The organism is Catellatospora sp. NPDC049609, assembly GCF_040675365.1.
Classification (GTDB): domain Bacteria; phylum Actinomycetota; class Actinomycetes; order Mycobacteriales; family Micromonosporaceae; genus Catellatospora.
This window is the reverse complement of record NZ_JBFAOU010000033.1, coordinates 1-57,481: the sequence shown is the minus strand read 5'-3', so window position 1 is coordinate 57,481 and position 57,481 is coordinate 1. Positions and strand designations below refer to the sequence as shown.

48 protein-coding genes, 1 pseudogene and 1 riboswitch are annotated in these 57,481 nt (G+C 71.8%); of the genes and pseudogenes, 34 read left to right on the top strand and 15 right to left on the bottom strand.

All coding sequences use genetic code 11. The features are described from left to right. Positions 1-111: 111 nt before the first annotated feature. Positions 112-5,889, bottom strand: coding sequence for a ThuA domain-containing protein (locus AB0J67_RS12685; protein ID WP_363480506.1), 5,778 nt, complete (start codon positions 5,887-5,889; stop codon positions 112-114). 313 nt (positions 5,890-6,202) lie between these two features. Between AB0J67_RS12685 and AB0J67_RS12680 the strand changes: the two genes are divergently transcribed. The 6 genes and pseudogenes from AB0J67_RS12680 to AB0J67_RS12655 all read left to right on the top strand — a co-directional run bounded on the left by AB0J67_RS12680 (position 6,203) and on the right by AB0J67_RS12655 (position 9,796). After that, the gene (locus tag AB0J67_RS12680) at positions 6,203-7,354 is read left to right on the top strand and encodes a hypothetical protein (protein WP_363480503.1); all 1,152 of its coding nucleotides are present in this window, start codon (positions 6,203-6,205) and stop codon (positions 7,352-7,354) included. Further along, positions 7,296-7,553: pseudogene (locus tag AB0J67_RS12675) on the top strand (IS5/IS1182 family transposase); the annotation flags it as partial. The gene AB0J67_RS12680 and the pseudogene AB0J67_RS12675, both read left to right, overlap by 59 nt. A gap of 279 nt (positions 7,554-7,832) precedes the next feature. After that, positions 7,833-8,117, top strand: a complete 285-nt coding sequence (locus tag AB0J67_RS12670) for a hypothetical protein (RefSeq protein WP_363480500.1) — start codon at positions 7,833-7,835, stop codon at positions 8,115-8,117. A 152-nt stretch (positions 8,118-8,269) separates the two neighbouring features. After that, a complete protein-coding gene (locus AB0J67_RS12665) occupies positions 8,270-8,494 on the top strand; it encodes a hypothetical protein (protein ID WP_363480497.1) in 225 nt (74 codons plus the stop codon). Positions 8,495-8,606: 112 nt separating this feature from the next. Continuing rightward, positions 8,607-9,578, top strand: a complete 972-nt coding sequence (locus AB0J67_RS12660) for a hypothetical protein (protein ID WP_363480494.1) — start codon at positions 8,607-8,609, stop codon at positions 9,576-9,578. 53 nt (positions 9,579-9,631) lie between these two features. Further along, positions 9,632-9,796 carry a hypothetical protein gene (locus AB0J67_RS12655; RefSeq protein ID WP_363480491.1) on the top strand — a complete coding sequence of 55 codons (165 nt, stop codon included), beginning with the start codon at positions 9,632-9,634 and terminating at the stop codon, positions 9,794-9,796. Positions 9,797-9,950: 154 nt separating this feature from the next. Here AB0J67_RS12655 and AB0J67_RS12650 read toward each other — a convergent pair whose 3' ends face one another. After that, positions 9,951-11,228 (bottom strand): pectate lyase, encoded by a 1,278-nt coding sequence (locus AB0J67_RS12650; protein ID WP_363480488.1) that lies wholly within the window; start codon positions 11,226-11,228, stop codon positions 9,951-9,953. 725 nt (positions 11,229-11,953) lie between these two features. Here AB0J67_RS12650 and AB0J67_RS12645 point away from each other — a divergent pair. Beyond that, positions 11,954-12,625: a M15 family metallopeptidase gene (locus tag AB0J67_RS12645; protein ID WP_363480485.1), complete on the top strand. Its 672-nt coding sequence runs from the start codon at positions 11,954-11,956 to the stop codon at positions 12,623-12,625. Positions 12,626-12,675: 50 nt separating this feature from the next. Here the strand turns inward: AB0J67_RS12645 and AB0J67_RS12640 are convergent, their stop codons facing one another. After that, complete coding sequence (locus AB0J67_RS12640) at positions 12,676-14,859, bottom strand: S8 family serine peptidase (RefSeq protein WP_363480482.1); 2,184 nt, start codon at positions 14,857-14,859, stop codon at positions 12,676-12,678. A gap of 386 nt (positions 14,860-15,245) precedes the next feature. On the opposite strand from AB0J67_RS12640, the gene AB0J67_RS12635 reads away from it, so the two are divergent. From AB0J67_RS12635 to AB0J67_RS12585, 11 genes are all read left to right on the top strand, one after another. Continuing rightward, a complete protein-coding gene (locus tag AB0J67_RS12635; protein ID WP_363480479.1) occupies positions 15,246-15,557 on the top strand; it encodes a helix-turn-helix domain-containing protein in 312 nt (103 codons plus the stop codon). A gap of 198 nt (positions 15,558-15,755) precedes the next feature. Next, positions 15,756-17,195, top strand: coding sequence for an MFS transporter (locus tag AB0J67_RS12630; protein WP_363480476.1), 1,440 nt, complete (start codon positions 15,756-15,758; stop codon positions 17,193-17,195). A gap of 91 nt (positions 17,196-17,286) precedes the next feature. Beyond that, complete coding sequence (locus AB0J67_RS12625; RefSeq protein WP_363480473.1) at positions 17,287-18,384, top strand: Gfo/Idh/MocA family oxidoreductase; 1,098 nt, start codon at positions 17,287-17,289, stop codon at positions 18,382-18,384. Positions 18,385-18,418: 34 nt separating this feature from the next. Beyond that, positions 18,419-19,285 carry an MBL fold metallo-hydrolase gene (locus tag AB0J67_RS12620; RefSeq protein ID WP_363480470.1) on the top strand — a complete coding sequence of 289 codons (867 nt, stop codon included), beginning with the start codon at positions 18,419-18,421 and terminating at the stop codon, positions 19,283-19,285. Positions 19,286-19,656: 371 nt separating this feature from the next. Continuing rightward, positions 19,657-20,355 carry an HAD-IB family hydrolase gene (locus tag AB0J67_RS12615; protein WP_363480467.1) on the top strand — a complete coding sequence of 233 codons (699 nt, stop codon included), beginning with the start codon at positions 19,657-19,659 and terminating at the stop codon, positions 20,353-20,355. 32 nt (positions 20,356-20,387) lie between these two features. Then, positions 20,388-21,731 carry an AMP-binding protein gene (locus AB0J67_RS12610; RefSeq protein WP_363480464.1) on the top strand — a complete coding sequence of 448 codons (1,344 nt, stop codon included), beginning with the start codon at positions 20,388-20,390 and terminating at the stop codon, positions 21,729-21,731. Then, on the top strand, positions 21,728-22,453 hold the full coding sequence (locus AB0J67_RS12605) for an SDR family oxidoreductase (protein ID WP_363480461.1): 726 nt from the start codon (positions 21,728-21,730) through the stop codon (positions 22,451-22,453). The genes AB0J67_RS12610 and AB0J67_RS12605 overlap by 4 nt, the downstream gene beginning before the upstream one ends. Beyond that, positions 22,447-22,722 carry a phosphopantetheine-binding protein gene (locus AB0J67_RS12600; protein WP_363480458.1) on the top strand — a complete coding sequence of 92 codons (276 nt, stop codon included), beginning with the start codon at positions 22,447-22,449 and terminating at the stop codon, positions 22,720-22,722. Before AB0J67_RS12605 ends, AB0J67_RS12600 begins: the two co-directional genes overlap by 7 nt. Then, positions 22,715-23,734 carry an AvrD family protein gene (locus AB0J67_RS12595; protein WP_363480455.1) on the top strand — a complete coding sequence of 340 codons (1,020 nt, stop codon included), beginning with the start codon at positions 22,715-22,717 and terminating at the stop codon, positions 23,732-23,734. The genes AB0J67_RS12600 and AB0J67_RS12595 overlap by 8 nt, the downstream gene beginning before the upstream one ends. Positions 23,735-23,834: 100 nt before the next feature. Next, entirely contained in the window at positions 23,835-24,590 is a 756-nt protein-coding gene (locus AB0J67_RS12590; RefSeq protein WP_363480452.1) for an alpha/beta fold hydrolase, read from the top strand. Positions 24,591-24,707: 117 nt separating this feature from the next. Continuing rightward, on the top strand, positions 24,708-25,136 hold the full coding sequence (locus AB0J67_RS12585) for a MarR family transcriptional regulator (protein WP_363480449.1): 429 nt from the start codon (positions 24,708-24,710) through the stop codon (positions 25,134-25,136). Between the two features lie 3 nt (positions 25,137-25,139). Here the strand turns inward: AB0J67_RS12585 and AB0J67_RS12580 are convergent, their stop codons facing one another. Beyond that, the gene (locus AB0J67_RS12580) at positions 25,140-25,967 is read right to left on the bottom strand and encodes a helix-turn-helix transcriptional regulator (protein WP_363480446.1); all 828 of its coding nucleotides are present in this window, start codon (positions 25,965-25,967) and stop codon (positions 25,140-25,142) included. A 494-nt stretch (positions 25,968-26,461) separates the two neighbouring features. Between AB0J67_RS12580 and AB0J67_RS12575 the strand changes: the two genes are divergently transcribed. Further along, positions 26,462-27,166, top strand: a complete 705-nt coding sequence (locus tag AB0J67_RS12575; RefSeq protein WP_363480443.1) for an AAA family ATPase — start codon at positions 26,462-26,464, stop codon at positions 27,164-27,166. Between the two features lie 55 nt (positions 27,167-27,221). Next, a complete protein-coding gene (locus tag AB0J67_RS12570) occupies positions 27,222-27,824 on the top strand; it encodes an ATP-binding protein (RefSeq protein WP_363480440.1) in 603 nt (200 codons plus the stop codon). A gap of 78 nt (positions 27,825-27,902) precedes the next feature. Here the strand turns inward: AB0J67_RS12570 and AB0J67_RS12565 are convergent, their stop codons facing one another. The 3 genes from AB0J67_RS12565 to AB0J67_RS12555 form a co-directional block, all read right to left on the bottom strand. Continuing rightward, complete coding sequence (locus AB0J67_RS12565) at positions 27,903-28,694, bottom strand: class I SAM-dependent methyltransferase (RefSeq protein WP_363480437.1); 792 nt, start codon at positions 28,692-28,694, stop codon at positions 27,903-27,905. Between the two features lie 32 nt (positions 28,695-28,726). Continuing rightward, positions 28,727-29,947, bottom strand: coding sequence for a serine hydrolase domain-containing protein (locus tag AB0J67_RS12560; protein ID WP_363480434.1), 1,221 nt, complete (start codon positions 29,945-29,947; stop codon positions 28,727-28,729). 172 nt (positions 29,948-30,119) lie between these two features. Further along, a complete protein-coding gene (locus AB0J67_RS12555; RefSeq protein ID WP_363480431.1) occupies positions 30,120-30,713 on the bottom strand; it encodes an MBL fold metallo-hydrolase in 594 nt (197 codons plus the stop codon). Positions 30,714-30,794: 81 nt separating this feature from the next. Here AB0J67_RS12555 and AB0J67_RS12550 point away from each other — a divergent pair, with 81 nt between their 5' ends. After that, a complete protein-coding gene (locus AB0J67_RS12550) occupies positions 30,795-31,733 on the top strand; it encodes a helix-turn-helix domain-containing protein (RefSeq protein ID WP_363480428.1) in 939 nt (312 codons plus the stop codon). A 51-nt stretch (positions 31,734-31,784) separates the two neighbouring features. Here the strand turns inward: AB0J67_RS12550 and AB0J67_RS12545 are convergent, their stop codons facing one another. Together AB0J67_RS12545 and AB0J67_RS12540 are read right to left on the bottom strand one after the other, a co-directional pair. Beyond that, entirely contained in the window at positions 31,785-33,155 is a 1,371-nt protein-coding gene (locus tag AB0J67_RS12545) for an FAD-linked oxidase C-terminal domain-containing protein (RefSeq protein ID WP_363480425.1), read from the bottom strand. Between the two features lie 277 nt (positions 33,156-33,432). Next, positions 33,433-34,719 (bottom strand): glycosyltransferase, encoded by a 1,287-nt coding sequence (locus AB0J67_RS12540; protein WP_363480422.1) that lies wholly within the window; start codon positions 34,717-34,719, stop codon positions 33,433-33,435. 357 nt (positions 34,720-35,076) lie between these two features. On the opposite strand from AB0J67_RS12540, the gene AB0J67_RS12535 reads away from it, so the two are divergent. The 7 genes from AB0J67_RS12535 to AB0J67_RS12505 all read left to right on the top strand — a co-directional run bounded on the left by AB0J67_RS12535 (position 35,077) and on the right by AB0J67_RS12505 (position 43,636). Continuing rightward, entirely contained in the window at positions 35,077-35,667 is a 591-nt protein-coding gene (locus AB0J67_RS12535) for a hypothetical protein (protein ID WP_363480420.1), read from the top strand. Between the two features lie 152 nt (positions 35,668-35,819). Further along, positions 35,820-39,221, top strand: coding sequence for a CHAT domain-containing protein (locus AB0J67_RS12530; RefSeq protein WP_363480417.1), 3,402 nt, complete (start codon positions 35,820-35,822; stop codon positions 39,219-39,221). Positions 39,222-39,313: 92 nt separating this feature from the next. After that, positions 39,314-40,228 (top strand): hypothetical protein, encoded by a 915-nt coding sequence (locus tag AB0J67_RS12525; protein ID WP_363480415.1) that lies wholly within the window; start codon positions 39,314-39,316, stop codon positions 40,226-40,228. A 12-nt stretch (positions 40,229-40,240) separates the two neighbouring features. Beyond that, positions 40,241-41,317: a hypothetical protein gene (locus tag AB0J67_RS12520; protein ID WP_363480412.1), complete on the top strand. Its 1,077-nt coding sequence runs from the start codon at positions 40,241-40,243 to the stop codon at positions 41,315-41,317. Continuing rightward, positions 41,314-42,315, top strand: a complete 1,002-nt coding sequence (locus tag AB0J67_RS12515) for a protein kinase (protein WP_363480409.1) — start codon at positions 41,314-41,316, stop codon at positions 42,313-42,315. The genes AB0J67_RS12520 and AB0J67_RS12515 overlap by 4 nt, the downstream gene beginning before the upstream one ends. 42 nt (positions 42,316-42,357) lie before the next feature. After that, the gene (locus AB0J67_RS12510) at positions 42,358-43,056 is read left to right on the top strand and encodes a vWA domain-containing protein (RefSeq protein ID WP_363480407.1); all 699 of its coding nucleotides are present in this window, start codon (positions 42,358-42,360) and stop codon (positions 43,054-43,056) included. Next, positions 43,049-43,636, top strand: a complete 588-nt coding sequence (locus AB0J67_RS12505; protein ID WP_363480404.1) for a hypothetical protein — start codon at positions 43,049-43,051, stop codon at positions 43,634-43,636. The genes AB0J67_RS12510 and AB0J67_RS12505 overlap by 8 nt, the downstream gene beginning before the upstream one ends. Positions 43,637-43,720: 84 nt before the next feature. On the opposite strand, the gene AB0J67_RS12500 is transcribed toward AB0J67_RS12505, so the two are convergent. The 6 genes from AB0J67_RS12500 to AB0J67_RS12475 all read right to left on the bottom strand — a co-directional run bounded on the left by AB0J67_RS12500 (position 43,721) and on the right by AB0J67_RS12475 (position 49,988). Further along, positions 43,721-44,293, bottom strand: coding sequence for a GNAT family protein (locus tag AB0J67_RS12500; RefSeq protein ID WP_363480401.1), 573 nt, complete (start codon positions 44,291-44,293; stop codon positions 43,721-43,723). Positions 44,294-44,397: 104 nt separating this feature from the next. Continuing rightward, complete coding sequence (locus AB0J67_RS12495; protein ID WP_363480398.1) at positions 44,398-44,928, bottom strand: GNAT family N-acetyltransferase; 531 nt, start codon at positions 44,926-44,928, stop codon at positions 44,398-44,400. Between the two features lie 131 nt (positions 44,929-45,059). Continuing rightward, a complete protein-coding gene (locus AB0J67_RS12490; protein ID WP_363480395.1) occupies positions 45,060-45,791 on the bottom strand; it encodes a hypothetical protein in 732 nt (243 codons plus the stop codon). After that, positions 45,773-46,591 carry a hypothetical protein gene (locus AB0J67_RS12485; RefSeq protein ID WP_363480392.1) on the bottom strand — a complete coding sequence of 273 codons (819 nt, stop codon included), beginning with the start codon at positions 46,589-46,591 and terminating at the stop codon, positions 45,773-45,775. The genes AB0J67_RS12490 and AB0J67_RS12485 overlap by 19 nt, the downstream gene beginning before the upstream one ends. Then, positions 46,591-47,739 carry a hypothetical protein gene (locus tag AB0J67_RS12480; protein ID WP_363480390.1) on the bottom strand — a complete coding sequence of 383 codons (1,149 nt, stop codon included), beginning with the start codon at positions 47,737-47,739 and terminating at the stop codon, positions 46,591-46,593. The genes AB0J67_RS12485 and AB0J67_RS12480 overlap by 1 nt, the downstream gene beginning before the upstream one ends. Continuing rightward, positions 47,736-49,988 (bottom strand): hypothetical protein, encoded by a 2,253-nt coding sequence (locus AB0J67_RS12475; protein ID WP_363480387.1) that lies wholly within the window; start codon positions 49,986-49,988, stop codon positions 47,736-47,738. Before AB0J67_RS12475 ends, AB0J67_RS12480 begins: the two co-directional genes overlap by 4 nt. 350 nt (positions 49,989-50,338) lie before the next feature. On the opposite strand from AB0J67_RS12475, the gene AB0J67_RS12470 reads away from it, so the two are divergent. The 6 genes from AB0J67_RS12470 to AB0J67_RS12445 all read left to right on the top strand — a co-directional run bounded on the left by AB0J67_RS12470 (position 50,339) and on the right by AB0J67_RS12445 (position 56,407). Then, positions 50,339-50,524 (top strand): thiazolylpeptide-type bacteriocin, encoded by a 186-nt coding sequence (locus tag AB0J67_RS12470; RefSeq protein ID WP_363480384.1) that lies wholly within the window; start codon positions 50,339-50,341, stop codon positions 50,522-50,524. A gap of 72 nt (positions 50,525-50,596) precedes the next feature. After that, on the top strand, positions 50,597-50,779 hold the full coding sequence (locus AB0J67_RS12465) for a thiazolylpeptide-type bacteriocin (protein WP_363480381.1): 183 nt from the start codon (positions 50,597-50,599) through the stop codon (positions 50,777-50,779). 133 nt (positions 50,780-50,912) lie between these two features. Then, the gene (locus tag AB0J67_RS12460) at positions 50,913-51,851 is read left to right on the top strand and encodes an ABC transporter ATP-binding protein (RefSeq protein WP_363480378.1); all 939 of its coding nucleotides are present in this window, start codon (positions 50,913-50,915) and stop codon (positions 51,849-51,851) included. Position 51,852: 1 nt separating this feature from the next. Beyond that, complete coding sequence (locus AB0J67_RS12455) at positions 51,853-52,608, top strand: ABC transporter permease (RefSeq protein ID WP_363480375.1); 756 nt, start codon at positions 51,853-51,855, stop codon at positions 52,606-52,608. Then, positions 52,605-55,244 (top strand): lantibiotic dehydratase, encoded by a 2,640-nt coding sequence (locus tag AB0J67_RS12450; protein WP_363480372.1) that lies wholly within the window; start codon positions 52,605-52,607, stop codon positions 55,242-55,244. The genes AB0J67_RS12455 and AB0J67_RS12450 overlap by 4 nt, the downstream gene beginning before the upstream one ends. Further along, complete coding sequence (locus tag AB0J67_RS12445) at positions 55,241-56,407, top strand: lantibiotic dehydratase C-terminal domain-containing protein (protein WP_363480369.1); 1,167 nt, start codon at positions 55,241-55,243, stop codon at positions 56,405-56,407. The genes AB0J67_RS12450 and AB0J67_RS12445 overlap by 4 nt, the downstream gene beginning before the upstream one ends. A gap of 989 nt (positions 56,408-57,396) precedes the next feature. Then, positions 57,397-57,481: riboswitch (cobalamin riboswitch) on the bottom strand. This riboswitch is flagged as partial in the annotation.

Below are 57,481 nucleotides of genomic sequence, written 5' to 3'. Positions count from 1 at the left end.
GTTGTCGGCCGCGGCGAGACACCTGCCGCCGCGGCGAGACACCTGCCGCCGCGGCGGGCTCTCAGAGTCCGGCGGCGGTGACGGCGCGACCTCGTACCAGCTGGTGCCTGTCTACTTCAGGCGGCCGTTCTTGCCGATGCGGACGGCGTCATCGTCGAGCCGGCCGACGCCGGCCAGTGACGTGCCGCCGTTGGCCTTGACCCCGGCGTTGGTCGGCGGTGTGCCGCCCAGCCTGATGATCATGGCATCGGTGTCGCGGACGAGCACCGCCCGGACTTCGGCCTCGGTCACCAGCGAGGTGTTCAACGCGAGCGCGCGGAACTCCTTGAGCTGGTTGACGGCCTTGGTGTCGTTGCCGTTCGCCTCGGACTGGCGGGCCGCGGTCAGCTTGGCCGTCAACTTCTTGTGCGCGTTGGCCGACAGCCGGCTGGTGGCCTTGAACCGGTCCAGCAGGTTCTGCATGTCGCGGAACGAGGTCGTCACGTAGAACCGCACTGTCGAGACCGTCTTGTTGCCGGCCTTGTCGGTGGCGGTGACCGTCAGCTCGTGCAGGCCGAGCCGCAGCTCGTACATGGCCTGCAGGGTGCCGGTCGCGTACGGGGTGCCGTTGAGCGTCCCGACGACCGACGCGATACCGGAGGTCGGGTCGACGGCCTGGAAGGTGACCCGGACGTCCTGGCTGTCGCCGTAGAGCTGGCCGTCGGCCAGCCCTGCCACGATGACGGTCGGCTGGTTGCCGTCGACCTTCAGGATGGCGGACTTCAGCGTCTCCACGTTGCCTGCCCCGTCGGTGGCCCGGTAGAGCAGCTCGTGCTGCCCGTCGCCGCCGATGTTGACCGGCTCGGTGTAGGGCGTCCACGGCCCGCCGTCCAGTGACCACTCCAGCTTGGCCACGCCGGCACCGGCGTCGGTGGCGGCGAGCACGACCGGCACCTGCCCGGCGTGCCAGCCGTCGTCGTTGGCCGGTGCGAACGTCGCGGTGGTGATCGGCGCCGTGGTGTCGACCTTCACCTCGACGGTCTTGGCCTGCTCGACGTTGCCCGCGGTGTCGGTGGAGCGGAAGCGCAGCTGGTGCGTTCCTGTCCCGCTGATCAGCACCGGCTCGGTGTAGGCGGTCCACGTCGTGGCGTCGTCAAGCTGGTACTGGGTGCTCGCGACGCCGCTGCCGGCTGCCTCGTCGGCGGCGGTCAGGGTGACCGTCGGCGACTCGGTGTACCAGCCGGCGGTGGCTGCGCCGGTCACCGCTGCCGTGGTGACCGGCGCGGTGGTGTCACCGGCGCCGGGCGTGGTCATCCGGAAGTAGTCGAAGCTTGCCGGCTTCGACGCCGTCTGGTTGCCGCCGAGCGTGAACAGCCCGACCTTGGGTGTGTCACCCACGGCCGTGTTGGTCAACGGCTCCAGTGCCGTCCAGGTGGTGCCGTCCGCCGAGTAGGAAGCCGTGTACACGCTGCCCACCCGGGCCAGCCGCAGGTGCCATACCGCGTCGGTGAGGCTGGTGATGCCGGGCTGCGGGTTCTGCACCACGCTCGCGATCTCGCTGCGGAACTCGATCCGCCGGCTGACCGGCGAGCCGGCCGTGTTGTCGACGATGTAGTCCAGCTTCAGGTAGTTGTCGTCGTCGAGGTAGACCAGCAGGCCTGCCTGCTGGTACTGCTCGTTGAGCTGGCTGCCGTCCACCTTCGTCTCCAGCGTCCAGTCACCGGACGGCGCGTTCTGCAGGATGAAGTTGGTGGGCCCGGTGTTGCTGGCGGTGTAGATGTCCCCGTTGGGCACATCGATCTCCAGCTTGCCGCCGGCGACCCGGTACTTGGCGGCGTCCTCGCGGACCACCGCGTCCCACCTGCACCGGTCCAGGGCTGACCCGGCGAACTCGTCGGACGGGTCGACCGGCTCGGCCGGAGCGTCCGGGGTGAGCTGGAACCAGTCGAACGCCGCGTCGACGACCGGCGCGGTGGTGCCGCCGTTGAGGGCGAACATGCCCACCTTCGGGTTGACGATGCCGGCCAGCGCGGCCGACTGCCCGACCGGGGCGAACGTCACGCCGTCAGCTGACCAGGCCGCCGTCAGGTTGACGCCGTCGCTGATCAACCGCAGGTAGGCCGTGCTGCCGAGCTCTGCCGGGGCGTTGACCGCGTCGGCGGCGCCGTTGCGCGGCGTTCCGGCGGTCTCCCGGATGAACTCGAACTTCCTGTTACCTCCGTACAGCAGGTCCAGCTTGGCGTAGTTCTCGTCGTCGCCGTACACGATCAAGCCGGCCTGCTGGTAGTCGGCCGCCACGGCGACGGACACCTTGGTGGTCGCCTGCCAGGCGCCGTCCGGCGCGGGCTGCAGGATCAGGTTGGTCGCGTCGTTGCGGCTGCCGTAGAGGTCGCCGACCGCGGTGGGCAGCAGTAACGTGCCACCGGCCACCGAGTAGAGCTGGTTCTCCCGGACCACTGTCGACCAGCGGCCCTTGTCCAGTGCCGTGCCGTCGAAGTTGTCCGACCGGGCGCCGAGGCAGGCGTTGTTCGGCGCTTCGACCCTGACGACGATGTTGGCGTACGACTTCGCGCCGCGGGCGTCGGTCACGGTCAGTGTCGCCGTGAACGTGCCGGGGTTGGCGTAGGTGTGCGTGGCGTTGGCGGTGGCGGCTGTGGCGCCGTCTCCGAACTCCCACCGGTAGGTCAGCGGGTCGTCGCCCTCGGCGTCGGTCGCCGAGCCGGTGAAGGTGACCAGCGCCGGCGCGGTGCCGGTGGTGGGCGTCGCGGACGCGGTGACCACCGGTGGCGCGTTGTCGGTCACGCCGCGTCCCAGGAAGTCGACCCAGTTGACGTTGAACAGCGAACCCGTGCCGGTGTTGCCTGCCGGGTTCTTCGCCACCAGGAACAGCGGCCCGGTCACCGTGCTCGGGCTGCTCAGCGTCGCGGTGACATCGGTGAAGGTCTGCCAGCCGCCGGTGCCCGGGACTGTCGCGGTGGCGAGCACCGGCCCGTCCGCGGCGCCGGCCCGAACCTCGATGCGCCCGCCGGCGGCGTTGGACGCCACCCGGAACCGCAGCGCGTCGATACCGGTCAGGTTCACCGGGGCGTACGACCAGAAGTCGCCGTCCTCGATGAAGCCGATGTTCTGGAAGCCGCCGGCGGTGTCCGTCGTCGTCTCCGGTTGCACGCCCGGGTCGCCGCCGCCGACGCCGTCCGGGGCCCGTCCGGTGGCGGTGAAGTACTCGGCCTGCTTGCGCTTGGGCTGCAGCTGTTCGATCGCCCGGCCGGTCAACGGGTTGGCGCCGCCGGCTCCGCCGGCATCGGTGTAGCTGGCCTCGAACACGGCGAACACGTTGGCGTCGGCGCCGTGACCGGAGGCCAGCGACGTCTGCACGGTGCCGGTGCATCCGGTGTACGACTGCAGGGGGTGCGCGTGCTGGTCGTGACCCAGGTAGTACTGCAGGGTCACCTTCGAGCAGTCGATCGTCGCATCCTCCGGGTCGGTCACCGCGACGGTGTATTTGACCTGGTCACCCCACTCGAAGAAGCCGCCGTCCGGCGGGAACGAGATGGTGACCGTGGGCGCCGTGTTGCCGACCGTGACCGTCACGTTCGCGACAGCCGTACGGTTGGCGGGGTTGGTGACGGTCAGCTGCGCCGTGTAGTTGCCGGCAGCCGGGTAGGTGTGCGACGGGTTGGCCGCGGTGGAGGTGCCACCGTCACCGAACGTCCAGGCGTAGCTCAGCGCCCCGCCGTTCGGGTCACGCGACCCGGCGCTGGAGAACTGCACCGAGAGCGGCGCCGGTCCGGAGTCCGGGGTGCCGGTCGCCACCGCGATCGGGGCCCGCTCGCCGGCTATGTAGTCGATGCGGTAGATCCCGGAGTCGCCGTTGTTGCCGCCGAACCCGGTGCCCCACTCGATCAGGTAGAGCGCGCCGTCCGGACCGAACTCGAAGTCCATCGGCCGCAGGAAGGTCATGCCGCTGAGCATGTTGTTGATGTCGACCAGCGACTTGCCGTCGGCGGAGACCTGGAACGCGTACATCTTGTTCTGGTTCCACTCGCCGAACATCGCCTTGCCGTCGTAGTACTCCGGCCACTTGCGCTCGGAGACGAGGTCGGGGTCGTGGCGGTAGACCGGGCCGCCCATCGGCGCGCCGCCGCCACCGATCTCCGGGAACAGCGCGTTGCCGCTGTAGTCGTAGTCGACGGTGGCGCTGATCGCCGGCGGGAGGTTGGTCAGACCCGTGTTGTTGGGCGAGTTGTTGACCGGCGCCGCGCAGTCGAACTTCGCGCCGGACGGTCCGCTCGGGAAGGTGTAGTCGTTGTAGGCGTAGTTAGCCCCGTGGCAGTACGGCCAGCCGTAGTTGCCGGGCCGGACGATGTTCCATTCGACCGTCCCCTCCGGGCCGCGGTTCGGGTTGGTCGCGCCCGCGTCCGGGCCGTAGTCGGCGACGTACAGCGTGTTCGTCTTCGCGTCGATGCCGATCCGGAACGGGTTGCGGAAGCCCATCGCGAAGATCTCCGGCCGGGTCATGGCCGTGCCCTGCGGGAAGAGGTTCCCACTCGGGATGGTGTACGTGCCGTCGGCCTCCGGGTGGATGCGCAGCACCTTGCCGCGCAGGTCGTTGGTGTTGGCGGAGGTGCGCTGGGCGTCGTAGTTCTGGCGCCCGGCCCGCTCGTCGATCGGGGTGAACGAGTCGGACTCGAACGGGTTGGTGTTGTCGCCGGTGGCCAGGTACAGGTTGCCGGCGCTGTCGAACACCATCGAACCGCCGGCGTGGCAGCAGGTGGTGCGCTGCGTCGTCACTTCCAGCACGACCTTCTCGCTGGCCAGGTCGATGCTGTCGCCGCTGATCGTGAACCGGGAGATCCGGTTGCGCGTCACACCATCGTTCGGCGCCCAGTACAGGTAGACCCAGTTGGTGGTGGCGAAGTTCGGGTCCAGCCGGATTCCGATCAGGCCGTCCTCGTTGCCGGTGAAGACATCGAGGTCGATCGCGGTCACCGTGGTGCCGGTGGCGGGCTTGATGATCTGCACTCGGCCGTCGCGCTCGATGTAGAAGACCCGGCCGTCCGGCGCGATGTCCAGCTCCATCGGATTCTGCGTGTTGCTGTCCAGCGTCACCTTCTCGTACCCGCTGGTCAGCGATGCGCTGCAGTCGGAGTCGAGCGCGCCGGCCGCCGTCTGGATGCCGCCGAGCAGGTGAGCCAGGAAGGAGGGCTCGGTGTACGACGCGATGGTGTGGCCCATACCGGTGTACCAGGACCGGCCGCCGTCATAGTCGTGGCACCACGCGATCGGGTGGTCGGCGCCCATGGCACCGGTGCCCGGCGAGTAGGACCGCTCGTCCAGACCGGCCAGCACATGCACCTTGCTGCGCGGGTTCGCCTGGTAGTTGTACCACTCGTCCAACCGCGACCACTGCGCCGGCAGCGAAGCCGTGGAAGGGTGCGCCGGGTCCTCGACCTTGACGGTTGCCTGCTGGTTGGCCGGGTGCGCCGAGAAGTAGGCGCCGACCAGGTTGCCGTACCACGCCCAGCCGTACTCGGTGTCCGAGGCGGAGTGCACGCCGGCGAAGCCGCCGCCGGCGCGGATGTAGCGCTCGAAGGCCCCCTGCTGAGCGGCGTCGAGCACATCACCGGTGGTGGACAGCCAGATCACCGCCGCGTACTGCGCGAGGTTGGCGTCGGTGAACGCGCCGGCGTCCTCCGTCGCGGCGACCGTGAACCCGTTGTCGGCGCCGAGCTGCTGGATCGCTGCGATACCAGCGGGAATGGAATCATGCCGGAACCCGGCGGTCTTCGAGAAGACCAGCACCGAGAACGGAGCGAGCGCCGCGTTGGCTTGATGGGTGGTTGCCGGCGCCGCCTGCGCGGACGACTGCCCGACGGCAACTGCGATCACGGTCATGGCGAGCGCGAGCACCGAGCCGAGGAGAGATCGCGCTCTGATGTCCGGATGAATGCGGCTACGACGTTGTGAGGACACGAAGAGTCTCCGATGTCGGGATAGGACAGCGGGCCCGCCGCGGCTCGCTGAAGACCAGTTGGGGGGCAATAGTTCACGCCTTGAACAAATTAGCGCCGCTACCGAGGTTGTGGTCAGAATGATGTCGGTCAATTGCGTAACGTTTCGATAACATGCCTGGCACCGACAGGGTCCTGGCTGGTCAGTCTGAGGACCGTAGAAGGCCGGGCAGGAAGTGTTGTCCTGCCGGAACCTGCCGACTCATACCGGCATGAGACTCATAGCCACGCTCGCCGCGGCCCTGCTGCTGGCCGCCGCTCCCGCCACCGCCGTCCACGCCGTGCCACCGCCGCAGGTGGCCGGCTTCGCCTACGCCAACCAGCCCGGCAACCCGCTCTACGTCGTCGCGACCGGCAACGAGTACAACTCCACCGGTGGGGCGATCCAGGTCAGCCGACCGGTCGTCGGCACCTACCGGCTGCGGTTCTACGGAATGGCGGCGCCCGGCGGGGCCGCCCACGTCACCGCGCGCGGCAGCAACAGCCTGTGCGTTGTCGCATCCTGGTTGCCGGCGGCTGCCGACCTGGACGTCAACGTCCGCTGCTACAACAACGCCGGGGCGCTGATCGACAGCCGGTTCGTCGTCGACTTCACCAACCGCAAGCCGGTCGGCGTCCACTTCGGATACCTGTGGGACGACAACGCGGTGCCACCGGCGATCGGGCACACCCCGGCGCCCGCGTACTCCTACGACTCGGCGGGGCTGCCGATCACCGTCTTCCGCAGCGCCGTCGGCCGCTACCAGGTGGAGCTGGGCGCCTTCCAGACCGACAGCCCCGGGCCGTGGGCGGCCGGCTACCTGCACGTCACGCCGTACGGTGCGGCTGCCCGGCACTGCCAGGCGCTCGATCCCGCGCTGGTCGTCGACCCGTCGGCGATCGAGGTGCGCTGCTTCGACGACACCGGCGCGGCCGTCGACACCCGGTTCGTGCTCACCTTCGCCCGGCAGGCCGCGATGCTCGGCGGCTCCGGTGCCCGGACCACCGCCACCGTCGACCTGTCGGGTGTCGTGCCGGTGATGCGCGGCTGGACCAACAGCTACGGCGGCGCCCCGACGGCGAGCATGATCATTCCCGGCATGTACGAGATCGTGTTCCCCGGCGCCGGGCATCTCACGGGACACGCGGTGGCAAGCATCATGGCACTCCACCGATGTACTGCACGATCCAGTCCTGGTGGCAGAGCGCCGGCGACGAGCATCTGCTCGTCAACTGCTTCGACGGCAATACCGGAGCGGCGAACCCGGCCGTGCTGCTCAACGTCGCCTACATCGCCTGACTCTCAAACGGGACATCGCCACGGTCATCCCGGAGCCCGACGACCAGATCGCCAACCGGAAGCGGCGCGGCCGAACCGGTGGTAGACCACCGAACTTCGACCGCGCCGCATACCGCAAACGCAACCAGGTAGAACGCGGGTTCAACCGGCGCAAGCACTGGCGCGGACTGGCCACCCGTTTCGACAAGCCGGCCAGCCACTACCAGGCGACGCTTGATTTCGCCGAGGCCCTGGACTGGCTAGGCGTCGTACCCGACGGACATGATCCGCGAGACAGAACCTAGACTGGCCCCCAGGGGACCGTAGCCCTAGATCAACTGGATCGACGTGGCCGGCGTCGGACCTGGTGACCTTGATGACGGACGCGATGCCGGAACCGGGGACCCTCCTTTTCCGGGCCCATACGACCGTATCCACTCGTGTCGGCCGAAGTATTCCGCACTCGCATACGCAGGAATCTGTCGAGAACCGGCGGAGCCGGTACCAAGACAGGAACCCCTTCCTGCGCATCCCGTCCTCCCGGTCCGCGGAGTCTCGCCCGCGGTCGTATAGGATGAAAGAACATGGCTACCTATCGAAGTCCCGCAGTACTGCTGTCCGTAGACGGCACTAGAACATCCGGCACTGCCGCTCTGTTCACCGAGCCGGCGCGCAAGGGCGGCCTGGCGCCGTGGGCGGGCGACTTCCGCCCCGCTGCCGGATCCGCAACGATCAAGAACGCGGTCGGCAAGACGCTGACGCTGGAGATGCCGGACGGCCGCACCGGCAAGGTCGTCGTCCAGAGCCTCAAGGGCGGGACGAAGAACACCGTCCTGGCGTTGCTGGGCGAGGACCTCGCCCCCTTCTGACCCACTGAGGCCGCAGGCTCACCACCCGCCGGCCGCTACCGCGAAGAGCCCGGACCGCCTGGACCGGGCTCTTTCACCTTCCACTGGCTGGGCACGGGGACCGGCGCGTGACGCGCCGGCCTGGCGATGGGCGATGCCGTGACGGCCTGCGGATGCCGCCGTCGGACGTCAGCAGGGCCGCCGAACATGAGATGTGCGACATCCCGACCGCGGCCAGGTTTCTCGGGTTGCTGGACTACCGTGAGTATGGGCCGGGCGGCGAGCCGTCGGTCGCCTGGTTCGACACCGAGCTCGGGCAGGACCTGCGCCTGGCGCGTGACTTCCGGGCGTTCGTCGAGGGCTTGACCTGCGATCCGGGCGATGAGATGCCTCTGTGAGACAGTTGCGATTTGAGGGCGTTCATCTTGACGAAGGCTCCCCGAGCAGGGCAGGACGACCGGAGCGCGGGTCGATCCGTTCGAGTACGCAACCCGTGGAACGGTGGTCGCGGTGAGTACATATCCGCGGGCTGAGTGGACCGATGTTCATGACGGTGACACGTGGCGGGCGCTGCGGCTGGACCTGCCCGCACCAGGACCGTGCGGCCTTCGGGTCGAGGTGACGGGCGGCCGCCGGATCCTCCTTCGGCAGAACGGCTCCGCGATAGTTGCCGCCCGGGTGGCGCAGGGGATGAGCCACGTCGACTATCTCCGGGGCGACGGCTACCGACCAGTGGTGCCGCCGGTCCGGGCCGAGCACGCGCGTCGGCTGGCGCAGGCGGCCGGTGGAGTCGAGAAGTGGGCCTACCATTTCGCCTCCACGCTGGCTGCTTCCCAGAACGGGCCGTTGCACGCCGGACGTTGGCTCTTGGAGCCGTCAGCTCCACGACTCTGGCTGCAGGAGCATCGGCATATTTCGGTGGAGGAGCAGTGGCGCGACATCGTCGTCTCCGACCCGGCCGGTGAGATCGACTGGTACCTCTTGAACGGTGCCGCCGTGATCCTCTGTCTGCGTGATCTGTCTGCGGCCGACCAGGGGCGGGTCAAGGCGTATCGCAAGCAGGTCCGAGGCGGCACCGTCGCACCGATCCTGCTGTGGTGGATCAGCGGTCTGACAAGCTACCTGCTGCTGGACGGCCACGACCGGCTACAGGCCTGTCTGGCGGAAGGCGCCGCGCCGCCGGTGCTCACCCTGTCGCGGCTGGCCGACGATGCCGGACCCGACGTCGATCTCGAGACGGCGCGGCACACGGCGACTGCCCGACACATCGAGCGGGCGGTCGCCCACGGTGTGCCGGGCGCGGCCGAGGCGCTGATCGCCGAACGTCGCCGGTTCGGCAAAGCGCTGGAGGAGCAGCTGTGGGCGAAGTCCACCCGGGCCTGGACGCTGCCAGGAGCGGTTGAAGCGTGGCGGTCGGCCGCTCGTGCGATGAATTCCACCTGGCTCGCGGCCGTGGATCCCGATTCCGCCGGCCATGCCTAGGGCCCTGGACGGTGGGAACCTGGGCGGGCGGTCACGTGGTGTGCGACCGGCGCGTGCATCTCGGCATCGCCGGCTTCACGCCGACACGGCTCACCGGCCCGGAGGCCGGTTCGCCGTTGTCGACGCGCTGGACGACCTACGTTGACCCGTCTGACGGGCATTCGCCGCCGCCGCCTCGTCCGGTCCGCACCATCCTGCTGCTCGCGGAGTTGGGTTAAGAAGTGCGGATTTCGGAGCCGGCCCGGACGGCGGGCCTGGGGTCGCAGTTGAACACGCAATTGATGTTGTGGTGAAGGGCAATGTATCGGCGTGCGGGCGGCGCCCACTGGTCGGACGCCGCCCTGATGAGAGCTCGGTCAGGCGGGCACCGGCCTACCTGTAGGTGATGTCGCTCTCCCGGACCTTGCAGTTGCTGTCGTTCCAGCCCTCACCGAGGTATGAGGGCTCGCTGCCCTTGGGCACGCCCTGGTACTTGCCGCACACGGTGGCGCTGGAGCTGTTGATGAGGGTTACCCGGGTGATGGTCGCGGTGTCGCCCCAGTTGCTGTTGATCCCGGCGACCATGTCGATGTCGTCCAGGATCACGTTGTCGATCCTGACGTGCCGCGTGTACGAGCTGGAGCAGTTGCCGCAGGCGCGGTAGAGCTTGCCGGCGGACTTCAGGTAGAAGTTGCTGATGCTCACGGTGCCGTTGCCGTTGTGCTGGAACACCTTGTCGCTGCCGGAGCGGGCGCCGCCGCCGATGACGTACGACGTGCCGCCGCCGGTGCCCTTGAAGGTGGCGGCGTCCTCACCGATGTCGTTCCACCACACGTTCCGCAGCGTGCAGGTGCCCTCGCAGTGCACGCCGTCGCCGGCGGGCGAGCCGAGGATGACGTTCTGCAGCGTGGCTCCGTTGGCCAGCTTGAACATCGGGTCCTGGCTCTCCTCCTGGCTGCCGTCGCCGATGCAGCAGTAGGTCTTCATGCCGCCGTCGAAGGTGCCGGAGACGCTGATCGTGCCGGAGACGCTTGCCGAGCCGGCCGACGTCGGCCACGTGGTGCTGGGTCCGCCGCTGCCGCCGGTCGGGGTGGGGGTGGGCGTCGGGTTGGTGCCGCCGCTGCCCGCCTTGACGAGGCGGAACTGCTGGTTGGTGCCGTTGAGGTCCTGGAACTGCGAGATGCGGGCGCCGTCGGCCGACGACCACTCCCACACGTCGAGTGCCTTGCCGCTGTTGCGGTTCTTGAACCGGACCACGTTGTTGCCGTTGTCCAGCAGCGAGAACTGCTGCTGGTAGGCGCTACTGCCGGCGCCGGAGTTCATCTGGACGGTCGCGCCGTCGGCGGTGCTGCTGCCGGCGATCTCGATGACCTTGCCGCTGGCCTTCGACTTGAGGCGGTAGTAGCCGCTGCCCATGTCGAGGAACTGGAACTGCTGGTTGGACGCCGAGCTGTCCGGGGTGCGCTGGACGACCGAGCCGTTGCTGCCTTCGATCGCCTTGCCGCTGAACACGTTGACCAGCTGGTAGTAAGCGCTGGTGTCGATGGTGGCGGCCGACGCCGGCATCATCGAGGCCAGGGCGACGCCGCCGACGACGGTCGCGACCGTGGTGATCGCGACTGCCAGGCGCAGACGCGGTCGCCGCCTCCCGGCGGTGGGTGACGATTGCATGGGTCCTCCGTAGGGCCCGCCGATGATCCAGTTCGGCGGTGAGGATGGGGACGGGGGGACGGTGCGTAATCGGGTAAGCGCTTACCAAGCCGTACCGTAGGGCATCCGTCGGAGCCGGTCAATAGGAGAGTCTCGATGATGGGAGCGTTCCCGATGTTTTCGGTGCCCACTCGCCTCAGGCTGACCATGTAAAAGACAGATCGGTCCCCGACTACGAGGCGGGCGCGGACCGGCCTGCGGGGAGCGGGCGCGCCTCAAGGTCGACTACTGTCAGTGACTAGAGCTGCGTGAGTGGAACAGAGCAACGGATGGGTGCGCTTGGCGCCCGACGGCCTCGCCCGGTATGGGCGCTCCCGCAGGGACAGAACGACCAGCATTGTGGGACCCGGCACGATCGCCAGCCCGGCAACGGGGTGTTGACCAGGGCAAAGGCTATTCTTGCCCCAATGCGCGCCCCCGAAGACTTCTTCTCCTCTGCTCGTTCCGTTCCCCGCGCGGACGCTGGCAGGCGGCGGCGCGTCGGCAGTCGGGCGGCGGGCCTGCTGGCAGTGGCTGTGCTCCTCGGCTACGCCCTGTCCGGCTGCTCGGACACCCCGGCCGATGCGAAAGCCGACAAGCCGACACAAACCTCAACCGCACCGCCTGTGGCGCGCGCGGAGTCGCCGAGCCCTGCGCCCACCCCGGTCGGGCACGCCACCGCCGCACCCACCTGGCTGGGAACGCGAGTGCTCCCGGCAGGGGAGCAGGGGTATGCCGCAGCCCGGGAGACCCCTCCTGAGCTGCGTACCCGGTCGATCGTCACCGTCGACGACCTGCCGCCGCCGGCGGACGGCCGCTTCCACGCCACGGTCCAGCCGGTGCCGGCCGACGTGCTCGCCCGATCCAGCTGGACCGAGAACTGCCCGATCGCTGCGGCCGACCTGCGCTACCTCACGGTCGGCTTCCGCGGCTTCGACGGCCGCGCCCACACCGGCGAGCTGCTGGCCAACGCCCGGGTTGCCGACGACCTGGTCAGGGTGTTCGAGCGGCTCTTCGCCGCGGGCTTCCCGATCGAGCGCATGCGGATCTCCAGCGCAGCGGAGCTGAACGGACCGCACACCGGCGACGGCAACACCACCGAGGTGTTCGCCTGCCGGCCGGTACGCGGCCAGAAAGCCTGGTCCCAGCACGCCTACGGTCTTGCCCTCGATCTCAACCCGTTCCAGAACCCGTACCACAAGGGCGAGGTCGTGCTGCCGGAACTCGCCACCGCCTACCTCGACCGGGCCGACGCGCGGCCCGGGATGGCGCAGCCCCGCGAGCAGGCCGTCCAGGCCTTCGCCGCGATCGGATGGAAGTGGGGCGGCGACTATCGATCGCTGAAGGACTACATGCACCTCTCCTCGACCGGCGGCTGAACCGACCGTACGCGGCACAGCGCGGCACGAACTCCTCAGCGGCAGGTCGATCACCAGGTCGAGGATGGCATGGGGACGGCGCCGCCCGAGGCGAAGAGAGGGTGCCAGATGCGGCTGGCGCTGAAGAAGCTGCGGGCTGATGGTGCCACCTCGACCTTGGCGCCGTAACCGCGGCTGAAGGAGACGATGTCGGCGCGGCCTTCACCGGTGAAGTCGCCCACGCCGGGCAGCGCGACGCCGCGGGCGAACGTGGTGTGCCAGACGGTGGGAGTGGCGAAGCTGCGCCAGGTGAGGGGGGCCGGCCCGGAGACCGACCGCGCCACCAGGACCCGGCCGCTACTGCCGCGTCGGAATTCGGCGATGTCGGCGCAGCCGTCGCCGTCGAAGTCTCCCACAGCCGGTGTGGCCACGCCCGTCGCGAATCCGGACCTCCACGTGGTGCCGCCGGCGAAGTGGTCGCCCTTCGAAATGGCGACCGAAACCTCGCCGTTGGTTCCGCGGTAGAAGGCGGCGAGGTCGTCGCGGCCGTTGCAGTCGAAGTCACCGACCATCGGCACCGCTGCGCCGAACGCGAAACGGTCGTGCCAGAGCGTGCTGGCGCCGAACTTGGCTCCGTCCGACAGAGCGACGTAGACGTGACCGGTGGCGCCCCGGGTGAAGGTGGCGATGTCTGCGCGTCCGTCGCCGTTGAAGTCTCCGACCACCGGGATCTCGTTGCCCGCCGCGAACCACGGATGCCACTGCCGGGCCGGCCCGAACGCCTCGCCGATCGACAGCGCGACCTGGACCGTGGCGACCGCCCCGCGGGCGAACGTGATCAGATCTGCCCGGCCGTCCCCGTCGACGTCGCCGAGCAGGGGGACCTCGTTGCCGGCGCTGAAGTGCTCGTGCCAGCGCACGGCCGGGCCGAAGCCCGCGCCGTCCGACAGGGCCACGTGCACGGCCGCGTTGGCGCCGCGCTCGAAGGAGACGACGTCGTCGCGGCCGTCGCCGTTGACGTCGGAGCCGGTGGCGGAGAATCCGTCGTTGCCGGGCCCGTCCCGGTCGGTGTAGAGCATCAGGTTCGGTGACCCCTGCGGGTCGACGATCCGGTCGCGGGTCGCCTCGTTGACGAGGGTGGCCTGCGCCAGCGCCGGAGATGCCTGCGGGAGGCGCTGCAGGTACCGTGCGACGGCGCCGGTGACGAACGCGGTGGCCACCGAACTGCCGCTGGCCTGCGCGTCGGCGGTGTCGGAGGAGTAGTACGGGGCCTGGATGCCGCTGCCGGGCGCGAACAGGTCGACACAGACCCCGAAGCTGGTGCCCGCGTCGTCTTCCGGCTCGTCCCACAGGACGTGGAACGGGCCCAGCGCGCCGACGGTGATCACCCCGTCGAGCCTGGACGGCGAGAAGTCGCAGGAGTTCAGCTTCGCGTTGCCGGCCGCGGCGACCACGGTGATGCCACGGTTGATCAATCCGTGCGTGGCGGTGTCCACCGCCAGGTTGGGCCATGTCTGCGCGCTGAGGTTGACGACCGCGGGGCGGACCGCGTTCGCGGCGATCCAGTCGGCGGCCAGCAGGTAGTCCGCGCTGTCGGGCGAGCCCACGCAGCCGCCGATGCGCACCGGATGCAGCTGCACGCCCTTGGCCACCCCGTGCTGCTCACCGCCGATCACGCCGGCCATCATCGTGCCGTGCCCGTGGCAGTCGCCGGTCCCGGAGACATCCGGCGGCCCGATGAAGGACACGCCGCCACTGACCCGGCCGCCGAACTCGACATGCGAGGCACGGATCCCGCTGTCGATCACGTACGCGTGCACCCCGGACCCGTCGGCGTCCCACCGGTAGAACGGGTCGAACCCGCCCCGGTTGTCGATCGCGCCCAGACCCCAGCTCGCCACGTTCTGCTCGCCCGTGAACCACATCTCGACCCGCTGCTCCACGTACCCGACGTCGGGCTCCTTGCTCAGGGCCTGTGCGGTCGCGGCGTCCATCGTCACCGCGAAGCCCCAGAACGCGTGATAGTAGGCAGCGGTCATCTTGCCCGGATGGCTTGCCAGCAGCCGGGCCGCGGCCTCTTCGACCCGCTTGACGGCCTGATCGTCACCGACCGGCTTCTCGGCGTCGGGCTGCTCGGCGAGCACGACCACGTACGCGTCCTCGATGCCGCCCTGTCCCGCGGGCAGGAACTTGTCCGCCGCGGCGGCGGCCGGCGACGGCGGCACGACCAACGCGGCGGCGACGAAGGCGACCACCGCCCACGAAGTCGTACGTCGGCATGTCAGCACAGCGGCTCCCGGATTCACGTGGCAGGTGCGGTCGACAGTAGGTGAAGCGTCCTGCGCCACGATCACGAAGACGTCCATCGGACAGCCGGGTGCGAGCGCTGTGCCGAGACGCCCACCCGGCGGCCGAGCGCCGACGTGCCGGCGAGGCCGCCCGCAAGGCAGTGATGGACGTCGACGTGACGGCAACCGGTGGCGGTGCGCGGCGGGGCCGACATCCAGTGGCGATGCGCCCGGCCTCGGATCGGCGCGCAGGGCGCCGGCGCAAGCGCGTGGATCACAAAGCATCGAGTTCGCAACGAGTGATAAATATAATAGTGTCGATCTGGATCCATACAGCCCGACGGGGAGGCGTAATGCCCGGCGCGATCAACCACGTTGTCGCGGTCATCAAGTTGCGATGGTCGATCAACATCCTGCAGGTCCTCCGTGGAGGACCGATGCGCTACACCGATCTGCAGCGCATCATCACGCTCTCCACCGGCGAGAACGTGCACAACCGAGCGCTGACCGAGTCGCTGAGACGGCTGGAGGCGCGCCGGCTCATCGACCATCCTCCGGCGTCAGACGGCGGCTACGTCTACCGTCTGACGCCGGTGGGTGCGGAGCTGGTCGATCTCCTCGGCCACCTCGAGGGGTGGAGTGAGCGCCACCTTGCTCGATCATGAGATGCGGTGTCGTTTCAGGTCGAAACATCGTCGCGCATTTCCGGCTGCAGGCTGCTTGCCAGATCGGGAGATCTACGTTTAGCTTATAGTGCGAGTCAGAACTATTTCCATTGTAATGATCTCCACCGTGGGGCGGCCGGCTACCCAGCGGATCCAGGGGCACAGGGGATCGACGTGCGTCGAGAGAGGTGCAGGACAATGAGCCAAGCAAGTCCCGTGCGGCATCCCGCGCTGGTGCTGGTGTCGCTGGCGCTGGCCCAGCTGATCATCGCGCTGGACTACAGCATCGTGTTCGTGGCGTTGCCGGACATCGGCGCGAAGGTCGGCTTCTCGGGCCAGGACCTGCAGTGGGTGATCGGCGCCTACGGCGTCACGTTCGGCGGCTTCCTGCTGCTCGGCGGCCGCCTGTCGGACCTGCTCGGCCGCCGGCGGCTGTTCATGGTGGGCCTGCTGCTCTACGCCGTGGCGTCCGTCGCGGGCGGACTGGCCACCACGACCGAACTGCTGGTGGTGGCGCGGGCGGTGCAGGGCATCGGCGGCGCCGTCCTCGGGCCGGCGACGCTGTCGCTGATCACCACCCTGTTCCGGGAGGGCCCGGAGCGCAACAAGGCGATCGGCGTGTGGGGCGCCGCGGGCAGCAGCGGCATGGTCGTCGGCTCGCTGCTCGGCGGTGTGCTCACCGAGGTCTTCGGCTGGGAGGCCGTCTTCTTCGTCAACGTGCCGCTCGCGCTGATCGTGGGTCTCATCGCACTGCGCGTGGTCCCGGCCGACGTGCCCGGCCCGCGCACCGGCGGCCTGGACTTCCCCGGTGCGGTGACGGTCACCGCCGGCGCCCTGCTGCTGGTGTTCGGCCTGGTGAACGGCCCGAAGGCGGGCTGGACCGACTCGGTGACGCTCGGCGCGTTCGCCGCGTCGGCGGTGTTCATCGCGCTGTTCGTGGTGATCGAGTCGCGGACCGGCAACCCGCTGGTGCCGCTGTACGTGTTCCGCAACCGCAACCTGCGCTACGGCACGCTGATCACGTTCGTGTTCATGGCGACCTTCGGCGCCAGCGCCTACTTCATCACGCTGGCGCTGCAGACCGTCCGCGGCTGGAGCGCGCTGAGCACGGGCCTGGCGTTCATCCTGCCGTGCGGGCTGATCCTCATCGGCACGCTGATCGGCGGCCGGATGTCCACCGCCATCGGCGTACGCAGCACGGTGATCATCAGCACCCTGGTCGGCGGCGTCGGCATGGCGCTGTTCGCCGCGTTCCTCGGCGACGGGTCGACGTTCCTGCAGATGGTGCCCGGCATCGTGGTGTTCAGCCTGGCGCAGGGTGTGCTGTGGACCGCGATGTTCGCGGCGGCGACCACCGGCGTCCCGAACGAGCTGCAGGGTCTGGCCTCCGGCCTGGCCAACTGCGGCCTGCAGATCGGGTCGGCGGTCGGCCTCGGCGTGCTCGTCGCGGTGGCCGCCGCGGTGAGCGGTGCCGACCCCTCGCCCGCGCAGATGTCCGACGGTCTCCAGGTCGCCACCTACACCGCCGCGGTGCTCATCCTGCTGTCGGTCGTCTTCGCCCTGGCGCTGCCGCGTGAGCGGGCCGGCGCGCCGGTGGCGGTGCCCGCCGAGCCGCTGGAAGAGCGCGTCGAGGTGTAACCGGATCTCCACCCCTCGGGCCGGGACGGCAGCCGTGCGCTGCCGCCCCGGCCGAAGCCATGTCGTCCGATATATCGAGAAAGGTGATTCAATGACAACGGACTACAAGCCGCTTGGGGTGGGTGTCGTCGGCCTCAGCGCCGACATCGGCTGGGCCATGCGCGCGCACGTGCCGGCCCTGCGCGCCGCCGACGGCTTCGAACTGCGGGGCCTGGTGGCCTCGAGCCAGGAATCCGCCGTACGGGCGGCCACGGCGTACGACGTCCCCCTCGCGTACACCACGGTCGCCGAGCTCGCCGCCCACCCGGACATCGACCTGGTCGTCGTGTCCGTCAAGGTGCCGCACCACCGGGAGCTGGTCCTGCCCGCGCTCGAGCAGGGCAAGGCGGTCCTCTGCGAGTGGCCGCTGGCGGCAAGCCTCGCCGAGGCCGAACAGCTGGCGGCGGTCGCGGCCGAGCGGGGCGTGCGCACGGCGGTGGGCCTGCAGGCCGTCTCGCTGCCGGCGGTGCGCTACCTGCGGGACCTGATCGCCGAGGGCTTCATCGGCGAGGTGCTGTCCACGACGCTGGTCGGCTCGGCCGGCGGCTGGGGCGCGACCCTGCCGGCCCGCAGCACCTACCTGGCCGACCGCGCCAACGGCGCGACGATGCTGACCATCCCGTTCGGGCACACCCTGGCCGCGCTGACGTACTGCCTCGGCGGCTTCACCTCCGTCAGCGCGACCACGGCCACCCGGCGCCCGACGGTGCACATCGCCGAGACCGGCGAGCCGGTACGGCTGACCGCCGAGGACCAGGTGGCCGTCAGCGGCGTGCTCGACGGGGGAGCGGTCGCCTCGCTGCACTACCGCGGCGGCAGCAGCGCCGGCACCAACCTGCTCTGGGAGATCAACGGCACCGAGGGCGACATCGTCGTCTCCGGTGACACCGGGCACCTGCAGTTCGGGCAGTTCACCCTCCGCGGCACGTCCCGGCGCGACGAGCCGCTGGCCCCGCTGCCGGTCCCGGACCGGTACTACACGGCCACCAGGTCCGACGAGGTCTGGGCGGGCGTCGCGCACGCGTACGCGCAGCTGCGGGCCGACATCGAGGAGAACACCTCGACGGTGCCCGACTTCGCCGACGCGCTCGCCCACCACCGGCTGCTCGACCGGATCAGCCGGGCCGCCGAGACCGGCAGCCGGCAGTAGTACGCGCCCAGCGCAACGACAAGAGGGGGGTTCCATGTTCGACACTTCACGGTGGGCGCGCCAGTCCGGCATCCGGTCGGTCAACGTCGGCGAGATCCGGGTCAGCTACGTGCTCGACGGCATGGTGCAGATGCACCCGCAGTGGCTGGGCGGCTCGGCGGCGCAGGACTTCGCGGCCGGCACCGACTGCCTGGACCGCGAGGGCTACCTGGCCGGCAGCGTCGGCGGCATGCTGATCGAGTACGGCGAGCGGCGCATGCTCATCGACGCCGGTTTCGGCAGCCGCCGGGTGCCAGCGCATCTGATGCCGCACGGCCTCGGGCGGATCGACGGCGGTTCGCTGATGGTCAGCCTGCGGCAGTTGGGCGTCGGGCCGGGGCAGCTCGAGGCGGTCGCGTTCACGCATCTGCACGACGACCACCTCGGCTGGGCCGCGCAGGCCGACGCCACCGGACAGGTGCCGTTCTCCCGCGCGACGTACTTCGCCAGCGAGGCCGAGTGGGGCTGGTGGCGCAGTGGGACCGACCCGCGGCGGGCCGAGCTCGTGGGCAAGCGGCTGAGCGTGGTCCGGGACGGGCAGGAGATCTTTCCCGGGGTGACCGCGTGGTCGACGCCCGGCCACACGCCCGGCCACACGGCGTACGTGGTGGAGTCCGGCGGGCAGCGCCTGATCGCCTTCGGCGACGTCATGCACTCGCCGATCCAGTTCGCCGAGCCGAACTGGGGCTCGGCGAACGACTTCGACCGGGCGCAGGCGGTGGCGTCGCGCCGAGCGCTGGTCGCCGAGCTGGGCGATGAGAAGACGATCGGGTTCGGCATCCATTTCGCCGACGTCGTGTTCGGCAGCCTCACCGGCGACGAGGACGAGCCGGGCCGCCTGAGGTGGCAGCCGAGCGTCTGATCACGGCAGCGCAACGGCCCGGGACGTGGACGTCCCGGGCCGTTGCATGTCCTAGGCCGGTGCCATTCCAGGTCCCGGGCCGGCGACTTCGCGTCCCGGGCCGGCGACTCAGTATCCCGGCCCGCGCCGTTCCGCGTCCCCGGCGGGTGCCGATCCGCATCCCTGGCCGGTGCCGTTCGCGTGGCCGGCGAGTCCCTTCCGCGTCCCCGGTCGGCGCTCTTGGCGGTGGACGGCAGGGTGGCGGGACCGGAGGACGGGCCGCCGCGGCGCAATCCTGTTGGCGTCGCCAACAGTGCGCCCAACGGCTGTGCGCCCGACACTGGTGTCACTCGCGTCTGGGACAACTCCCAGGTCGTTGCCATGATTTCTCCATGGGCGACACAACATTGACCTCCTCGGATGTCGGGATCGCTTTCTTCGACGTGGACGGCACCTTGACCACGTCGTCCACCATGCACAGCTTCCTGCGGTACTACGTCACACGGCTGAACCGCCCGGAGTCCGAGTACCTCGACTGGGTGCGCACCTGCGCGGCGATGAACAGGCAGGGGCACCCGCGCGAACTGATCAACGCCCGCTACTTCGCGCACTTCGCCGGGGCCGATCCGGTCCAGGTCGCCGACCTGGCGCGGCAGTGGCTGCGCACCGAGCTGTGCGCCGGCGGCTTCTACCACGAGCCGGTCCTGACCGAGCTGCGCCGCCACCGCCGCCGCGGCGACCGCGTCGTGCTCGTCTCCGGCGCGCTGTCGTCCTGCCTCGACGTGCTCGCCGAGGACCTGGGCACCGACGAGATCTGCTGCGCGCAACCGGAGATCGTCGCCGGCCGCTACACCGGGGCGCTGGCCGGCCCGCCGATGATCGGCCAGAGCAAGGCGGTCGCGGCGAAGGCGGTCATCGCCCGCCACGGCGCCGCCGAGGCCGACTGCGCGGCGTACGGCGACCACATCTCCGACCTGCCGCTGCTGCGCGTGAGCGGTGCCCCCGCCGTCGTCGACGGCGATCCGGAGCTCAGCGCCCTGGCCCGCGCCAACGGATGGCGTGTGCTGCCCCCGATCCCGCCCGCGCCGTGACCACCCAGCCATCCCGAGACGCCGGAGGACGTATGACCGAGTGGTTCTTCGATCGGATGCACGGATTCGCCGCATCCGACGCGATCATTCATGACGGACGCGCCTGGACCTATGCCGACCTGCTCACCCTGACCGAGCGGTGGCGGGTCGAGCTGTACCGCCGCGACGTGCGGCCCGGTCAGGTCGTCGCCCTGGAGGGGCCGAGCAGCGTGGAGGCGTGCGCGGGGCTGCTCGCGCTCATCGTCACCGGCGCGACGGTCGTGCCGCTGACCCGCCTGCCGGAGGCCAAGCGGGCCGAGTTCCACGAGATCGCACAGGTCGAGACGGTGATCACCGTGTCGCCCGGCGGCGCGCACCGCTTCCAGAACACCGGCCGCATCGCCGACCACGAGCTGTACGACCGCCTGCGCGACGACGACATCCCCGGGCTGGTGCTGTTCAGCTCCGGCACGACCGGGCGCAGCAAGGCGACCGTGCTCGACCTCGCCAAGGCCCTGGGCAAGTACGGCGAGGCCCGCAAGCCGATGCGGACGCTCGGCTTCCTCAACCTCGACCACATCGGCGGCATCAACACGCTGCTACACACGCTCAGCCAGGGCGGCGCGCTGGTGACGCTGGCCGAGCGCAGCCCCGACGACGTCTGCGCCGCGATCAGCGCGCACGGCGTGCAGGTGCTGCCGACCACGCCGACGTTCCTCAACATGCTGCTGATCTCGGGCGCCTACCAGCGCTACGACCTGAGCAGCCTGCGGCTGATCACCTACGGCACCGAGCCGATGCCGCTGGGCGTGCTGCAGCGGCTGCACGCCGCACTGCCGGGCGTGCGGCTCAAGCAGACCTACGGGCTGTCCGAGCTGGGCATCATGGCCACCAGGTCGCGCAGCGACGACAGCCTCTGGGTGCAGTTGGGCGGGGACGGCTTCGACTACCAGATCCGCGACGGCATCCTGTGGATCAAGTCCGACATGGCGATGCTCGGGTATCTCAACGCGCCCGCGCCGTTCGACGAGCAGGGCTACTTCAACACCCAGGACGCGGTCGAGACCGACGGCCCCTACGTGCGCATCCTCGGCCGCAAGTCAGAGATCATCAACGTGGGCGGCGAGAAGGTGTACCCGAGCGAGGTCGAGAACGTCCTGCTGGAGCTGCCGTTCGTCGCCGACGCCACGGTCTCGGGACGGCCCAGCCACGTCACCGGGCACGTGGTGACGGCACTGGTCAAGCTCAGCGAGCCGCTCGACCGCCGCGAGGTCGGCCGGCGGGTGCGCGAGCACTGCGCGCAGCGGCTGGACGCGTACAAGATCCCGATGCTGGTCGAAGTCAGCGAGGACGACCAGCACTCCGACCGGTTCAAGAAGATCCGGGTGGCGTCATGACCGGCGTCGCCGTGGTCAGCGGCGGCAGCCGCGGCCTGGGCCGGGCGGTCTGCGAGCGGCTGCTGGCCGACGGCTGGCAGGTGGCCACCTTCAGCCGGCAGCCCAACGAGTTCGTCGAGCAGGCCCAGGACAAGCACGCGGCTGACTTCCACTGGTCGCCGCTCGACGCGCGTGACCTGGGGCGGCTGCGCGGGTTCGCCCGCATCGCGCAGGAGCGGTTCGGCCGGGTGGACCTGCTGGTTAACAACGCCGGCTCGCTGCACCAGGAGCTGTTCCTGACCACCGCGGTGCAGCGGATGGAGGACCTGCTGACCACCAACCTGCTCGCGCCGATGGTCCTGGCGCAGGGCTGCGCCCGCGTCATGATGGGCGGCGGTGGCGGCGCCATCGTCAACGTCTCGTCCATCAACGCCGTACGCGGCTACCGCGGCGTGGCCGCCTACTCCGCGGCCAAGGCCGGGCTGGAGGCGTTCAGCCGCAGCCTGGCCCGCGAGCTCGGACCGGCCGGCATCCGGGTCAACACGCTCACCCCCGGCTTCTTCGACAGCGACATGACCGCGCAGGTGACCGCCGACAACCGGGACCGGATCCGCCGGCGTACGCCGCTGGGCCGGTTCGGCACCGTCGACGAGGTCGTCGACGCCGTCATGTTCCTCGCTTCGCCCCAGTCCGGCTTCATCACGGGACAGAGAATCATCATCGACGGAGGAATCACATGCTGAACGACACGGTCGAGGAGATCGTCCGCCGGGAGATCGACACGATCCTGCTCGACGAGGGCACGTCGGAGTGGACCCTCGCCGACCCGCTGCTGGCCACGGGCCTGAACTCGCTGATGCTGGCGCAGCTGCTCATCCAGCTGGAGACCGCGACCGGGGTCGACCCTTTCGGGGCGGAGCGGTCCATCGCGGACGTGCGGACCGTCGGCGACCTGGTGGCCGCGTACCAGGCGGCGCTGGACGGCACGGCGGAGGTGCAGCGCGTTGGCTGAGCGACTGCTGCGCCTGGACAGCATCGACGACTACCTCGGCGCCGGGGAGCGGCGGTTCTTCTCCCGCGGCTACCAGCGCGCCCGCTACGGCATCCGGGATCTGGACGCCAACGCGGCGGCCTCCGGTCCGCAGGTCACGGCACGGGTCGACGTCTCCTACCCGTCGGACTGGTCCACCAAGGACGGCGTCGACCAGCGCCCGCATCTGAGCACGATCGACGCCCTGGTCCTCGCGGTCCAGCTCGCCGAGGTGCACCTGGCGGCCGGGCAGGGCCTGGCCGCGGCCGACCGGTCGGCGGCGGTGCTGCGCAAGGCCGTGCTGCGGGCCGGTGGGGCGCCCCAGGAGGAGCTGACCGGCATCGCCCTGGCGGCGCGGCTGGTCGAGCAGCGGCTGGCGGACGCGGGGGTGCTGTCGGTCTACGACTGCACGGTCGGCGGCTTCCGCGTGCGCTGCGAGATCGAGCACCCGGTCGGCCGGGGTGCGGTCGCCGCGCCCGACGGCACTGGGCCGGAGGCGGTGCTCGGGGCCGCCGAGCACCGGTTCTACGGCTCCGGGTTCACCAGGCGGCGGCACCACATCCGGTCGGTGAGCGTCGACATGGACACCCTGACCGCACGGGCGGCGGTGCACTTCGACGCCGAGGCGGGCGTCGCGGCGCACGGGGTCGGCGGCGCGCGGCAGCCGTCGGTCGAGCTCGTGGACACGTTCGTCGTCAGCCTCCAGCTCGCCCAGGTGCTCATGTACGAGCTGGACGGCCTGACGCGCGGGGCGAGCAACACGCTGTGGATGATGCAGACGGTGCTGGTGGCCCCGCCGACGCCGCTGCCGCTGCCGGACCGGGCGGACCTGGCGCTGCCCGCCACCGTGACGCTGGCCAACGCCCGGCTGCTGCCGCTGCGCGGCGGGACGTGGCGCAGCGTCGACATCGAGGGCGAGCTGGCGGGGATCACGCTGCGCTGCATGTTCGCCCACGAGCTGCCGGCGGCGGCCGCCGCCGCGGTGCCGGCATGAGCGCGCGCCGGCACCCGACCGGCTCGTGCCCGCCGGCATCGGGTGCCGGGACGAGCGCGGGCCGGGGCCTGGCCGGCGCGGTTGCCCATCGGGTGCCGGTATGAGCCTGCGCGACCTGCGGGCGGGCCGGGCGGCGCCCGAGCTGACCCTGGTGCTGCTGCACCACGCGGGCGGGTCGGCGGCGAGCTTCGCGCCGTTCGCGCGGCTGCTGCCCGCGTCGTGGCGGCTGCTGGCGGCCGAGCTGCCCGGCCGGTTCTACGAGCCGCCGACGCGGCGCTGCCGCAACGTCGGCGAAGCCGTGGCGCACCTGTCCGCGGCGCTGCGGCGCGAGCTCGCCGGGCCGTACGCGCTGTTCGGGCACAGCCTCGGCGCGCTGCTGGCCTTCGAGGTGGCCCGGGAGCTGGAGCGCGACGGCCCGGGTCCGGCGTGGCTGGGGGTGTCGGGATGCCCGGCGCCGCCGGCCTTCGCCGCCACCTGGGCGTCCGCGCGCGGCGGGGACATCTCGCCGCAGCGGCTGCCGCGGTGGGTGCGGGGGGTGGGCGGCGGCGGCAGGTTCGACGAGCGGATGCTGGCGACGCTGCGCGACGACCTGGCGATCGCGGCGGACTACACGTTCACGGCGGGGGCCGCGCTGCGGGCGTCGTTGTCGGTGTTCCAGGGCGACGCCGACCCGCTGACGTCGGCGCGCAACGTGGCCGCCTGGGCGGCGCAGGCCGGTGCGGGGGCGGCTTTCCACACGCTGCCGGGCGGGCATTTCTTCCTCTTCGACCATCCGGCGCAGATGTGTGAACGGATCGTGTACGGCTGCCGTGGCGCGCTGCCGGTGTACTCGCTGTCCGGCTCCGCCGAAAGGTGACGGTGCAGGCGGTGCAGGCCCCACCGCCTGCACCGCGGCACCGCCGACCGTTCACATTTTGATCAAGACAGAACATTTCGAGCTTTCGAAATTCCCCTGCGCAGCTATGATGGGACGATGGCCGCACCACCGAGACGACGTACGTCCGCGCTGGCCGACAGCGCAGTCTGCGGACTGGTCAACGCCCTGTCCCAGTCGATCGAGCGGCACACCCGGCGGGTGGCCGAACAGTTCGGTCTCACCGCGCCGCAGGCGGTCGCCCTGCGCGAGCTGCCCGAGCCCTGCACCCTGCGCGCCCTGTCGGAGCGTATGCACTGCGAGGCCTCCAACGCCACCTTCGTCGCCGACCGGCTGGAGGAGATGGGGCTGCTGGAGCGCCGCCCCCACCCGACCGACCGGCGCGCCAAACTGCTGCACCTGACCCCGCAGGGCGCCGCGATGCGCCGCAAGGTCATCCGCCAGCTCGGCGTCGACTCGCCGCTGGCCCGCCTGGACGACGACGAGCAGGAGCTGCTGCGCGGGCTGCTCGTGCGCGCGGTGCAGTAGCCGTCACGCCGGGGCCGCGAGGGCGTCCCACTGCGCCGCTCCCGGCATCCCCGCGTGCAGCAGGATCAGCTGCATGCCCGGGTAGGCCGCGACCTGCAGGCACAGCTGCCTCAGCGACAGCCTGCCCAGCTCCGGATGGTGGACCGTCTGCACGACCCCGGCGTCGTTGCTGACGATGTGGCGGTCCCAGACCTCGGCGAAGGCACGGCTCTTTGCCCGCAGCCGCTGGATGAGCGCCTCGAACAGCGGGTCGTCGAGGGCCTCGGCGCGCTGGGCCCGCAGCCGGCCGGCGGCCTTGGCCGCGTCCTGCTCCCAGCAGGGGAACCGCTCGCGGGCGTTGGGGTGGCAGAACAGCAGCTCCAGGTAGTTGCACGTGCCGTCGATGTCCAGCAGCCGTGCCGCGGTCTCGTTGGCCGCCATGATGTTCCAGTAGCGGTCCAGGGCGTACGCCGGGTTGGGCAGGAAGCTGTCGACGACGCTGCCGATCAGGTCGTGGTCGAAGGCCGACGGTCCGTCGGCCTGGGGCGGTGCCGCGTAGCCGGCCAGGCGCATCATGTACTGGCGCTGGGTGTCGTCGAGTTTGAGCACGTTGGCGATGGACGACAGGACACTGGGCGAGACGTTCTTGGCGCGGCCCTGCTCGATCCAGGCGTACCAGGAGGCGCCGACCCCGGCCAGCATCGCGACCTCCTCGCGGCGCAGACCGCGCAGGCGGCGCGACCCCGTGTGGGGCAGGCCGACCTGTCCCGGCGTGACCTCGGCCCGGCGGGCGGCCAGGAAGCTGCCCAACTCGCCGAGTCGACCGGCTGCCTTGAAACGTTCGACGTCCAATTTCATACCCCGCTTTCCCGCCATGACGGCAGCATTGGCTTGCACGACGACATGAACCGAATACAGGCACTGAATGGATGGGCGCGACGTGGCGCGGAAGGGTTATCGCCGTGTGCCCGGAACCGTCACCACTGTGTGACGCACTCTCAGCTCACGGCCGGCCTTGATAACTATAAGTGTCTATCACTTCTACCGTGGGTTGCCGCAACTGACGTTGGCGAGGGTACGTGCGTCAGCGCACCTGCCCGCCATATCAGTCTGAATGGCATCAAAATCGGACGATCCTAACCGCCATCATTCCGATTCTTCTGATATGACGGGCACTCCGCCGGTGATCAAGATTACAGAGACTTAACGAGGCCGTCCCAAGCTGTTGGCAATACACATCGTGCCCTGAATGCTGTTGACATTGGAGTCTGGGGCCGGCCAATCACCGCTGCCATGCTTTCCTCACCGGGTCGCGACCGGATCGTCGAGTCCACCAGGAGGAAACGTTGAGACTGGCCATTTCCGGCACCTATTCGGTCGGCAAGACACTGACCAGCATGGCGGTCGCTCACCTGACCGGCATTCCGCGCACCGCCGCGCTGACGATGCGGGAGCTCCTGCCGATCTCCGTGCCCGGCAAGACCCTTGAGGAGTGCAACGGCGCCGAGATCATCATGCTGATCTCCCGGCGCAACCAGGGCCGGGCGGTCGCCGAGAGCCACCTGCCCGACGGGTTCATCTCCGACGGCTCCACCCTGCACGAGTGGTCGTACGCGACCGTACGGGTCAAGGTCGGCATCAACCCGAACGACTCGGTGAACCTCGACACCGTCGAGATGACCGACGAGATCCGGTTCTACGCCGAGGTCATGCGCCAGATCGGCGTGCCGGCCATGCAGCACGCCAAGGCCGCCTACGACGCGTTCGTCCACCTGCCCATCGAGTTCCCGATCGTCGAGGACGGCCACCGGCCGGTGAACGAGAAGTTCCGGCAGCTGGCCGAGGAGCTGCTGCTCAAGACGCTCGCCGAGCTCGAGATCCCGGTGTACTACGCCGGCGGCAGCGTGGCCGAGCGCCTGGAGAAGATCATCGACATCTTCAAGTTCAAGCCGGTGGTCAGCATCGAGCGCGCCATCGCCCTGGCCGAGGAGGAGTACGCGCAGCTCGACACCCGTAACGAGCTGGAGCGTGCCGCCGAGATGGCGGCCTGAGACGTCGGCCGCGGCGGTCGACCCCCGACAGCATCTGCGCAACGGAAAGGACACCATGAGAATCGCGTTCGTCGGCGCGTACGGCAACGGCAAGACGACCCTCACCACCGAACTGTCCAAGCGGCTGGGCCTGCCGCGCTCCCACGGCAGCGCGATGCGCGACCCCGCCGGCGGAGCCAAGAAGGCGCTGGAGGAGACGACCGAACCGGAGCTGGTCCAGCTCGCGGTGCGCCGTTTCGTCGAGCGCGCGGTCGAGGAGGCCGCGGCCCCCGCCGGGTTCCTGTCCGACGGCTCGATCCTGCACGAGTGGGTGTACACCAAGGTCCGGCTGGCCGTCGGGCGCTACCCTCAGCCGCCCGCCGAGCTGGACGACGTCGCGCGCACCGGACCGACCGGGGTGGTCGAGGAGGTCGTCGACCAGATCGGCCTGCTGGCCCGCGAGCACGCCAGGGTCGGCTACGACCTGATCGTGCACTGCCCCAACGAGGTGCCGCTGCCCGACGGGCATGACCCGATCAGCGAGTACTTCCGGGTGCTGTCGGACAAGTACATGCTCGAGATCGTCGAGACCCTGGGCCTGCCCGTGCACATCGTCAAGGGCAGCGTCGAGGAGCGCATCGAGCAGATCCTGAGCCTGCCGGGCGTGCCGCAACCGTGAACGGGCGCTGAGCCGCCCCGCACCGCCGAACGCCGAGCACGATGTCGTGCTCGGCGTTCGCCCTGCCGGATGGACCCGTCACCGCACGGGATCGCGGTCCGGGCCCGCCCGCAGCTCGGCCCGCAACTGCAGGAACCGGAACAGTCCCGGCCGGCCGGCCGCCGTCTGGTACCTGTCGACGACGGCGTCCACGAAGGCGGCGACGTCGGCGGCGGGCAGCCGCGACGTCCAGTCCGCGAACCCGACCGTGCACCACTGCGCGAGCTGCTCGCGCGAGCCGAAGTCCCAGGCGCGGTCGACGACCGACTGCTGCGTGACCTCCAGACCCGCGCCGCCCGCGAGCGCGGGCAAGGCATCGGGCTTGACGTGCACGTACGGCTGCGCGAAGCCGGCGAACGCGGGCGCCCAGCGGGGTTCGCGCGTCACCTCCATCGCGACGCGCTCGACGCTCGGGCGGGCGCCGTGGCAGACGTACTGCACGAGCACCCGTCCACCGGGTCTGAGGGCGGCCGCGATGTTGCGGTAGGCGGTCTGCTGGTCGGTCACCCAGTGCAGCGCGTTGAACGAGACCACGAGGTCGAAGTCCGGCCCGAACGCCATAGTGGTGACGTCGCCGACCTGGAACGACACGTTCCTCAGCTGGTCGTCGGCGGTGCGGGCCGCCTCGATCATCCGCGGTGACGGATCCACGCCGAGCACGGATCCCCGCGGCACGCGGGACGCGATCAGCCGGGTCACGTACCCGTCGCCGCAGCCCACGTCGAGCACGCGCTCGGTGCCCGCGACCGCGACGGATTCCAGGCAGGCCGTCGCCATCGCCCGCTGCAGCCCGCTGATGTGCGCGTAACCGGCGCCGTCCCAGTCGGCCACTCACGCCCCCAACCGTGCTGGGCGGGTCGGTGTCATCGCGTGGGAGACGGGGAAGGGACCAGTGACCGGCCGTACAGCGCCTGGATGATCGCCATGGCGATCGCGTTGGCGGGCTGCTTGCCGTCCGGGGCGGCGTAGAGCGAGGTCAGCACGATGACCGAGTTCTCGGCGGCCGGGTCGTGCGCCATGAAGGAGTTGTACCCCGGGATCTGGCCGTCGTGGCCGATCAGCGGCCCGAACCGGGCGATCGCCAGGCCGTAGCCGATGTCGGCGCCGTCGGGAGTCTGCAGGGGCTGGATGCTGTCCAGCCTCGTCTTCTGCATGGCCGGATCGAGCAGCCCGCCGCCCACCAGCGCCGTGACGTACCGGGTCAGGTCGGCGGCCGTGGAGATCGCGCCACCGGCCGCCCACGCCCACGAGGGGTTGCTGCCGGTGACGTTGCGCGGCAGCAGCTCACCCTTGGCGGCGGCCGCCTGCTCGGCGGGCGGAAGCGCCGGGTTCGCCAGCGTGCTCACGTTCGTGCCGAACATGTAGCCCTGCGGGTGGGGCGCGGGGATCCCCGCCTCCGCGAGCGCGGGCAGCAGCGTCTGGCGCAGCCCGAGCGGGCCGAAGATCCGCTGCCGGTACGCGTCCTCCAGCGTGCTGCCGGTGAGCTGCTCGATGATCAGGCCCGCGAGGATGAGGTTGGTGTTGGAGTAGTGGAACCCGGCGCCCGGCGCGAAGTACGGCGGCTTGGCGAAGGCGATGGCGAGCAGCTCGCCGGGCTTCCACACGTAACCGGGGTCGTTGTCGATCCGGGCGTTGAACTGCTCGTCCTCGGAGTAGTTGTAGAGCCCGCTGCGCATGTCCAGCAGCTGGGCGATCGTGATGTTGTCGCCGTTGGGCACTTCCGGCTGGTACTTCGACACGGGATCGCCCAGTCCGATCCGGCCTTCCTGAGCCAGTTGCAGCAGGACCGTGCCGGTCATGGTCTTGGTGTTCGAGCCGATCCGGAAGTGGTCGTCGAGGGTGACGGGCCCGCCTCCGTCGACCGTTCTGGTGCCGAAGGCCTTGGTCCAGTCGCCCTTCGACGGCGACGTGATCATCACGACCGCGCCGGGCACCCGCATCTCGTCCATGATGGTCTGGATCCGGGTCTCCAGCTCGGCGGCGTAGCTCGGCGCCGCCGGTGGGGCCGCAGTCCAAATCTCCGGCCCGGCGAACGTCTGGCCGCAGGCCGTCGCCGAAGCCGCGAGCACGAGCGTCAGAACCATGCCGCCTATGCGGAACCGTCGCATCCCACGACCCCCGTGCCGATCCGGCCGACCGGGCCGGACGGCCCCGGTACCCCTGTACGGAGTACACCAGACGGCGCAGCGCCAGGCAGGCGTTCCTCCGATTACCACCGGCCTGGTCCGACCGCCGCAGCGCCGGACGGCGCTGCCGCTAGCGGGGCGTGGTGGCGTCCGGCACGAACGGTGCGCCGTGACCGGGGACCACGATGTCGGCTGCCGCCAGGACCCGCTCCCGGCTGGCCCTGAGCTGCGCGCGGTCCGGGGCGACCGGGTCGTCGGCCGGCCCGTTCGCCCGCCACCACAGGTCGCCGGCGAACGCGACGACGCCCTCGGCCGTGCCGGCGAGCATCGTGACGTCCTCGGGGCTGTGGCCGGGGGTGTGGAGCAGGCGTACGGAGTCGGAGAACGCGAAGCCCTCCGCGTCGCGGTCGGTCCACTGGTCGCCGCGGTAGACCGCCTTGTGGTCGTGTACGCGTGCCTGCGGGAAGAGCCCGACGTTGATGATGTTGTCCGGGTGGTGGTGGCTGAGCACGACGTCGGTGACGTCCTGCGGCCGCAGGCCGAGCGCGGCGAGCGGGTCGAGGATCGCCGACGGGTGCGCGACCATGCCCGGGTCGAACACGATGCGCAGCTCGCCGTCGAGGACGAGGGAGACGGTGGCGGCCACGCCCGGCCCGGTCGAGGTCGTGTAGCCGGTGCTCAGGACGTGGAAGGCCGCGCTGCGGCCGTGGGGTGCGTCGGTCATGTGGTAATCCTGCGGCGTCGCGCCGATCAGGACGAGTGGCACGGTTGCCACCGATCGCAAGGAACGTGCCATCATCACGGCATGGGATTCCGGTCCGTGGCGGCGTACGCCCCCGAGGGTGTGGCGGCCTTCGGGCTCGGGCTGGTGGGGGAGGTCTTCACCGGACGGTTCGCCTTCGACGTCTGCGCCGAGCGGCCCGGCCCGGTGCGCACCGACCTGGGGCTCGCCGTGCAGGTCGACGCCGGGCTCGACCGGCTCGCCGCGGCCGACCTGGTCATCGCGCTGCCGGGCAGCGGTTTCCGGGAGCCGCCGCCGGCCGTCGCGGAAGCCTTCCGCGCGGCGGCCGACCGTGGCGCGACCGTCGCCAGCCACTGCGTCGGCGCGTACGTGCTGGCCGAGGCGGGGCTGCTGGACGGGCGCCGGGCGACGACGCACTGGCGCTTCGCGGCCGAGTTCGGCGCGCGCTACCCGGCGGTGCGGCTGGCCACCGACGTCCTGTACGTCGACGAGGGCCCGGTCGTCACCGGCGCCGGTGCCGCGGCGGGGCTGGACATGTGCCTGCACCTGATCCGGCGAGAGTACGGCGCCGCGGCCGCGAACGACGTCGCCCGCGACCTGGTCATCCCGCCTCACCGCGACGGAGGGCAGGCGCAGTACGTGACGGCGCCCGTGCCCGACGGGTTCGACGACCAGCGGCTCGGTGCGGTGCTGGCCTGGGCCCGCGCCAACACGCACCGGCGGCTTACCGTCGACGAGCTGGCGGCCCGCGCGCTGACCAGCCGCCGTACGTTCCTGCGCCGGTTCGCCGACGCGACCGGCACCACCCCGCACGCCTGGCTGCTGGCGCAGCGGCTCAACCGCGCCGAGGAGCTGCTGGAGGCCAGCGACCTGCCGGTCGAGGAGGTCGCCCGGCAGGTCGGGTTCGGCTCGGCGGCCGCGCTGCGGGAGCAGTTCGTGCGCCGCCGCGGTGTGCCGCCGCGCACCTACCGCAAGGCCTTCGGCAGCCGCCCCACCGCTTGAGGACCGCCGCAACGGCTACGGCGATCCGGGAAGTACGACCGGTGCCGGTGGTCAGAAGACCGCGCCGGGATTGAGGATGCCCAGCGGGTCGAGGGCGTTCTTGATCCGCCGGTTGAGTTCGAGGGCATCCGGGCCCAGGTAGTCGGGCAGCCAGGCCTTCTTGAGCCGGCCGACGCCGTGCTCGCCGGTGATCGTGCCGCCCAGGGCGATGGCGAGCTCCATGACCTCCGCGTACGCGCGGTCGGCGCGGGCCGACTGGTCGGCGTCCATGGGGTCGAAGACGATCAGCGGGTGCGTGTTGCCGTCACCGGCGTGGGCGATGACGGCGATGACGACGTCGCGGGCGCGGGCGATGGCCTCGATGCCGCGCACCAGCGCGCCGAGCTGGGGCACGGGGACGCCGACGTCCTCCAGCAGCAGCGATCCCTTCTTCTCGACCGCGGGTATCGCCATGCGCCGGGCGGTGGTGAACGCCTCGCCGGTCTCCGGGTCGTCGGTGGAGAACACCTCGGCGGCATGGTTGGCGTGGCAGATGTCGCCGATGTGGGCGATCTCGGCGGCCGCGTGCGCCGCGGGCTCGTCGGACTGGATGACGAGCATCGCCTCGGCGTCGCGATCCAGGCCCATCCTGGTGAGGTCCTCGACGGCGTTGATGGACGTGTGGTCCATGAACTCCAGCATGGACGGCCGCATGCCGCGGGTGACGTCCAGGACGGTCCGGGTCGCGTCGTCGAGGGACCTGAACGTCGCGACCAGCGTGGCCCGTGGCCGTTGGGCGGGGATGAGCCGCAGCACGATCCGGGTGATGATGCCGAGGGTCCCCTCGCTGCCGATGAACAGCTTGGTCAGCGACAGCCCGGCGACGTCCTTGAGCCGGGGGCCGCCCAGCTCGACGGCGGTGCCGTCGGCGAGCACGACGGTCAGCCCCAGGACGTAGTCGCTGGTGACGCCGTACTTCACGCAGCACAGGCCGCCCGCGTTGGTGGCGACGTTGCCGCCGATCGAGCAGAACTCGAAGGAGGACGGGTCGGGCGGATACCACAGCCCGTGCGCGGCGGCGGCCGCCTTGACCTCGGCGTTGAACAGGCCCGGCTGCACGACGGCAGTGCGGGACGCCGGGTCGACGGTGATCTCGCGCATGCGTTCGGTCGAGACGACCAGGCATCCGTCGACGGCCGAGGAACCGCCGGACAGGCCCGATCCAGCGCCTCGCGGGACCACGGCGATGCGGTGCGCCGCGGCGAACCGGACCGCGACCTGCACGTCCTCGGTGCAGGTGGCCCGGACGACCGCGAGAGGCACGCCCGCGTGGGGGTCGTTGGCGCGGTCCCACCGGTAGGCGTCCATGCGGTCTGGGTCGACGATGACGCAGTCGGCGGGTAGCTCGGCCACCAGGGGCGTCAGGTCGACGGAGCCGGTCATGCCAGCCGTCGCAGCCGGCGGCCGCCGGTGGTGGTGCGGGCCGGCATGGGGCGTGGTGCGGGCCGCCTCCGGCCGGAGCCGGGCTGCGTGACCATCAGGCACCTCCCTGACTCCCAGGGCCGTCGCGAGTGCGCCATGCCGACAGGACCATGAGGAACGATCTATATTCTATATGGCTCGGCCTGCCGGTTCACGGTCCCATTTCCCGCGGCTGAAGCCGGACGTCCGGTGTACGGGAGTGCGAGCCCTGCGGACGTGGTCGCCTCGCGGCGTTTCTTCACGCCGCCTGGTCGGCGATCAGTTCTTCGAGCAGGTCGGCGGCCGCTGCGGCGCCTCCGGCGGCGGCCAGCTTCAGGCCCAGTTCCCTGGTGCGCCGAGCGGTGTCAGGCTGCGCGAGCACGTCGCGCACCGCACGCCGGATCCGGGCCGCGCCGGGTCTTCCGGTGTGCAGGTTCCTGCCGACCCCGGACCAGGCGACCCGGCGGGCGACCTCAGGCTTGTCGAGCGAGGCGCCGGCGACCACGAGCGGCACGCCGGCCTGCACCGCCGCCAGCACCCCACCCCAGCCGCCGTTGGTGACCATCAGATCCGTGAGGGGCAGCAGCCGGTCGTGCGGCAGGAACGGGGCCGCGCGGACGTTCTCCGGCAGCGGCCCGAGGTCGGCGACCGGTGCCCCGCCGGTCGTGCACACCACGAGCAGCCGCTCGCCGGCCAGCCCGGCAAGCGCCGGTCTGAGCAGGTCGGTGAGGTCGACGTCGAGCGTCCCCTGGGTCACGTGCACGACCGGCAGGCCGTCGGCGCGCGCCTTCTCGATCTCGGTCCACCACGGGGGAAGCTCCTGGGGCGGCGGCGCGACGGCGAGCCGGCCGACGAAGTGCACGTACGACGGCAGGTCGCTGCGGGGATATTCGAGCCCGGGCACGCCCTGTGCCAGCACCAGGTGGGGGGAGAAGAGACCCTCCATCCCGCCGGTGGCCGGCGGCAGGCCGGCGGCGGCTCGCATCCGGTTGAGCATGGGGTCGAGCAGACGGCCGGACATCGCCTGCACCATGGCCCGCAGCGCGCGGTCGCGGGCGCGGCCGAGCGCGCCCTTCGCGGGCAGCGCCGGGAATCCCGGTGGCGGCAGATCGCGGCTCTCCATCGACAGCGGCGTCACCGCCACGGAGGCCCACGGCAGGCCGAGGGTCTGCCCGGCGAGCGCCGCGCCGAAGGCCAGGTGGTCCGTCACGAGCAGGTCGACCGGTTTGCGGGACGCCTCGGCGAGCAGGTCGGCGGCCTGGCCGGCGCCGGTGCCGATGAGGACGTGTTCGACGTTGGCCATGCCGCCGCGCAGCCCTTTGCCGTCCCCGACCGCAGGGAAGGTCGCGGCGAGGTCGCTGTCGTCGAAGTCGGTCGCCCGCTGCCACGGCAGCCACTGCGCGCCCACGGCGAGGAAGCGCCGCTCGTACTTCGCGCCGGTGTAGGCCAGCACCTCGTGGCCGCGGTCGGCCAGCTCACCGGCCACCGCGGTCATGGCGCCCACGTGACCGGCGAACGGCATTGACGCCACGATGATCCGAGCCATGCCGACACAGTAGCGACGCTCGGCGGGGGCCGGGGTCCGGCCCGGTGGCGGCCACCGCCTGCGGGTGGCCGACCGGGGCCCCCGCTGAGCCCGCTGCGGCACGGGCCGGGCACCCGGCGCGTGCGGGGCAGGGCGTGCACGGCGGGCGGGCGGGCGGTTACGCCGGCGACCGTCCGCCATCCCCCGACGGTCGTCTCCGGTCGTTCCTCGGCTTGCACGGACGGGAGTGGTTGGCCATTATGTGCGTTGATCATCGGCGGTATGCAGGAAAGCGACGTTTCGTGCCGTGATCCGGGGCTCTGTCGACGTCACGGGTCGAGGGTTCCGCGTCGCGGCGGTGCGAGGAGGACAGGGCGCGTGGCGGACCAGGTGACCGCAGCCGACGGAGAGCGCCTGACCGGAGGTACGCCGCCACCGGATCCCGCGCGGTCACGCGGCCGCTGGCGGCGGTGGTGGTTGTTCACCGCCGCGGCACTGGGCCTGCTGCTCTGCATCCAGCCGCTCTTCTCCGGTGACGGCGGCTCCTCGCCGTTGTCCTGGCATCCGGACACGCGGCCGGACGGTCGCTGGTCGATGGGCCCGGCGGACCCGGCCGTCGGCTCCGCCCCGCCGTCGGCACGGCCCACCGCGCCCGCCCCGACATCCGCCGCCGCGACACGGCCCGCGCCCACGGGCGGGGCGAGCACGTCGCCGAGCCCCGTGCCGGCGCTGCTCGGCCCATCCGACAAGGCCGGGGTCGAAGACCTGGTGGAGGCGTACTGCGACCAGCACGTCGACGGTGCCACGGCGGTGCCCCGCCTGGACGGCCGCTGGCAGTGCACCAGGCTCCTGGTGTTCGGCAGGATCGTCGACCTGGACGTGGCCTGCGTCGACGCCTACGGCAAGGGCGTGTACGCGCAGAGCGAGGACAGGCACGACGCCTACGCCTGGCGGTGCTACCGGCGCTGACCGGCACCGCGGCCCGGCCGCCTGGGCAACGGGGTCCTCGGTGGAGCCCCCTGGGTGTGCTGCGGCTGGTCCGGATCTTCACTGCCATCGCCGTTCCGCCGGAACGGACGTGACCGGGGCGCCGAAGCCGAGCCGTCCGTCAGGCACAGGTGATGGACGAGCAGACGAACCTCGAAACCGCCTACCTGGCGGCACCGGCCGACAGCACCGAGCGGCGGCGGGCGGCATACCGGCTCGCGTCGGTGCTCCTGCTGCGGTACGTGACCGAGTCCGGCGCGGCCGACGACCGGGACCGGGCCATCCTCCTGTTCGAGGAGAGCCTGGCCGGGCCGGGACTCGGCCCGCAGGAGACCTACATCGCCTGGGGCGCGACCGGGCTGCTGCTGATGCAGCGGGCCTTCCCGGCGCCGCTGACGCCGGACTCCGACGGCACCGCCTTCATGGCCTTCCTCATGACGATGCTGACCATGGACCGCGCGGACCCCGCCCGGCGCGCCGACGCCGCACGGGCCGAGAGCTGGCTGCAGCGGCTGGCCGACCACGCTCCGGCGGACTCGCCCGTCCGGCAGCAGTTCCTTCCCTCGCTCGCCGTCTTGAAGATGCTCGGATGGACCGGGCCGCCCGACCTGGCGGCCGCGATGCAGATCCTCAACGAGCCCGCGGCCGCGCTGCCCGGCGACCAGCGGGCCATCGCGTCCGCGGTGCGGGCCCTGATCCGCGCGGAGGACCCCACCGGCATGACGCCGGAGGAGGCGAACCAGACCGCGGCCGAGCTCGCCGGGGTGATCGAGCTGATGCCGCCCCACCCGGTGCTGCGCGCCCGGCTGCGGGCCGAGATCGCGACGACGGTGGGGCAGCTGGGCCAGGCCACCGGCTCCCCGGAGCTGCTCGCCGCCGCGCCGGAGCTGGCTGGCCGGTCGCTCGAGGCGCTGGGGGAGGACCCGGCCCGGCAGGAGGTCCTGCGCCAGTTCGCCGGTCTGCTGCTGTCGGCAGAGGCGGCACGGGCCGGCCACGGGCAGCTCGACCGGCTCATGGAACTGGCCGACGAGATCGCCGCCGACGAGTCCGCCGACCCGGTGCAGGCCGGCAAGGACAGGTACCTGCGCGGCATGATCCTGATGCTGCGGGGGCAGCGGGACTCGAGCAGTGCCGACCTCACCGCGGCCGCCGGTGAACTGCACCGGGCCATCCAGGAGATCCCCGCCGACGATCCGATCGTGCCGTTCGTCGTGGCCACCCTCGGCGCCCTCTACAACGACCGCGCCGTCAGCCGCGGCGTCCTCGACGACGCCGAGGCCGGTCAGGAGCTGCTCCGGGTGGCGCGGGCGATCCACGACAACCTGCTGCCCCCGGGCACGGACAGCCACCTCATCGCCGGCCTGCAGACCCTCACCCAGCTCAAAGACTCCGTCCGCGACCGGAACCAGGCCGGGCTGCACCAGGCGGTGACGGCGCTGCGCTCCGTCACCGGCGGCCTGCCGCCCACCTTCCCCATGCGGTCGCGTCTCGACGCCGCGCTCGGCATCGCGCTGATCAGTCTCGGCACCTCCGGCCCGGACACCACGTTCGTCGACGAGGGCCTCGCCGCGCTGCGCCGGGCCGGGCGCCGGATGCCCACCGGCACCGTCGACGCGAGCATGCCGCAGGTGACCGAGGCCGTGGCGGACCTGATCGACGGTCTGCTGAACCGCGATCCGGACGCCCCGGACCGGGCGATCGGCATGCTCGGCCGGCTCGCGGCGGACGACTCCCTCGGGGTGGAGGAGAGCGCCGCCGTGCTGAGCCTGCTCGCGCAGGCGCACCAGATCCGGCACGACCAGCAGGGGGCGGCCGCCGACCGGGCGGCCGCGATCGCATACCGCGAGCAGGCTCTGGCCGTGCTGCCCCGGACGGGACATCCGCGGACCGCGCCGATCATGGGCGAACTGGCCCGGGCCTACCGCCAGGAGGGGACGGCGGCCGGCCGCGCCAGGTCGATCCGGGTGGGACTGGACAGCCTGCGGGCGCGGGGCCTGGACGTGCTGCTGCAGAGCAACCCGTCCCACGGGCTGGCGGCCGCCCGCGACGCCGCCGCCGACGCGTCGCGGCTGGCCCGCTGGTGCTGGGCCGACGGTGAGCTCACCGCGATGTTCGAGGCGGTGGAGCTGGGCCGGGGCCTGGTGCTGCACGCCTCGACCACGGCCGCGCAGGTCCCCGGGCTGCTGCTGGACATCGGGCAGGCCGACCTGGCGCTGGAGTGGGAGCGGGCCGGCGCCGTCCGGGGCATCCTGCCCACGACCGCCACCCCGGACGCCCCGGCGGTCGCCAACCTCGCCGGTGCCCTGCTGGACCAGGGTCTGCCGATGAACACCCGGTCGCGGATCCTGGAGGCGCTGAGCGGGACGCCCGCCGCCCGGTCGCTGGACGAGGTGCCCAGCCCGGCGGCGGTGGGCGCCGCGCTGGCCGCGATCGGCGCCACGGCCCTGGCCTATCTGATCCCCGGCGACGAGGACCAGCCGGGGGTGATCCTCGTCGTCACCGCCGACGGTGCGGTCCGGGCACGGCCCGCGCCCGCCCTGAAGCCCGCTCCGGCCCGCGGTGCGACCCCGCGCGCATCGGCGTCGCGCGAGGCGCACTCGGTGAACCGCCGAGCCGGCGCGGCCTGGGACGAGCAGACCTGCGAGTGGGCCTGGACGGCGGCGATCGGCCCGCTGCTGGAGGAGCTGGACCTGGGGCCGGGCGGCGCATCGGCCCGCGTCGTCCTGGTGCCGACCGGAGCCCTGGGCGCGGTCCCCTGGCATGCCGCCCGCGAGCCCGTCCCCGGCGGCCACCGCTATGCGGCCGACACGGTGCGGCTGACCTACGCCGCCTCAGCGCGGCAGCTTGTCGAGGTCGCGGGGCGTCCTGCGGCGGCCGCGGACAACGGAGTGATCCTGGTCGGTGACCCGACCCGCGATCTTCCCGGGGCACGGGCCGAGGCGGAGCTGCTGCGGGCGGTGTTCTACCCCAAGGCGTTGCTGCTGGACGGCGGGAGCCCGGAAGAGTTGCTGCGGCACCTGCCCGGCCCCGACTCCGAAGGCCCGGCACTGCTGCACCTGGCCTGCCATGCCCGCGCGGGCGCGAGCCTGGCGGACTCCTACCTGCTGCTGGCCGACCGCGCGGGCGCGGGACGGTCCCTGCTCCCGGTGGACCGCATCCTGCGCCACGCCACGGGCCGGGCCCCGGACACCGCGGGCGGGCTGGTCATCCTGGCCGCCTGCGAAAGCGACCTCACGACCGTCGCCCCCGACGAATCGATCACCCTGTCGACGGCCCTGCTGGCGGCCGGTTTCACCGGTGCGGTCGGCACCCGCTGGCCGGTCGCCGACCTGCCCACGGCGTACCTGATGACCGTGTTCCACCACCATCTGCGCGAGCTGGGCCTGCCCGCCGACGAGGCGCTGCACCGCGCCCAGCGCTGGATGCGCGACCCCCACCGCGCGGACCTGGCGGTGCTGAAGGCGCTGCCGCCGGTCGCCCCAGCGGACCTGGCGGCGACCAGGGTGTGGGCGGCCTTCTCCTACCACGGCCGCTGACGGGCGCCCGTCCGTCAGTTAGCAGTGGCACCAAGACCACGCGCTCGTTCGGCCGGTCGCCTCCGTGTTCCCTCCACGAGAAAGAGCTCCCCATGGCTGGTACCAACAGGTTCAGCAAGCCGATCGTGTTCACCCTGCTGGCCGCGATCCTCATCGGCGTCGTCGCCGTGCTCATGTTCCCGCCGCTGCCGCTGCTCCTGGCCGCGCTGCTGCTGGCCGGAGTGTTCGGGGGCACCGCCTACCTGCTGTCCCGGCGGGTTGCCTACCTGAAGCAGAACCAGTACTTCGGCCAGCTCGGTCCGCAGGGCAAGGGCAGGCCGGCGGTCGATCAGTTCTTCACCGCCACCGCGAGCCTGGCCGTGCTGTCGGTGCTGCTCGGCTTCGGCGCCGCGTTCCAGGCACTCAACAAGCCCGCGGTGGTTCCGGTCGCGCTGCCCTCCGCAGTTCCGAGCATCGCCCTGCCGTCGGAGACCGCGCCGTCGCCGAGCCCGACCCCCGAGCCCACCGAGGCCCTCGAGCCCAGCCCGTCAGCCACCCCGGACCCCACGGACACGCCCACCGACACGCCCATCGACCCCTCGCAGCCGGCCGTGCCGGGGACCACCGCCCACCTCGACGAGATGCAGCCGCTTGCGGGCAGTGTCCGGACCGGAGCGGTCTACATGTCGGCCAAGCGCTACCCCCGCAGCCTCATCGTGTACTGCTACAAGGCGAACGAGAGCTACACCGACTGGAACGTGGCCGGCTACCGCTCCTTCAAAGCGACCCTGGGCATCGCGGACGACGCGTCGAACGCCTACGGCGTGACCGGCGAGTTCATCTTGTACAACCAGAACGGCGGCCAGATCGGCAAGCCCCACCTCGTCTCCATCGGCAGTCCCAAGCAGATCGAGGTCGACCTGACCGGCGTCTTCCGCCTGCGGGTCACCTGCAGCGGGCGGGATACCAAGACGAACAAGCCGGAGTCCTTCAGGACCATTCTCGGCGACGCCCTGATCATCGCCTGAAACGGGGAAACGATGCTGATCGAGGCGACGTGCGAGCCCGCCGGGGACGAACCGCGGCTGGCCACCTGGCACGTGGCGGTGCAGGACCTGATCGCGGTGGCCGTGTGGGTGCCCAAACGCCCCGGGCGCGGCGAGGACGCCGAACCGACCTTCCTGCACCACGTCCCGGGCCGGCGCGGGGTGCTCGGTGTGTACGACGGTCTCGGCGGCGCGGGTGCGCGGGTGGCGGGCCGGGCGGCGGACGGGCGGCGGCTCAGCCACGCCTTCGTCGCGTCCCGGCTGGCCCACCTCACGGTCCAGTCCTGGTTCGCGGACCTGGCCGAGGGGATCACCGGGCCCGCACTCCCGCAGCGGCTCGCCGAGACGCTGGGCGGGGCGCGGTCGGCGACCCGGAACAAGATCGTCGGCACCCTGCGCCGGGACTTCCCGACCACCCTGGCCGTGCTCGACTACCAGCAGACCGGGGGGCAGGTCACCGCCACGGCGGCCTGGGCCGGCGACTCGAGGTGCTACCTGCTCACCGGTGGGTCCGGCCTGCAGCAGCTCAGCCAGGACGACAGCGACATCCAGGACGCGCTGGAGCTGCTGATCGCCGACCAGCCGATGACCAATGTGGTGTCCGCCGGCACCGACTTCACGATCCACCGCCGGGTGTTCGCGGGGCTGCGTACGCCGTGTGTCCTGGTCTGTGCCAGTGACGGCTTCTTCGGCTACGTGACCGCACCGGCCATGTTCGAGCACGTGCTGCTCAGCGAGCTGGACAGCGCCGCCGGGGCGGGGGAGTGGGCGCAGAACCTGGCCGCCCGGGTCCGCGACTACACCAGCGACGACGCCTCCCTCGTCGCGGTGGCCCTCGGCTTCGGCTCCTTCGAACAGCTCAAGCAATTTTTCCGGAACAGGTTGCGGCAGCTGAACCACGAGCACGCCGAGCTGCTCGACAAGGTGGCCGGCCGGCCGGAGCTCGTCGCGGCCCGGCGCCGGTCCTGGGAGATCTACCAGCGGGACTACCTGCACTACTTCAACTGGCCGACCGAGGACCTGGCCGTGACCCGGTCGCCGGCGCCTGAGCAGACGGGAGCCCGGTGGTGAAGAAGGGCGACGACATCAAGGGGTACCGGATCGTGTCGGACCCGACGACCAGCGGCGGCGGCCGGTGTGTCTGGGCCTTCGCCGAGAAGGCCGGGGCGAAGTACTTCATCAAGCAGTTCCTCGACCCGAAGTGGCCGACCGCGTCGTCGATGGGCAGCCCTGCCGGCAAGCAGGCCCGCCGCAACGAGTGCCTGAACTTCGAGCAGCGCCACCGGCAGGTCAACGAGCGGATCAACCCGACCAGGACCAAAGGCGGGAACCTGGTCTCCGCCGTCGACTTCTTCCGTGAGGAGACGACCTACTACAAGGTGACCGAGCGGGTCGAGGCGCTGAGCATGCGGCACCTCGGCGGCCTGCCGGTGCGGCAGGTCGCGGTCGTGATCCGCACCCTGTGCCAGAGCGTGCGGCAGCTGCACCGGGCCGGCATCGTGCACGGCGACCTCAAGCCCGACAACATGCTCCTGCAGCGTTCCAAGGACACCGGCCACTACCTCGCCAAGGTGATCGACTTCGACGACTCCTACCCCACAGGCAACCCGCCGCCGCCGGACCAGATCGTCGGCGACCAGCGCTACGGCGCGCCGGAGTGGCTCGGATACGTCAAGCAGGACACCGAGGTCGACGCGGCCGACCTGACCGTGGCCGCCGACGTCTTCACGCTGGCGCTGGTCTTCCACGTCTACCTCGCCGGCGCGCTGCCGGGATACGACGCGGCCAGGTTCGGCGCCGCCGCCGACGCGGTCAGGATGGGCGAGCCCCTGGTGTTCGACCCGCGGCTCGATCCCGGCCTGATCGACCTGATGCGGCGGATGACCGCGCTGCGGCCCGCCGACCGCCCGTCGATCGACGACGTGCTGGCCAGACTCGCCGACGGGTCCCTGCTGCAGCCGGTGGGCGCGGCCGGCGCCGGGGGCCGACCCGGGCCGGGACGCGACGCACCGGTGCCGCCGCAGACCCGGCCACCGGTCGGCCGCCTGCGGATCAACATGGGCGACTGACCGATCGACGACTCATCCATACCGGTTCAACAGGAGGAACCCGTGTCCCACAACGACTACGACGCCAGCCTTTCCTATGCCGTGGACATCGTCTTCTGCATCGACGTCACCGGGAGCATGAACCCGGTGCTGGGGACCGTCAAGGACGGCGCGCTGTCCTTCCACAAGCGGCTCGAGGAGGCCATGCACACCAAGGGCAAGGCGATCAGCCAGCTGCGGCTGCGGGTCATCACCTACCGCGACTTCGCCGACAAGGCCGACGACGCGATCGAGGCGTCGAACTTCTGGCTCATCCCGGACCAGATCGACGAGTTCGAGGCGTTCATCCGGCGGCAGCGGGCCTCCGGCGGCGGCGACGAACCCGAGTCCGGGCTGGAGGCCCTGGCCGTGGCGATCAAGTCCGACTGGGAACGCGGTCTGGACCGCCGCCGCCACGTCATCGCGATGTTCACCGACGCCTCCGCCCACCCGCTGGGCACCGGTTCGACGGCCCACACCTACCCGGCGGGCCTGCCGGCCACCGTCGACGACCTGTTCGAGCTGTGGGGGTACGCGACCAGCCAGCAGGCCGTGATGGAGAACGCCGCCAAGCGGCTGCTGCTGTTCGCGCCGGACACCAACCCGTGGAACGTGATCGCCGCGGACTGGAACAACACCATCTACCTGCCGTCCCGGGCCGGGGAAGGGCTCGAGGAGGTCGAGCTGGCCGAGATCATCGACACCATCGCCAACAGTGTCTGAGAACCCGCGGCTGCCGTGGCCGCCCGGCGGCTCGTTCCGGCTGCACCTCACGGGGGAGCGGATCCGGGTGGAGAACGCCGACGCGGAGGTCGACGTGCCGCTGGCCTGCCTGGCCGACTACCAGGTCACCGAGACCCCGGACCCCGAGGTGTTCGATCTGCGGATCTGCCTCGAGGTCCGGGTGACCGAGGTGATGCTGCGCCATCGCGGCAACATCTCGGTGTTCGAGGCGCTGCGGCGGTCCTGGGAGGCGGCCTCGGGCCGGCTTCCCGGCCGCGGCCCGGCCGCGGCCGAGCCCTTGCCCCACCCGGGACCGGCGGGGTCCCCGGGCGGCCCGGCCGAGCCCTCGCCCTGCCCGGGTGGCCCGGCGGAGTCCGACCGCCAGGGCGAAGACGGGGATGACACCGCCGTCGTGGCTGAGCCCGCGCCGCCGGCGCGTGTGGAACCGGAGCCGGTTCTGCGCGGTCCGGCGCTGGTCCCGGACGCGCCGGAGTGGATCGTCTTCGGGCCGCTGGCAGACACCCGGCGGCTGTCGCGGGCCGAGCTGATGATCACGGACCCGCAGCAGGCGCCCGGATGACATCCCGGCGCGATGCCAGGTGAGGGGCGGTCGGCCGCTCGCACCGGCTGCCCCTCACCTGGCGGGGCTGTACGGCGCGAGGACTCAGCCGGCCGGCACCGGCGCGGATGACGGCCGCCACTCCCGCCTGATCAGCCCGTATACCCACGAGTCGGAGACCTCGCCGTTGACGACGCAGTCTTCCCGCAACGTCCCCTCCCGCACGAACCCGAGCTTCTCCAGCACGCGGGCAGATGCCACGTTGCGGGTGTCGGTCTCGGCCTGCACCCGGTTGAGGTCCAGCGTGTCGAACGCCCATCGCAGCAGCACGTGCGCGGTCTCCGTCGCGTAGCCGTGGCCCCACGCGGCCGCGTCGAAGCAGTAGCCCAGCGAGGCGCTGCGGTATTCCGGATTCCACCGGTTCAGGGTGCACCAGCCGATGAAGGCCCCGTCGGAGATGCGGTCCACGGCCAGCCGCACCCCGGTGCCCTCCGCGGCCAGCTGCCGGCAGGTCGCGAGGAAACGCTCGGCGCGCGCGCGTTCGGTCCACGGGGGCGAATCCCAGTAGCGCAACACGTGGGCGCTGCTCTGCAGCGCGAAGATGTCGTCCGCGTCCGCGTCGTCGAAGGGGCGCAGGCGAAGGCGAGCGGTGTGCAGCGTGGGGGTGGGCAGCGGCATGCGTGGTTCCCTTCCGCGATCGGTGGCCGGTCAACCAGACATCCGATGGCGGCCACACGCAACGGGTTTTCCCGGCGGACCGAGCGCCGCCGGCCTTTGACAGGTCAGCGGGGCAGCTTCGCGAAGAGTCGGTTCGGGGAGTCGTAGTACTTCGTGGTGCGGCCCAGGTCGGTCATGCCGAGCCGCCGGCAGACGGCCTGGGAGGCGAGGTTGCCGGGGTCGGTGACCGCGATGACCTTCGGCAGGCCCAGGCGGAACGCGTCGCCGAGGACCAGGTCCGCTGCCTCGGTGGCGTAGCCGTGTCCCCACGCGTCCGGGTGCAGGTGCCAGCCGATCTCGACGTCCGCCGGGCCGCCGGAGGGCTCGCCTGCCGACAGCGGTATCGGCTTGAGCAGCAGGTTTCCCACCGGCCGGCCGTCCGTGACCGTGGTGATCACCCAGATCCCGTGGATCGGGTGGTCGAGGGCGCGCCGGCGTGCGATCGAGGCGAGCGCGTCCTCGCGGGTGCGCATGGTCGTGGGATGCGCACCCAGGAAACGCACGACCTCCCAGCGCGATTCGAGATCCAGAAGGAAGTCGGCGTCGTCGTCGCGCCACGGACGTAGCAGCAGGCGATCGCTGGTGAGGATGCGCACGCGGCCCAATCTAGGCGATGTCGCGCCGCGCTTTGCTCCGTGCGCAAGCGCCCTCCGGCCGGTCGGGACGGCGCTTCGCGGCCGGCCGGAGGGGTCGCGGGAGAAGAGTCGCGGGCGTGATCACGCACCGGTCAGGAGTGGCGTTCGTACAGCAGCGCCGCCGCGGCTTGCAGTCCGTGCCCTCGCGGGTGGCGCAGGGCCAGCAGTTTGAGCCGTGCCGCCAGTTCGTCCCGTGCGTTCCTGATCGGTTTGGTGGGGCGTTCGAGGAGCCGGAGCGCGTCGGACGCCAGCCGGGCGGCTTCGAGCGACTCCTCGATGTCGCCCAGGCTGAGCAGTGCCAGCGCCTGCCGGATGCGTGCCTCGACCCGTCGTTGTGCTTCGCGGTCGCCCTTCTTGTCGCCGTCGGCCGTCTCTGCTGACTTGCCGGCTTCGGCGAGGTCGTGCTCGGCGGCCTGGGCCAGTCCTTTGAACAGGTCCGACGGGGTGACGTGTACGGTCAGCCGCTGCCCGGTGGCCAGGGAGACGGCGGTGGTGGCCTCCGCGGTGGCGCTGTCGAACAGGACGCGGACCGCGATGGGCAGGTGGACGAGCAGCTCGCCGTGCACTCCCCGGACGAGGACGTGGTGCACCGCGCTGGCGATGCCGCCGACCACCGGGAGGTTCTGCAGGGCGGTTCCTGATCTGATGACGTACTGGGCGTACACGGGCCGGGTCGATCCGGTCCTGGCGTCGTCGAGCGTGCCGAGCAGCATCGGCGGGCGCAGCTCGACGTGGCCGGCCCAGTGTTCGATCGTCTGCCGGCCGTCCTTGACGGTGATGGTCATGGGCAGCCAGGCCCGGGGGTTCAGCGGCTGCCGATCCACCACCAGATCGCGAGCGCCAGCGTCGAGGCCGTGGCTGTCACCAGGGTCGGCAGCGGGCGTACGCGCAGGTGCCGCAGCCTGGTCGTCGACGGCGAAAGCCCCGTGGGCGACGGGGCGGGTGCTTTTCCCAGCGGCTGCACCTCGTCCACGGTGTCGCTGTCGGCGAGCAGGATCGCGACGGTCTCGCCGAGGCCGTGCCGGGCGCGCTCGGCGCCGCTGATGGTGGATACCGAGTGTGAGGTGAAGGCCAGGCCGGCGGTGTCGTCGAGCAGCCGCCGGACGCGGCCGAGGAAGGCGGCGCGGCCGGTGGGGTCGTCGAGGCGGCCGGCCCAGGAGCCGTGGAGGTCGTCCCCGTCGCGGTCTTCCAGCGGTGGGTTCCAGTCGCGCAGGATCGTGTCGAGCCGGGCGGGGATGTCGATGTCGGCGGTGCCGCCGCCGAGCAGCGTGTCGACGGTCCTGACGTCGAACTGCTCGTCCAGCAAGGCGCCGAGGGTGGCCTGCCCGGTGGGGGTGAGCAGGGCGGCGACCAGCCGCAGGGCGAGGTCGGGTTCGTCGTGTGCGTCGGTGATCACGAGGGTGTAGCGCAGTTCGGTGCGGATGACGTCGCGTCGCCGGGAGGGCAGTCCGCTGGCCATGATGCCGGTGCGGCCGCCGTGGCCGGCGACGGCGACCTCGGGGTAGTCCTGCATGATCCATCCGCCGTCGGCGATGCGTTCCCACCAGCGGTCGGGTGGGGTCTCGCCGAGGAAGTCGTAGTCCATCCGGCGCAGCGTGCCGCGGGTCATGAGGTAGGCCTTCATCAGTACCACTCCTCGGCGCGCGGGTCGTTGGGCAGTTCGGCCATGCGCTGCAGGTCGGCCTGCAGGGCGGCGACGCGCCGCTCGCGGGTCTGGATGTCCTGGCCGGTGCGTACGCGTTCGAGGCGGTTCTCGGAGCGTTCGCCGCCGAGGTGGTAGCCGATGGTGCCCCAGAAGCCCTTGGCCTCGTTGTCGCGGGCGACGAGGTCGTTGACCCGGGCGCGGGCGAGGCGCTGCTGTGCCTTCTCCAGGGTGGCCTGGCCCTCCATGAGGCAGCGGCACAGCTCCTGGACCACGACGCCGGCGGCCTTGACGGACCGCTTCGGCGGGTGGCCGCGGAAGCGGTAGTGGGCGCTGAAGTCCGTCATGGGTACGCCGTCCTGGTCCTCGGCTTTGATCCATTGCGCGTCGATGAGCTCGACGCAGCCGTAGGTGTCGATCGGCACGTACATGATCTTGATTTTGCGGTGCTGGGCCTCTTCCCGCAGCACCTCGAACATCGTCTGGTACACCTCGCGCACCCGCTCGCGCAGCTTGGCGCCGTCGTTGCGGTTGCCGCCGTTGTCGTTGAAGTACTTCTCGCACTTGAGCGGCGCCAGCACCAGCACCGCCGGTTCGAGGCGGTGCTCCTCCAGGTTGCGGGCCCTGGCCCAGGCGCGCACCATCGTCTCCACGTCCAGCACGCCCAGCAGTTCGTAGCGCGCGGCCCGCTGCGCCGACGACGACTCCATGAGCACTGCGGAGTCGATCGGCACCAGCAGCATCATGCTGTTCTTGATGTGGGCCTCGCACTCGTTCCACCGCGCGATCCCCTGCGGGCGCTGCAGCGGGTTGAGCCACCGGCCGGGGTAGTCGAGGATGTGGAACGGGACCTGGATGGCGGGGTCGCTGGCGGACTGCAGGGTGACGCGGTAGTCGACGATGCCGTCGGTGCCGCGCAGGGCCGCCGCGTTGAACTCCCGCTGCTCGATCGCGCGGCGCAGCTCGCCCTCCTGGCGGCGCACCCGCGCCCCGGTCTGCTCGTCGAGCGCCACCTCCACGCTTGTGCCGCCCAGCAGCTTGTTGGTGTCGGCGAGGATCGCGTTGAGCATGGTCGTCTTACCCACCCGGGAGGGACCGACGACGGCCACCTTGAATGTCGGCGAGCTCATGCGTGCGGTCCTTCCTGCTGGTTGTCGACGCCGGTCAGGGCGTCCCGGACGCTGTTCAGGCCACCGCGCACCCGCTGGATCCGGGCCGTGGCCAGGCCGGGCCCGTAGGTAGCGCCGGGCCACAGCTCGTCGCGGAACGACTCCGACAGCCGCCGGAACTCCGCCTCGGAGGCCTCCGAGCGGATGAACGCGTCCTCGAACTGCTCGGCGTAGGCGAACAGCACCTGCGCCATGTACGCCGGTTCGTCGGCGAGCAGGATCCCGGCGTCGTGCACGGCCTCGCGGGCCAGCTGCGACAGGCGCAGGAACATCTCGTCGGCGCCCTCCTGCGTACGCGGCACGGGCAGGATCGCCGCGAGCGCGCCCGGCTCCCCGCTGGCGGGTTCGGGCTGCAGCACGTTGAGCGCGCGGCGCAGCCGCGGCAGCACCCGCGTCCGGTAGTCCATCCGCACGTCGAGGACGAAGTCGACCGACTCGCTCAACGTCGGGCACGGCTCGTTCGCGTCGCTGAGCCGGTTGGCCAGATCGCGCAGCGCGTCCTGCGGGTTCGAGGCGGCCAGCAGCGGCGCGAGGGGGCCGAGCGCGTCGATCAGGCCCTGCCAGAACTCGTCGCGGCGTGCGGTGAGGATGTCGTCGATGGCGCCGAAACGGCGCGCGATCTCCACCCGGGTGCTGTTGAGCGCGTCGGTGGCGAACGGCCCGGCGGCCTTGTCGACCCGCATCCGGTCCAGGGCGGCGGCGGCCCAGCCGTCGACGCCCTGCCCGAACCCGTCCACGACCCAGTTCCGGATGTCGGCCTGCACCTGGGCGACGCGCTCGGTGAACTCGTCGTCCTCGTACCCGTCCTCGGTGCGGGCCTCCATGTCGTGGACCCAGCCCTGCACGGACGCGGCGAGCTCGGCCCGCAGCCCGGAGGCGCGGGCGATCAGCAGCTCGGTCGGCGTGGGGGTGATGACGGTGCGCAGCTGCGCCAGCAGGCCGTCGACGACGGCGAGGATGTGCTCGCGGTTGGTGTGGCACTCCTGCACGGCGCGGCCGATGACGGCGGCGTCCATCCGCGGCAGCGCCTCGGCCAGGTGCGCGAGCACCCCGCCCAGCACCTGCGTGCGCACGACCTCCCGGTCGGCGGCGTCGGCCTCGATGACCCGGTACACCGAGTCGGGCCGGCGCTCGTTGAGGCGGTGCAGGATGTCGTCGGTCAGCGCCTTGACGTTGACCTCGGCGCAGCCGCCGGTGTTGACCAGGATCGCGGCGAAGTCGCGGATGTCGGCGGCGCCGCGGGCCTTGCCGATCAGCCCGAGCGCCTGGCCGTCCTCGGCCGACCAGATCGTGTTCGTGTCGGCGGGGCGCTTGACGACGAGCACGAAGTCGACGTCGTTGTGCAGCCCGGCGAGGTGGTGCTCCTCGGCGTTGGGCACCAGCTCGCCCAGGCCCGGCAGGTCGATCAGGCCGAGGCTGGCCACGTCGGTGACCGGGAACTCGCAGTGGATCACCGCGTCGCGTACGGCCAGGTAGGGCCGGTTGGTGTCGTCGGCTTCGGCGGGGTAGGCGACCCAGGGCCGCAGCTGATCGAGCGGCACCGTGCGCTGCTGGCCGGTGAGCAGCCCCCGGAACGAGCCCAGGGCGGCCTGCATCTCCTGCAGCCGGCGCAGCATCGGGCCCAGCGACGGGAAGTCGGTGCGGTCCTTGATGCGCTGGTGGACCTCGGCGTAGTCAGTCTTGGCCAGCTCCGCCAGGGTCGCCAGTTCCGGCGCGATCCCCAGGGCCTGGTGGTAGGGGGCGATGACGTCGTCGCAGAACGACTGCTCGGTGTGCATCGTCAGGGTCGCCTCGCGGCGGTTGGTGGAGTGGTAGATGCGGCTGCGTACGGCGGTGACCGCCCCGCCGGCGCGGGCCGGGATCTGGCCGTCGCCGAGCCCGGACAGCGACTGCAGCAGGGTGCTCTTGCCGTTGCGGGCGCGGCCGCTGACGCCGATGTTGACCGTCGGGCGGCTCACCCGGGCCTGCGCCGAGGCCAGCTCGGCCAGCGACCGTGCCGCCAGCCGCTGCAGCGCCGCGACGTCCACCAGGGCGATCCCGGCCGCGACCGCCTGGTCGAGGTCGGCGGCCTTGACGTCGTCGACGGCGCGTTCCAGCAGGTGCAGGGTGTTCTGCACGCGTTCCCACTGCTCCTGCTCGCGGTCGATGCGCGGCCGTATGTGATGCCGGGCGCGCAGGACTTCCGCGATCCGTTCGCTGATGGTGCTCACACTTGCTCCCCTCCGGCCGGCCGCTGGGGGCGGCCGCGTATGTCGCGCCGCCTGGCACCGGCCGGCGCCGATGGCAGGCAGTCGCCGCCGATGTCATCTGACGGACCGGAGGGCTGCCCGGTCCGGTGTGGAGCGCCCGTCCGCGCGCGGTGCCTGGCTTCCTCGCACATCTGCGCTGGTGGCAGCCGTTTCGATGGCGTGGGCGACACCTCGTCCAGATCGGATGGACGGAACGGATTGACATTCCTGCGACGTTTGAATAATCTCAAGCGTAGTTCGAAACCTGAACGTGAAACGCAGCTAGAACGTCCGGGCCGCTCGGTCCGGCAGCACGCCGAAGGAGGTGCAACATGGCCGACACGTCGACCACCTGGGAACTGATCCCGGAGTACGGTCTCGCGTTCGATCTGGACGACCTGGACCTGGGGCCGCTGACGGTCACCGCGATGCGGGACTCGATGGCGCTGCCGGAGACCGGGGCCTCGTGGGTGAACACGAGCGGCAACGCGTCCTGCTCCTGCTGCTACGTCACGTAGCCGAAGCTCCCCGGCCGCGCGGCCGGGGTGAACCATCCCATCCGCACCACCCTGAAGAGAGGTGAATCCACCATGTCGAACGAGGAGTTCAACGTCGACGAGCTCGAGCTGGACGACCTGTCCGTGACCTCGATCCGCGACTCGGCTGCCCTGCCGGAGACCGGCGCGTCCTCGGGCAGCTCCAGCTGCAGCGCCTGCTCCTGCTGCGGCGCGTCCTCCTGCTGCTCGTCCTGCGGCGGCGAGCAGCAGGTGTGACGGCCTAGCGCCACGACCGGGAACGGCAGCGTCAGGGACTGCCGGCCTTCCCGGACCGGGGTCCACGCCCCAACAGCACCGATCCGAGGGGGCACGAGCGATCGTGCCCCCTCTTCACACTCCGGGAGCACCCGTGGAAGTCATAGCCCGCCTCGACGGCGTCACCAAGACATACGGCAAGACCGTCGCCCTCGACACCGTGTCGCTCACGGTCACCCGCGGGGTGACCGCCATCCTCGGCCCGAACGGGGCCGGCAAGTCCACCACCATCGAGATCCTGTCCGGCCTGCGCCAGGCCACCTCCGGCCGCGTCGAGGTGCTCGGCGGCTCGCCGCGCGACCTCGCCGTCAAGGCCCGCATCGGCATCACCCCGCAGCGCACCGCGCTGCCGTGGCGGCTCACCGTCACCGAGACCCTCGACCTGATCGCCGCCCACTACCCGGACCCGCTGCCCCGGGCCGAGGTCGTCGACCGGCTCGACCTCGGCGAGTTCGCGCACAAGCGCAACGGCACCCTGTCCGGCGGGCAGCGCCGCCGCGTCGCCCTGGGCGCCGCCCTCATCGGCAACCCGGAGCTGCTGTTCCTCGACGAGCCCACCAGCGGCCTGGACGCCGACAGCCGCGACCGGCTGTGGGCGGCCATCGCCGAGGTCGCCGCCGGCGGCCGCGCCGTGCTGCTGACCACCCACGACATGGCCGAGGCCGAGCACCTGTCCAGCCGCATCGTGGTCATCGCCGACGGGCAGGTCGCCCGCGACGGCTCCATCGACGAGGTGATCCTCGAGGTGGGCCTGCACCTGGTGGAGATCGAGGTGCCCGAGGGCACCTCGCCGATCACGTTCACGACCGTCCCGGCCGAGCGGGTCGAGCAGCTCGGCACCCGCACCAGGCTCTACACCGCCGACCCCGACGCGACCGTCCGGGCCCTGGTGCTGGACCGGGTGCCGTTCCGCGGCATCCGCGTCGAGCGCGTCGGCCTGGAGGAGGCCATCCGCGCCATCACCGCGGGCGACGGCGACCCCGTCATCCCGGTCAGCCCCGCGGTCGGCCCGCTCGCCGAGAGGAAGTCCTGACATGCGCCACGTCCTGCTGCACACCCGCGCCCACCTGCGCGACACCGCCCGCATGCCGGTCTACTGGCTGCCCGCCCTGCTCTTCCCGCTGATCTTCTTCGTGCTGTTCGGCTACACCGGGGCCCGCAACCTGGCCGCACTCGGCCTGGGCAGCGAGTACGTCATCACCCCGTTCCTGCTGTTCACCACGCTGAACGTGACCATCGTCAGCCTCTCCGCCGGCGTCGCCGCCGACCGGGAGAACCCGTGGGAGCAGCGGCTGCGCGTGCTGCCGCTGCCGGCGCTGACCCGCTTCGCCGGACGGCTGCTGTTCGTGCTGCTGTTCAACCTGGTCAGCTGGATCCCGCTGCTGGCCCTGGCGGTCACCACGACCGACCTGAACCTGTCCCCGGCCCAGTGGCCGCTGTGGCTGGGCAGCGTGCTGCTCGGCGCGATCCCGTTCGGGCTGCTCGGCATGGCCATCGGCTACCGGTTCCCGGCCCAGGCCGCGATGGCCCTGGCCAACATCGTGTTCATGCTGATGGCGTTCCTCGGCGGCCTGTTCGTGCCCGCCGAGCAGCTGCCCGCCGGCGTGCGCGACATCGTCGCGTTCCTGCCCACCCACGAGTACCAGCACCTGGTGCTGACCATCATCGGCCGGGCCGACCGCATCGCCGCCCCGGACTGGACCATCGGCGTGCTGGCCGCGTGGACCGTCGTGTTCGCCTGGCTCGCCCGCGCCGCGTTCCGCCGCGACGAGGGGGTGCGGTACGGATGACCGAGCTCGCCGTCGCCGACACCACCTCCGCACAGCACCCGGACCGGCAGGTCAGCAGCACCGAGCTAGCCCCGTACGCGCTGGTCCGCCTGGCGGCGCTGCCGTACCCGGCCGTGCCCGAGGAGAGCGTGCCCTTCCGCGCGGGCCTGGCCCGGCTCGTGGAGCTGCGGGCCTGGCTGGACGGGGCCGCGCCGGAGCTGGCCGACGCGCTGTACGCCAGCGCCGCAGGCCACGACGCGCAGCTCCACCGGGCGGTGGTGCTGCCGCTGCGCCGCGACGTCCACAACGGACGCCTGCCCAAACCGGCCCTGCTCGACCAGCTCGCCGACCTGCCGGACCGGATCCCGCTGCTGCGGCGGTGGCTGGACGCGACGGCGGAGCTCACCGCCGTACGTGCGGCGCTGACCACCGCGGCCGGCCCGGCGCTGGCCGCCGAGCGGGCCGCGCTGGCGGCCGTGTGCGCCGCCGACCCGCTCCGGCGGGCGGTCACCCTCACCGGTGCCGACCTGCTGCGCGGCATCGACCGCGCGGCCGCCGGCGGTGCCGCCCCGGACGCGCGGGCCCGCAAGAGCGAACCCAACGCGCTGCGCTACGCCCTGCGCGCCAGCGCCAAGACCAGCCCGCTGTCCTGGTTCACCTACGTCGGCTGGGGCGGCTGGGCCGAGCCGGGCGAGCCGGAGCGGCTGTCCGGCGAACCGGTCGCCGTCGCCCGGGTCAACCGGACGCTGCTGGTCCGGCTGGTCACCGCCGTGCTGGCCCGGCTGCGCGAGCAGGTGCCCTACCGGCTCGCGCCCAGCATCCACGTCGAGGCCGGCCGGGTCCGCTACCGCCGGGACACCCCGCTGGGCTACGGCGACCGGATCGTCGCCGCCCGAGAGGAGGCCGTCGAGCTGGCGTACAGCGCACCGATGGCGCTGCTGCTCGCCCGCGCCCACGCGGCCGGTGCGCAGGGGGTGCTGCCCGCCGAGCTCGCCGCGGCGCTGGCCGAGAAGCTGCCCGGCGATCCGCGCCGTGCCGCCGAGACGGCCCGCCGCTACGTCGGGCAGGTCATCGACGGCGGGCTGCTGGTGGCGGTGCAGCCCGCGCACCCGCAGGACGTCGACGCCCCGTCGGCCGTCGCCGGCTGGCTGGCCGGCCACGGCGAGCACGAGCTGGCCGCGCTGCTGCGCGCCATCGACACGGCCACGACCGGGTTCCCGGCGCTGCCCGTCGAGCGGCGCACCGAGGTGCTGGCCGAGCTGCGCCGGCAGTGGCAGGCGGCGTACGAGCTGGCGGGTGCGCCGTGGCTGGAGTCGCCCCCGCTCAGCGAGGACGTCACGCTGCGTACGCCGCTGCGGCTGGGCGCCGCGCACGGCCGCGACGCGGCCGCGGGCCTGGCCGGGCTCGGGCCGGTGGTCGAGCTGTTCGACCAGTACCTGGTCTTCCGCCGGCTGACCCGCGACCGGTTCGTGCAGCTGCACGGCCCCGGCGGGCGCAGCCGCGACCTGGCCGGGTTCGCCCACGAGATGGGCGCGGTGTGGCACGCCGGCAACCTGGTCAAGCTCAACGGCACGATCAGCGACGACCCCGCGCAGGGGCTAATGGTCACGCCCGAGCTGGCGGAGCTGGCCCGGGCGCGGGCCGCGGTGTGCCAGGCGGTCGCGGCGGACAACCCCGCCGAGGCCGACGAGCTGCGGCTGAGCCAGGACGTGGTCGACCTGGCCGGGCAGGTGCTGCCCGACTGGGTGCGCACCCGGCCGTCGTCGTACAGCTTCTTCGTGCAGCCGCTGGCCGGACCTGGCGCGACCCGGCTGGTGCTCAACCATGTCTACGGCGGCTGGGGCCGGTTCACCAGCCGGTTCCTGGACCTGGTCGAGCCCGGGGCGCGGGCCGCGGTGGCGGCGCAGATCAGGGCCGGGTTCGGCCCCGGCGCGCGGGTCGCCCAGTGGCGGCCGGTCAGCGGCTTCAACGCCAACCTGCACCCGCTGGTCGCCGACGACGAGGTCGGCGAGGACCCGGCCTGGGCCGGCATCACCACCGCCGACCTGGAGCTGTGGCACGACGAGCGCACCGACCAGGTGCGGCTGCGCCACACCGGCTCCGGCGACACCGTCGACCTGCTGTACCTGGGCTTCCTGGTGCCGTTCATCCTGCCGGACCGGTTCCTGCCGCTCTACCTGGACCTGTCCAGCGGCCTGGCCAGCATCACCCACCTGGCCCCGGCCCGGCGGGTGGGCGGCGTCGTGGTCCGGCCGCGGCTGTGCCACCGCGACCTGGTGCTCGCGCGGCGCTCGTGGCAGCTGCCGCCCGCCGACGTCGCCGCGTTCGCCGAGCAGATGGCCGCCGAGGGCGACGTGCCCGCCGAGGCCGCCGCCGGGTGGCTGGCCCGCCACGGGCTGCCCCCGCAGCTGTTCCTCGGCCCCGAGGGCGGCGAGATGACCAACGCCGAGGACTTCCAGCGCTACATGGGTCAGTACAAGCCCCAGTTCGTCGACTTCGGCAACGCGCTGCACCTGCGCAACCTGCCCAAGCTGCTGGTACGCCACGACCGGGGGGTGCGCGCCGAGGAGGCGCTGCCCGTGCCCGGCGCGGGCAACCCCGACGGCCGCGTCGTCGAGCTGGTGACCGAGGTCTACCGGAAGGGAACCACACGATGACCGCGTACGACGGACTCGACGTCGTCTGCCACTACCACGACCCGGTCAAGGCGCCGCTGCTGCGCGAGGCCGTGCTGCCCGCGCTGGCCGAGGCCGCCTCCGGCACGGTCGGCGCCCATGTCGAGCGGCACTGGCTGCACGGCCCGCACGTGCGCGTCTGCCTGCGCGGCGAGCCCGACGCGGTGCGCGCCGCCGCCGCGGCGGTGTCCGGCCGGCTGCGGGCCTACCTGCGCGGCCACGGCTCCCGGATCGTCACCAGCGACGCCGAGCTGCTGCACCGCGCCGCGATAGCGGGCCGGGTGGAGCTGATCCCGCCGCCGTACACGCCGATCTGGCCGGACAACACCGTCGCCGTGGTCACCCCCCAGCCGCAGGCGCTGGAGCGGCTGCTCGGCGGGCCGGCGGCGGTGCAGTGCCGCACCGAGCTGATGCGCCTGGGCGTGCCGGCCGTGTCGGCGTCGCTGTCGCACCTGGGCCGCCGCGGCGACGCCGCCGGGGCCCGGGTGTGGCTGATCCTGGTCGCGATGGCCGCGCACGCCGGCCGCTACCCGCTCGGGCTGGGCGCGGGCCACCAGTCGTTCCTGTCTCATCTGGAGGAGTTCCTGCTGTTCCACGACCCGGAGGGGCTGCTGCGGCAGTCGTACGCCCGGCACTGGGAACGCCACGCCGAAGCCGTCACCGACCTGGTCGCCCGGGTCGCCGACGGCCACGCCGAATCGCCCGTCGAGGCGGCGTGGCTGGCCTGGACACAGGCGGCCCGCGCCACGGCCGAGCCCGCCTACGAGCGCGGCGACCTGCCGCCGGTGCCCGGCGACGCGTACACCGACCGGGCCCGGCAGGTCGGCGATGAGCACACCCTGCGCCAGTGGGACCCCGACCGGCGTACCGAGTACAGCGAGTTCCATGCCCAGCTGCGCCAGGTCGACTTCGAGAAGGTCCCCTACGCCCGGCAGTTCGTCGTCTACCGCTTCGCCACCAACGTCCTCTACCAGCTGCTCGGCGTGTGCGACGTGGAGCCCGCCGAGCGCTACCTGGCGGCGTACCTGGTCAGCCAGGCGGCCGAGCGGATCACCGGGGTCACCTGGCGGGAGCGGCTGGACCGCTACCTGGCCGCCCAGCGGGCGCAGGCGCAGCCCGCCGCGCTGAGCGAGGTGGCGGCATGACCACCCTGGCGACGCCGGTGGTTCCGGCGCAGCGCACCGCACCGGTGCCGCCGCGGCCCGCCACGCTGGTGCGGCTGCGACCGATCGTGCACGCCACGCCCGTGCCGCAGGGGGTGCACGTGCGCGGCTGGTCGTCCAGCTTCACCGTCAAGGGCGGTGCGGGGCTGTGGCGGCTGTGGGAGATCCTCAGCGCGCGGCTGGCCGACGGGCTGCCCGCCGACCAGGTGGCCGCGCCCGAGGGCAGGCCCGAGGTGACCCGCGCCGTGTCGCTGCTGCTGGACCAGCTGCGCGAGCACGACATGCTCGTCGAGGTGCCCGTGAGCTGGGCCGAGCAGACCGGCCCCGAGGTGCCGGCGGCGGACGTCGCCGCGTGGCTGAGCGCGGTCGCGGCCGATCCGGCGCAGGCGTGGCGGCGGCTGCGGGCGGCGACCGTGCACGTCGCCGGGGACGGCCCACCGGCCGACAGCGCGGTCCGCGCGCTGACCGGCGCCGGGGTCCGGGCGGTCCGGGCCGCCCTGCCCGGCGACGGACGCGGCGCGGCGGACCTGCTGCTGAGCGCCGACGCCCCGGCGGCGGGTGCGCCGGCTGTCGCGGCGCGCTGCCGCGGCGAGGTCGGGCTGGTGACGCCGGTGTCGGACCTGGACGCCGTGTGGTGGCAGGCCCAGGCCGCAACGCTGCGGGTGGACGGCGCGGACGCGCCCGGCGAGGTGCCGTACGCGCTCGCCGCGCTGGTCGGCGCCGCGGCCGCGCACCGGATCGTGTGCGCCGTCGCGGGTCTGCCCGACCCGGCGGCCGAGGCCGCCGAGCTGGGCGACGGCGGGCCGGGCGCGCCGGCGGCTCTGGCGCACCCCGCGGTGCTGGTCGCACGGCTGGACCCGCTGACGGTCACGTACCACCCGTTCCTGCCCGCCGCCGCGGCCGCCCCGCCGCCGGCGACCGTCGAGGAGGCCCTGCAGCGCCTCGACGCGCTCACCGATCCCGAGCTCGAGAGCGTGGTTCGCGACCGTCGCAGGCGACCTGGCTCCCCGCTCGACGAGCGGGATCACAGTTGCGGGACAGCGCCGGGTTCGCACC

Excerpts from the sequence above, each read along its gene's own strand:
- AB0J67_RS12680 (WP_363480503.1), top strand. The coding sequence starts at position 6,203 with ATGAGACTCATAGCCACGCTCGCCGCGGCCCTGCTGCTGGCCGCCGCT.
- AB0J67_RS12670 (WP_363480500.1), top strand. The coding sequence starts at position 7,833 with ATGGCTACCTATCGAAGTCCCGCAGTACTGCTGTCCGTAGACGGCACT.
- AB0J67_RS12665 (WP_363480497.1), top strand. The coding sequence starts at position 8,270 with ATGCCGCCGTCGGACGTCAGCAGGGCCGCCGAACATGAGATGTGCGAC.
- AB0J67_RS12650 (WP_363480488.1), bottom strand. The coding sequence starts at position 11,228 with ATGCAATCGTCACCCACCGCCGGGAGGCGGCGACCGCGTCTGCGCCTG.
- AB0J67_RS12635 (WP_363480479.1), top strand. The coding sequence starts at position 15,246 with ATGCCCGGCGCGATCAACCACGTTGTCGCGGTCATCAAGTTGCGATGG.
- AB0J67_RS12630 (WP_363480476.1), top strand. The coding sequence starts at position 15,756 with ATGAGCCAAGCAAGTCCCGTGCGGCATCCCGCGCTGGTGCTGGTGTCG.
- AB0J67_RS12625 (WP_363480473.1), top strand. The coding sequence starts at position 17,287 with ATGACAACGGACTACAAGCCGCTTGGGGTGGGTGTCGTCGGCCTCAGC.
- AB0J67_RS12620 (WP_363480470.1), top strand. The coding sequence starts at position 18,419 with ATGTTCGACACTTCACGGTGGGCGCGCCAGTCCGGCATCCGGTCGGTC.
- AB0J67_RS12615 (WP_363480467.1), top strand. The coding sequence starts at position 19,657 with ATGGGCGACACAACATTGACCTCCTCGGATGTCGGGATCGCTTTCTTC.
- AB0J67_RS12610 (WP_363480464.1), top strand. The coding sequence starts at position 20,388 with ATGACCGAGTGGTTCTTCGATCGGATGCACGGATTCGCCGCATCCGAC.
- AB0J67_RS12605 (WP_363480461.1), top strand. The coding sequence starts at position 21,728 with ATGACCGGCGTCGCCGTGGTCAGCGGCGGCAGCCGCGGCCTGGGCCGG.
- AB0J67_RS12600 (WP_363480458.1), top strand. The coding sequence starts at position 22,447 with ATGCTGAACGACACGGTCGAGGAGATCGTCCGCCGGGAGATCGACACG.
- AB0J67_RS12590 (WP_363480452.1), top strand. The coding sequence starts at position 23,835 with ATGAGCCTGCGCGACCTGCGGGCGGGCCGGGCGGCGCCCGAGCTGACC.
- AB0J67_RS12585 (WP_363480449.1), top strand. The coding sequence starts at position 24,708 with ATGGCCGCACCACCGAGACGACGTACGTCCGCGCTGGCCGACAGCGCA.
- AB0J67_RS12570 (WP_363480440.1), top strand. The coding sequence starts at position 27,222 with ATGAGAATCGCGTTCGTCGGCGCGTACGGCAACGGCAAGACGACCCTC.
- AB0J67_RS12560 (WP_363480434.1), bottom strand. The coding sequence starts at position 29,947 with ATGGTTCTGACGCTCGTGCTCGCGGCTTCGGCGACGGCCTGCGGCCAG.
- AB0J67_RS12555 (WP_363480431.1), bottom strand. The coding sequence starts at position 30,713 with ATGACCGACGCACCCCACGGCCGCAGCGCGGCCTTCCACGTCCTGAGC.
- AB0J67_RS12550 (WP_363480428.1), top strand. The coding sequence starts at position 30,795 with ATGGGATTCCGGTCCGTGGCGGCGTACGCCCCCGAGGGTGTGGCGGCC.
- AB0J67_RS12545 (WP_363480425.1), bottom strand. The coding sequence starts at position 33,155 with ATGACCGGCTCCGTCGACCTGACGCCCCTGGTGGCCGAGCTACCCGCC.
- AB0J67_RS12540 (WP_363480422.1), bottom strand. The coding sequence starts at position 34,719 with ATGGCTCGGATCATCGTGGCGTCAATGCCGTTCGCCGGTCACGTGGGC.
- AB0J67_RS12530 (WP_363480417.1), top strand. The coding sequence starts at position 35,820 with ATGGACGAGCAGACGAACCTCGAAACCGCCTACCTGGCGGCACCGGCC.
- AB0J67_RS12525 (WP_363480415.1), top strand. The coding sequence starts at position 39,314 with ATGGCTGGTACCAACAGGTTCAGCAAGCCGATCGTGTTCACCCTGCTG.
- AB0J67_RS12520 (WP_363480412.1), top strand. The coding sequence starts at position 40,241 with ATGCTGATCGAGGCGACGTGCGAGCCCGCCGGGGACGAACCGCGGCTG.
- AB0J67_RS12500 (WP_363480401.1), bottom strand. The coding sequence starts at position 44,293 with ATGCCGCTGCCCACCCCCACGCTGCACACCGCTCGCCTTCGCCTGCGC.
- AB0J67_RS12485 (WP_363480392.1), bottom strand. The coding sequence starts at position 46,591 with ATGAAGGCCTACCTCATGACCCGCGGCACGCTGCGCCGGATGGACTAC.
- AB0J67_RS12480 (WP_363480390.1), bottom strand. The coding sequence starts at position 47,739 with ATGAGCTCGCCGACATTCAAGGTGGCCGTCGTCGGTCCCTCCCGGGTG.
- AB0J67_RS12470 (WP_363480384.1), top strand. The coding sequence starts at position 50,339 with ATGGCCGACACGTCGACCACCTGGGAACTGATCCCGGAGTACGGTCTC.
- AB0J67_RS12465 (WP_363480381.1), top strand. The coding sequence starts at position 50,597 with ATGTCGAACGAGGAGTTCAACGTCGACGAGCTCGAGCTGGACGACCTG.
- AB0J67_RS12455 (WP_363480375.1), top strand. The coding sequence starts at position 51,853 with ATGCGCCACGTCCTGCTGCACACCCGCGCCCACCTGCGCGACACCGCC.
- AB0J67_RS12450 (WP_363480372.1), top strand. The coding sequence starts at position 52,605 with ATGACCGAGCTCGCCGTCGCCGACACCACCTCCGCACAGCACCCGGAC.
- AB0J67_RS12445 (WP_363480369.1), top strand. The coding sequence starts at position 55,241 with ATGACCGCGTACGACGGACTCGACGTCGTCTGCCACTACCACGACCCG.